Origin of the sequence: Microbacterium lacus (assembly GCF_002812805.1) — a bacterium.
GTDB classification, from domain to species: domain Bacteria; phylum Actinomycetota; class Actinomycetes; order Actinomycetales; family Microbacteriaceae; genus Microbacterium; species Microbacterium lacus_A.
Window position 1 is genome coordinate 168590 of sequence record NZ_NMUM01000023.1, and the last position, 56022, is coordinate 224611.

Below are 56022 nucleotides of genomic sequence, written 5' to 3' on the forward strand. Positions count from 1 at the left end.
CTGCCGGAATCCCCTCCGCGATGTCCCGCCTTTTCACCCCATGCGTTGTTTTGGGGTGAAAAGGTGGGACATCGTGCGTTGGAGGCGGGGCGAGGCGTAGGTGGGGCGGCGGTCGGCGTCAGGCGTTCTGCGAATAGGTGCGCCGGTTGCTGTCGCCGCGGTGCACGACCAGGCTGATGGGTCGTGCGAGCAGCAGCAGCAACAGCGGGTAGAGGCTCGTCACCGGGAATACGACCGCGATGATCAGGGCGAGCACGGTGAGGGGAACCGCCAACCAGTCGGTCCACGAGGTGGGTGGGGCTGGGACATCCGGGCCTCGAAGTCCGCGGCGCACGATGATTTCTTTCTGCAGCCGGATCGCCACGACCGTGGCGAGGATCGTCGCGATGTAGACGCCGGATCCGAGGGCCGTGGTGCCGGATGTCTCGACCACGAGCACGGTCGGGAGCGGGAGGAAGGCGATCGCGGCGACCCACAGCAGGTTCGCGTTGATGAGCGCGGGGGTCGAGGCGATGACGTCGATGTAGACGCGGTGGTGCATCTTCCAGAACGAGGCGATCAGCACGAAGCTGAGGGCCGCGGCGAAGAGGCTGAGCGCGTTGTCGGCGAAGAAGGTTCCGGCACCCTCGGATCGGTCTTGCTGGGCCGCGTCGACCAGGGGCAGCACGATCAGGGTGATGGCGATGGCGACGACCGCGTCGGTGAAGGTGACGAGACGCTCGACCCCGCGGGAGCGCAGGCGTGCCTGGTGCGATTCGGACTGTGGCTCCATGCCCACATTCTGGCGGTACTCGCGCCCCGTGCCCGCGTACCCCGCGCGGGTCAGCCCGGGAACGTGACGTCGACCGTGTAGCCGGCCAGGTCTTGGTCGACCGGGAGCTCGAAGGTGGTCGGGCCGAGGTCGGCCGTGCAGGGCCCCTCGCTGTTGCTCACGACCGAGAGGATCACGGTGTCGTCGCCGATTTCTTCGATCGAGGGCACACCCGGGCAGCTTCCCGAGCCGAGGGTTGTGACGACCAGTGTTCCGTCCGAGTACCAGGCGCGCACGGCGGGGCCGAGGGGGTCGGTGGTTTCGTCGATGCCGGTGACGACGAGCGCCTGGCCGGTGAGGGTGGGTTCGCCTCGCACGCCGCCGTGGTCGGGTTCGGGGTCGGCGCACGAGCTCAGCGCGAGGGCTGCGATCGCGATGCCGACCGCGGCGACGCCGGCCCGTCGGGTGCGTGCGAGGCGAGGCATCCGGATGTCTTAGATGTCGATTGATTCGCCGGGTTCGACGGCGAGGAATTCGCCGCCGTTCTGGCTGGCGGCCCACTGCAGTCGGGCGCGGTGCATGTCGCGGCCGACGACCGAGAGGGTCATGTCGTGGGTTCCGAAGACGCGGCGGGCGCCGACGGCGACGACGAAGTCGATGGCGTCGGAGATCTTGAGCCAGGGGGCGCCGAGGGGTGCGGCGAGCACTTTGACGTCGACGCCTTCGGGTACGGCGTAGGAGTCGCCCGGGTAGTAGAAGACGTCGTTGACGAGCACGCCGACGTTCTGGATCTGGGGGATGGAGCTGTGAATGATCTCGTGTGCGCCGCCGAAGAAGCGGAGGGTGAAGGGTTCGATGTCGACGATGTCGCCGGGGCCGACGACGGTGATGTCGTAGTCGGACGCAGCGGCCGCGACGCCTTCGGGTCCGTAGATGGGTACGCCGGGGGAGGCTTTGCGGATGCGGTCGAGTTGTTCGGGTGTCCAGTGGTCGGGGTGTTCGTGGGTGAGCACGACGGCGACGACGCCTGTGAGGTCGGGGAAGGGGGTGCTGAGCGACCCCGGGTCGATGACGAGCGAGCGCCCGGATTCTTCGAGGAGGAGGGCGGCGTGTTCGTTCTTGGTGAGGCGCATCCTTGAAGTCAACCGCTTTGTCGAGCCCCTGGGCAAGCGTCGTGCTCCGGCACGCGCGTGATTTGTCGCCCCCGTCGTGGCGTGGCATACTTGTACGGTTGTCTTGTGAGGCCCCATCGTATAGCGGCCTAGTACGCCGCCCTCTCACGGCGGTAACGCGGGTTCGAATCCCGCTGGGGTCACAAACGACAAAATCCCCCGGATTCCCGGGGGATTTTTTCGTTTCCGCCCCCATCGGGACGAGGCCCCGTCAGCCGCGGGTGGGCCCACGCCGCGAGGAGGGGCCCCGGGCGCCGCATCGCGGCGTTCGGGGTAGCGGTGGGGGCGAATCCCGCCCGGCGTTCCGAGTCCCAGCGGGGCGCTCAAGGAGCGCTCCGCGTCACGCAGGAATGGAGGAATGTGCCAGGGAAGAGATCACTACTCTCATCCGTACTCGGTTGGTTACCGCCTGAGGCTCAGCCCGCCTTCCCGAAGTTCCCGTTCTCCACCCGCGCAGGGGTGGCTGCGTAACGAACGACATACCCCGGTCTGTCGTTCGACGGACATGTCCCGCGTCAAGTAGTTGGCAGGGATTCTTCGATTTCGAAGTTGGGGATGGTCGGGTCGGCCAGGCCCATGTGCACCTCTATCGGCCGGTTCCAAGCGATCGCCTCATGAGGGCGGGTCTCGTTGTACTCGATGCGGTAGTCCTCGGCGCGTTCGACGAGGGTGAGCGCGTCGGGGATGTCGTCGAGGAACAGCCGTTCGTACTTCAGCGTCCCGAAGCCGCGTTCGCGTGATCCGTTCTGCCCCGGTGACTTCACCCTGGTGCGGACGTGTCGCAGTTCGGGGTGGCGCATGATGAACAGCTCGAAGTTCATCGATCGGAATGGACCGCCGTTGTCTGTGACGATCGTGACGACCGGCAGCAGCTCGCCGGTCTCGTCGTCGACCTGACATTGGTCGACGAGGGGGTGGCCGAACAGGGTCACGTAGTCGACGAGGGCGAGTTCGATCGCGGCGATCGCGTCGTGCTGGTTCGCGGTCGGCGAGGTGTGAAACGGGTGCTCGAGCTTCGAGTACCAGTCCCGGCAGCCGGCGATCCTCCAGATCCCACCCTGGGTGGTCTCGAACTCGCTGAAGTCCAACTGCCATACCTGGTTCGGGCCGGTCGGGTTTCGTGCGAACGCGGCCTTGCGGTTCTTCGCGAGTTCTCGACGCTGCTTCTGGTACTCCGATGGCAGGATCAGCCCGTCATCGCGCAGCAGCCGCAGCACGGTCGCCTGGGACACCTTGTGTCCGTCATGGCGGGTCATCGCCCAGATCTTCCGGTGGCCCCACTCCGGCTTCTTCAACGCATGCGCGACCACCAGCGGCCGGGCCGCGTCTCGCGCCGGCTGCGGCCACGGGCCCTTCGGCGGCCGGTCAGTCTTCGCCTTGGCCTGCCAGCGCCGCCAGGTGCGTTCGGGCATGTCGATCAGCTGACAGAACCTCGCGGTCGACATGCCCGCCTCGGTGCGGATCACCTCGAGGTCCTCGAAGGGCCCAGGCGGCCCTCGGCGCTCTTCTTCCAGACCCGGATCTCGACCGCGGCCTCACCCAGCGCCTGGGTGAGCTCGGCGACCTCGTCCTCGAGCTGCTGCTCGCGGGTCGAGGGCTTGGACTTACCCGCCTCGATGCCGGCTCTGCCGCCCTCGAGGAACTGGCGCTTCCAGTTCCCGATGGCCTGCTCCGAGACCTTCTCACGGCGGCCCGCTTCAGCGATCGTGATCTCGCCCTGCAACACGGACAACACGATGCGGAGCTTCTTCTCCACGGGGATCGTCGGTGGACGACTCATGACATTCAGACCTCTCAGCTGGGGCGTTACATCAGCAACTAACTACCCCTGCCAAACATTCTGACGCGCGACAGTATCGGTCAACGGCGAGGACCTGACCGGAGATGGGGTGGGTGAGGATCCGGTCCCACCCGGTTGCCCCCGCGGTGAGCATGCACGCGGTTTCCGGGTCGACGGGGGAGTGCCCGACGAGAAACTCGGACTCATATGGGTCGGTGATCCGCTTCTCGATCAGCGACATGACCGGGACGGTGATCTGCACGGTGGCGCGGATCGCACCCAGGTCGGTGGGACCGCCATCGTGGGCGGTCGGGGCGGCCGTGAGGAGCAGGTCGCCGAAGATGTCAGCACGGATCTGGTCCGTGGTGCGGACGTCCGCGGTGTCGGTGTCTTCGCCATCCGTCTGCGCCTGTGTCTGCGCGTGCGCGTGCGCGTGCGCGTCGGATTCTGCGATGCCATCGGCGTCGCGGCGTGCATCGATCACGGAGCGTGCCATCTCGCTGAGCCGGTCATGCACGCCATGCGCGACCACGGCGGGCAACAGCGCGCGCAGCTCAGCCATCCCGTCGTCGACATCGGTCACCCACACGGCGCGGTCCTCGACCGCCCGGCGGTGGCGCTGCTCGAATGTCGTGTCGGCGTACCACTCCGCCCGCCGCTTCGCCAACGGCGTCAGCCGCGTCGCAGACTCCGCCGCCGCGATCTGCAGCACATCCTGTTCGAACTCGCCGCGCATCTCCGGGGTCTCGATGATCGACCCGGCCGTCACGATCGCCCGCACATGCGCAGCAGAAATGACCCCGGCATCCAACGCTTCCAGCGTCCCGACGTAGTCGTTCACGAGGGTTGCGGCTTCGCCCATCTGACGTTGCACGGTGCGGTCACTGATCCGCAGTGCCGCACCGATCTCGGCCGCGATCGACCGATACGGGAACGCGGCGTCTGACCCGACGCGACCGTTATCGGCTTCCTCGGTCCAGTCCGCAGCGATCATCTGCGCCTCCGCGAGCATGCGAGCTTCTTCCGCATCCAACCGGGCTTTCGCCGCACGGATCTCGATCAGCTTCGGCAGCAACAGGTTCATCCGCGCATCAGCCCGAAGCCGGGCGTTCAGTGCGGATTCGGTCATGACTTCATCATCCGACCAACCACCGACATCGAAGCCCCGAAAAGCACCCGGATCAGGCCTTCAAAGATGAGAAGAACATGAGAAAACGTTCCCCAAGAGGGCGTGCTCAGCTCCGAACTGCGTGAGCGGGCCGGATCAACCCGCGACGACGGATGTGAAGTGCTCGACCACCGGGAACGGGTTGTAGAAGTGATGCAGCAGCGTCTTCCAGGACTCGTATTCGCGAGACATCCGGAACCCGTCGGTGTGTGCCTCGACCGAGTCCCATTCGATCAGCAGCAGATAGAGGTTCGGGGACTCGATCGACCGGGACAGAGACACGGACCGACACCCGGGCTGGTCGGCGACGAGCGGTCGGGCCTTCGCAAACGCGGCCTCGAAGTCAGGTTCGCTGCCGGAACGGACGGGAAGGATGGCGTGCTCGAGAATCACGAGGTTAGCTTTGCACGAGCGAGGGCGCTCAGCGCCTGAGCATCCCTTCCCACGCGATCTCGAATGCTTGCTGGCAGCGCGCGATGACCCCCGGGTCGGTGAACGATTCGCCGCGCACGACGACCTGGTAATAGACGACACCGGCGAGAAGATCGAAGCCGGTCGCGGGATCCAGATCGGGGCGCAGGATGCCCCGCTCGATCGCCTCGCGCAGCGCCGCCTCGAGACTCGCCCGGCGTCGTGTGACATGTGTCTGCCAGTACGCCCGCTGCAGGCTGCGGTCGGCCATCGCGAGCGCGATGCGCTGACGGAAGCGCTGTTCGGTGTAGCACGTGAGCGACTCTCCCTGCTCGAGCGTCAGCGACCCGAGAATCGCGGCCTTGACCGCCGACCCGTCGTCACCAAGAACGATGGGCCGGGGAATCGAGCGCCCCTGGTCGAGTGCCGCCGCGATCAGCTGCGTGAGTGAGGGCCACCGCCGGTACAGTGCCGCCCTGCTGACGCCGGAACCGGCGACGACCCGCCCCACCGTGACCGCATCGCCCGCATCGATGAGCGCGAGCGTGGCATCGAGAATCTGGCGCTCGATGTCTTCATCCCGGGGGCGCCCCGGCCGGCGAGCCGCGCGCTGAGTTGCCGTGGTTGTCACGGTCGAAGTCATCGTCACACCGAAGCCAGGGCCCGCGCTCGCAACCGCGCGATGCTCGCATCTGCGAGACCCGCCTCGCGGACGGGAGCGAGCGGATCGCCGTGACGCTCACGCAGCTCGGTCAGAAGTATCTGCATCGACACGGCCATCCGCTGATCGGTCAGCGCCTCGGTCAGCGCCGCCATCTGCTCGAGATCGAACCCGAGACGCTCGAGCAGCACGCCCATCGTGGGACGCATCCGCTCATTGATGGCGACCATGTTCATACCGGTGCGCGCGTAGTCGGTGACGATGTCGTCGTCGCTCGCGCCGAGACAGAGCAGCAGCATCGCCGCAAGCACACCGGTGCGGTCACGACCCGCGGCGCAGTGGAACGCCGTCGCCCCGGGCGAGAGCGCGATGACCGTGAGCGCCGTTGCGAGCTGAGGCGCCGCCGCCTCGACCATCCGTACGTACATGTGACCCATCGACTCGTGCGAAAAGTCGCGCATGCTCTCGTGGGACATTCCCTCTCCCACATCGGCCATGAGCGGCAGGTGGTGGTAGGCCACGGGCTGGCCGGCGAGCGGGCCGCGACCCGTCAGCGCCACCTCGCCCGTCGAGCGGAGGTCGATCACTGCGGTGACTCCGCTCGCGACGAGCGCGGAAGCATCCGACTCGGTGATCGTCGCGAGGTCGTCGGCACGCACCGCGATGCCGGGGCGCAGCGTTCCCCCCTCGATGGGGATGCCGCCGAGGTCGCGCAGGTTCACGGGGGGACTGAGGGTGATGTCGAACGTGTTCATGTGATTCGCTTTCGGATGAGTGCGCTGCCCTGGTCGATGACCGTGACGAGCACGATAATGCAGATGATGATGGCGCTCAGGTGCCCGTAGTCGTACATGCGCATGGCCGTGGTGAGTTCGAGGCCGATGCCGCCCGCACCGACAAGCCCGAGGATCGTGGCGCCCCGGACATTGCCCTCGAACAGCAGCAGCGTGTACGAAACCAGCAAGGGTGCGGCCTGGGGCAGCACTCCGTACTGGATGACCTGGCGCTTGGACGCTCCGACCGCCTCCATCGCCGTCATGGGGCCACGGTCGACGGACTCCATGGCCTCGGCGAAGACCTTCCCGATCGATCCGATCGACCCGAGCGTCATGGCGAGAATGCCGGCGAAGGGCCCGAGGCCGACGGCCGAGACGAACATGAGCGCGAAGACCAGGTCGGGCACGGCACGGATGATGTTCATGGCCCAGCGCGAGAGGTAATACAGCCAGGTCGGGGCGAGGTTCGACGAAGCACCGAAAGCGACGATCAGCGACAGGATGGCGCCGAGCCCCGTCCCGACGATCGCCATCTGCAGCGTCTCGATGAGCAGGGCCACGATCGTGCCGAAGTCCGAGAAGTCCGGCGGGAACAGCCGACTCGTGAACTCGGCCATGTTGACCGCACCGTCGGCCAGCTTGCTGAAGTTGAACTCAGCGCCCTGGAACGACCAGAGCAGCACGACCAGAGCGATCGGGATGCCGATCAGGAAGCGCGTGCGCGGGATGCGGAACGCCCGTTCGAGGCGGGAACGCTCGGCGGGATCGAGTGCGACGGGGGCGCGACCCGCGGCGCGGGGCGCACGTTCAGGCGCGGTGGTGGACACGGGGTGCCTCCTCGGGAGCATCGTGGTCATGCTGATCGTCTTGCTCGTCGTCGTAGAGAACGGCCAGGCGTTCTGCGTCGAGCTCGGACGTCGGGGCCGACACGATCACGCGCCCATGACGCAGGCCGACGATTCGATCCGAGTAGCGCAGGGCCAGCGGCAGCACGTGCAGGCTGACCAGGACGGGGATGCCGTCGGTCACCGCGATCTCGCGCAGCAGGCCCAGCACCGAGTCAGCGAGCTTCGGATCCAGCGAAGCGACCGGCTCGTCGGCGAGGATGAGCCGCGGCTGCTGCATGAGGGCCCGTGCAATCGCCACGCGCTGCTGCTGCCCGCCGCTCAGCGAACGTGCCGGCGCGGTGGCCTTGTGGGCGATGCCGACACGGTCCAGGTAGTGCATCGCCCGCATCCGCTGTTCGCGTCCGAAGCCTCCGACGAGGTTGGACGGTCCCGCGTTGTACAGCCCACCCGTGAGCACATTGGTGAGTACGCTCATCCGCGGGATCAGGTTGAACTGCTGAAACACCTGACCGACATCCGATCGCAGGTGTCGCATCTCGCGCGGACGAAGGCCCCCGACGTGCCGGCCCGCCACGGTGACCTGCCCCGCGGCGGACGGTGCGAAACCGGTGAGGCTCCGCATGAGCGTCGACTTGCCCGAGCCCGAGGCGCCGAGGAGCGCCACCATCTCGCCGGCGTGCAACGCGAGGTCGACCCCCTCCAGCACGGGGGTGCCGTCGTACGCGACGGTGAGCCCCCGCACGCTCACGAGTGGGGTGGTCGGGATTTCAGCGCCCGTCGCGCGGATCGCGGGGGCAGCGGGTGACAGGGTCAACGCAGGTCCTCGAGGTCGACGCCCGCGACCGCCGCGATCTCGACGAACCCGTCGAAGATGCTCGCGTCCGGCGCGATCATGACTTCTTGGCCGATGAATCCTTCGCCGTACGCACCCAGGGCCTCGGCGTTCTCTTCCGAGAACACGGCCGGAATCGCCTTCTCGAGCAGCGACCGCGTCTCGGCATCGAGCGAGGGTCGGACAAGCACGCTGCCCGACACCGGCATCGAGGCGCTCTCGCCGATACCGCGCCACTCGCCGTCCGCGAACGGAAAGTAGGGCTCGCCGAGATTGGTGAGCATGATCGCCGTGCATGCGGCATCGACCTGACCCTGCTCGAGGGCGACGAAGCTGCCCTCGTGTCCGCCTGAGAACGCGCCTTCGTAGTCGACGCCGTTCTCGAGTCCGGCCTCGTGCAGCATGTGCACGGGCATGAAGTATCCCGAGCTCGACGCCTGGTCGGCGAACGCGACCGTCTTGCCCTCGAGGTCGTCGACGGTCTCGATGGGGGAGTCGGCGAGAACCACGCAGGTCGACACGGGTGTGTCGTCCGCTCCCCAGGCGAGCAGAGCGTCGACCTCGCCCGTGTTGACCGCGAGGGCCGACGGGAAGCCGCTCATGATGCCGATGTCGACGTGATCGGCGCGAATCGCCTCCACCACGCTCAGGTAATCGGGCACGTCGGTCACTTCGACCTCGCGGCCGGTTTCTTCTTCGATCAGCCGCGCGAGAGCGTCGGCGGGGTTCTCGGCCGACGGATCGTCGCCGAGGGGAATCGTGGCGATCGTGATCGGGGCATCGGATGCGCCCGCATCGGTGGTCGCGTCTGCGGCTGCGCTCTGGCAACCGGTCAGAGCGAGCACCGCGACGGCGCCGAGGGCGAGGAAGGGGATGGGGGAGCGAGACATGTGGGGGTCCTTTCCGTGGTGTGAAGACCATTGGTATGGAAACCCGGAGAGATGGCGCGGAATTACGAGACCGCTGGACTCGTAAGGAAACGCCGGGTGAACAGTCGGGACGGGCTCAGTACCTGCGAGCTCGGGTGGGTCGCTTCGACAAGCTCAGCGACCGCAAGCGGGGGCTGGTCGCTTCCCGCGCAAGCGGCGACCGCAGCTCGGCTGCAGTTCGACGAGCCAGAGGGGCTCGGTGACCGAAAATGTCCGGTCGGTCACCGAAAAATCAGACGCACAGCCGACATCATGTGAACGCCCAGCGTACTCAGGGGTGCCAAAGCGTACATCGAGGAGTAGCCTGTCAGGCATGACGATGGCGCCAATGAAGGTCCTCGACCCGGATGCCGGGTCTCGTTCGGTGGTTGATCGCGCACTCTCGATCCTGGCCACATTCCAAGGGACGCGCTCGCGCCAAGCCCTCTCCGACATCAGTCGGAACAGCGGCCTGCCGATCGCGACCTGCTACCGCATCGTGCAGCGCCTGACCGAATGGGGCGCCCTCGAGCGGGACACGGATGGCCGCTACCGTGTGGGGCTGCGCCTCTGGGAGGTCGCATCCCGCGCCCCCCGCTCGGTCGGCCTGCAGCGTTACGCGCGACCGTACCTGCTCGACCTCTACGAAACGACCGGATTCGCGACCCACCTTGCGATCCGCGAGGGAATTGAGCTGGTCTCGATCGAACGCTTCCACAACCCGCGCAAGAACCCGCGCCGCCCCATCATCGGCGACCGGTACCAGATGCACACGAGCGCGATCGGCCAGGTTCTGCTCGCCTACGCGCCGCGGCACGTCCAAGAAGAGGTGCTCGCGGGCGACCTGCCCGCCTTCACCGCGCACACCTACACCGATCGCGACACGCTCGAGCGGGTGCTCGTCGACATCCAACGCAGCGGCTATGCCGTGAGCGACCGGCAGACCGACCTCGAGAACGTCGCCGTCGCCGCACCCGTTCGCGGATTCGACGGTTCGGTCATCGCCGCCGTCTCGCTGTCGTATCCGCCCGAGACGGGCGACGTGCGGGGAATGGTGCACCTCATCCGTCTGACCGCGACGTCGATTTCACGCACCCTCGCGGCCGCGGGTTACGGTGACGCCGCGAGCTGACCCGAGCAACTCACCACGACCGGCGAACCGCGAGCAGCCCTAAACGAACCCCTCGGGCCGCCGCGGTGTGTACGGCGCCTCGATCCGCGCCACCTCGTCCGCCGTGAGTTCGACATCGAGCGCGGCGACCGCGTCCGAGAGGTGGTTCGGCTTCGTCGCCCCGATGATGGGCGCCGAGACGGCCGCCTTCGTGAACTGCCACGCCAAGACGACCTGGGCGCGCGAGATCCCGCGTTCGTCGGCGATCGACCCCACGGCATCCGAAATCGCCCGATCGGACGTCTCGTCTTGGCGATAGAGCTTCGCGCCGGTCTCATCGAGCCCGAGCCGCTCGCTGTCCGCACCGTACGGGCGCGACAGGCGCCCGCGCGCGAGGGGGCTGTAGCTGAGCACCCCGACCCCGGTCGCGGCGCAGAACGGATGCATCTCGCGCTCCTCTTCGCGCATGATCGGGTTGTACTGATCCTGCATCGACACGAAGGGTGTCCAACCGCCCAGCTCCGCGATGTGCTGCATCCGCGCGAACTGCCAGGCCCACATCGAAGATGCCCCGATGTAGCGCACCTTTCCCGCGCGCACCACGTCGTGCAGCGCCAGCATGGTCTCTTCGATCGGTGTGTGGGGGTCGTAGCGGTGGATCTGGTACAGGTCGATGTAGTCGGTGCCGAGCCGCTGCAGCGAGGCATCCACCTGCGTCATGATCGCCCCGCGTGACAGACCCCGATCGTTCGGGCCCGACCCCATCGGCATCGCGAGCTTGGTCGCGATCAACACCTGGTCGCGGGTCGCGAATTCGCGGAGCATCCGTCCTGTGATCTCCTCGCTGGACCCGAGCGAATACACGTTCGCGGTGTCGAAGCTCGTGATTCCGGCCTCGACGGCGGAGCGGAAGAACGGGCGCGACGCGTCTTCGTCGAGCGACCAGCCGTGCCCGCCCCGACCGGGTTCGCCGTAGCTCATGCACCCCAGCACGAGACGCGAGATCGTGAGTCCGCTCTCGCCGAGCTTCGTGTACTTCACAACTGCCTCCTGATGCAGGGACGGGACGGATGCTTCGGCGCGGGCGATCCGCTTAGCGCGTGAACGCCGACAGGCCCGTGATCGAGCGCCCGACGATGAGGGAGTTCATCTCGTGCGTGCCCTCGTACGTGTAGACCGCCTCGGCGTCGGTGAAATACCGGGCCAGGTCGTTGTCGACGCGGATGCCCTCGGCACCCGCGATCTCGCGACCGAGCGCCACGGTCTCACGCACACGGTCGGCGGCCCAGGCCTTCGCCAGCGCGGCGACGGTCTCGGTGAGCTCGCCCCGCATCTTCAGGTCGGTCAGGCGAACGGCGAACGACAGGGTCGCCGTGGCGTTGCCGAGCATGCGGGTGAGCTTCTCTTGAATGAGCTGGAACCCCGCGATGGGACGACCGAACTGCTGTCGACCCAGGGCATACCGGAGCGCGGCCTCGTAGGCGCCGATCTGCATGCCAGCCGCGTTCCAGCCGATCACGTAGCGCAGCTGCGCGAGGATTGCCGAGACATCCCGGAACGAGTCGATGCGCTGCAATCGCTCGGAGTCGGGCACGACCACGTCGTCGAGCGTGATGTCGCCGTTTCGCACCATGCGGAGCGCGATCTTGCCGCGGATGTCGGTCACGCCGACGCCCGGAGCGTTACGCGGCACGAGGAACGCCTTCGCCGCGCCATCCGCCGCATCCTTCGCGATCACGAGGATGACGTCCGAGAGTGCGGCGTTGCCGATCCACCGCTTGTGGCCGGTGATGCGCCACGAATCGCCCTCGCGGGTCGCGATGGTCTGCATCCCGGCCGCGACGTCCGAGCCGTGGTCGGGTTCGGTCAGCGCGAAGCATCCGGTCAGCTCGAACGAGGGGATGCGCGGATCGAGCCGCGCGACCTGTTCGGGGCTGCCGCCCTCGCGCACCACGGTGCGGAACATGCCGACCTGTCCGCCGTAGATGGTCGCGATGGATGCATCGAAGCGCTGGAACTCGAAGTGCTTGAACCCGACGTAGTACGGGTTCGGCGCACCGTTCTCGTCGAGCAGCTCGGGGTCGTCCTCGAGGTTTAGGGCCGCGAGTTCGGTGCGCAGGTGCGCGGGGGATTCGGCCGCCTCCCACCAGTCGGCCAGGTGCGGGCGGGCGCGCGCCTCGAGCAGATCGCGCAGGGCCTGCAGCTTCGCGAGTTCACCCTCCGACAGCAGGTCGGCCGCATAGCCGAGCAGGTCGGTCGGGGCCGCGCCCCGAGCCGGTGCATCCATCAGCTATCGCCCATCAGATATCACCCATCAGTTATCGCCCATCAACCCAGACCGAGGAGCCGAACGGCATTGTCTTTCACGATCGCCTGTCGTGCCGCATCCGGAAGCTCGAGCGCATCGAAGTCTTTCAGCCAGCGGTCGGGTGTGAGCGCTGGAAGATCCGAACCGAACAGCGTCTTCGCGTTGAGGTACGTGCGGGCGGCACGCACCAGCGAGGGCGCGAAGTACTTCGCCGACCAGCCGGACAACTCGATCCAGACGTTGCCCTTGTGCGTGGCCACGGAGAGCTGCTCGTCTTGCCAGGGCACACTCGGGTGGGCCATGACGACCTGCAGATCGGGATGACGAGCGGCGACGTCGTCGAGCAGCATCGGGTTGGACAGACCGAGCCGGAACCCGAACCCGCCGGGCAACTGGGCGCCGGCGCCGGTCTGGCCGGTGTGCACGACGATCGGCAGGCCCAGCTCTTCAATCGCGCCGAACAGCGGTGTGTAGGCGGGGTCGGACGGATCGAACGCCTGCACGGTGGGGTGGAACTTGAACCCGCGCACGCCGATCGACGCTTGCCGGCGTGCCTCGTCGACCGCGGCCTCGCCCTGGAGCGGATCGACGCTGCCGAAGGGGATGAGCACGTCGGCGTTGCGAGCAGCGCCCTCGACGATCTCGTCGACGCTGTTGGGCGCGTGATCGAGATTCGTGGTCGCGTCGACCGTGAACACGACCGCGCCCATCTGCCGCTCGCGATAGTAGGCCGCGGTGGCGTCGACATCCCGAGGCTTCTCATTGCTCTTGAAGTACTTCGCGAGGGCCTCGGTGAGCGCCGGCGGCGACGCCGTGCGTCCGGTCGAATCGATCGAGACGTGCACGTGCATGTCGATCGCGGTCAGCGGCGCGGGGTCGAATCCGGGGATCTTGCTCATACGTTTGCCTCCTGCAGTTCGCGCAGCGCGTCCTCTTTCACGCGAGCAAGCTCCACCTTGCCCGTGATCGAGCGGCCGAGCGTCTCGCGCACGAAGAGGTGCCGCGGTTTCTTGAATCCGGCCAGTCGCGATGCGACGAACTCGAGCAGTTCGGAGCTGTCGATCTCGGCGCCCTCGGCTGGTGCGACCATCGCGCTGACGGCCTCACCGAATCGCGGATGCGGCAGGCCGAATACGATCGCATCGCCGACACTCGGATGCTCGAGCAGCACCTCTTCGACCTCGGTCGGGAACACCTTCTCACCGCCGGTGTTCACCACGGCCGAGAGGCGCCCGAGCAGGTCGATCGTGCCGTCGCCGTTCGAGCGCGCCCAGTCACCGGGCACGACGTAGCGGTGCCCGCGGATCTGCAGGAACGTCTTGGCGGTCTTCTCGGGATCGCCGTAGTAGCCCTTGGGCAGTACACCGCGATAGCCGAGGATGCCGAGGGCACCGGCCTCGAGCGAGATCTCGTTGTAGTCCTCGTCGAGCAGCACGGCACCGGGCGTCAGCACGAGCCGCGCGGGCAGGTCATCGACGCTCTTCGTGATGCCGAACGCGTACGGTCCGCCCTCGCTGGACGCGAGCAGATCGATGATCTCGAGGTCGCCGAGCGAGTGCAGCCGCCGCTTCACCTCGTCGCTGAACCGCATGCCCGATGAGAAGATCCACTTCACGTGGGGGAGTCCATCGTGCTGTTCGGCCTTCTCGGCGAGGGGAAGCGCGAGGGCGTCGCCCGCGACGATGAGCCGCGTCGCCCCGTTCTCGGACATGAGGCGATAGGCCTCTTCGAGGTCCATGCTCGGGTGCGCGTGCAACACGACCGTGCCGCCGAGCGACAGGGTGCCCATCGTCATCGACTGCGCCGTGCCGTGCAGCATCGGACTCATCGGGAGCGTGACGACCTTCGGTGTCGCCGGGTCGATCGCGATCTCGATGGCACGGGCAAGCGTCTCGGGCGGCTCGATTCCGGTCACGGCCCAGGTGGACTGCCGGCGTGCCTCGAGCAGGGTGTCGAGGTCCCATTCGACGGCCTTCGGGGCGCCGGTCGTGCCGCCGGTGTAAAGACGCAGCACCGCACCCGCGGGCGCCTCGGCCGGCATGGATCCGCCCGCCGCGACGATGTCGTCGTAACGCACGGCACCCGGAACCGAGGTGACGTCGAAGCGAACGTCCGGATCGGTGTCTGTGTCGTCGACGATCACGATCGGGATGTCGAGCCCCGCGGCGGCCTCGGCGGCGATGGCGCCGAACGACGCGGGGGCGAAGAGCACCTTCGAGTCCGAATCCACCAGCAGCGCCCGCACCTCGCTGGCGTTGTAGCGGTAGTTCAGGGCTACCGGCGCGACACCGGTGGCGAGGCACGCCCAGGTGAAGGTGAGGTACTCGGGCCGATTGTAGAGCAGCGTCGCCGCGGCATCCCCGGTCTGCAGACCGCACTCGTCGATGAGGTAGCGCGCGATGCCGCCGGACTCGTCAGCGAACTGCCCCCAGGTCATGTCACCGTCGCGCGTGATGATCGCCGTGCGCTCCGGTACCTCGCGCGCAATGCCCTGCCAGAGGTCGGAGTAGTGGATACGGATCATCGCCGGATCACCCCTCCGTGCGTGAGGGTGGACCGGATGTCTGCGCCTGAGCGGCGAACCGCGCCTGCCAGCTGGCGTCGATGCCCGCGGCGCTCCAGCCGCCGTCCGCATAGTCGACGTCCAGCACGGCGGGGTGCGAGTAGAGGGTGAGGCGGTCGCCGCCGATGCCGATCGCCTGACCGGTGACCGACTGCGACTTCTCGGAGGCGAGCCAGACGATGAGCGGGGCGACGTCCTCGGGACTGCCGAGCCCCTTGTCACGGCGGATCTCGCGCGGGATGGGTTCGCCGGCAAGATATCGCTCGTACAGCTCCGTGTAGGCCGGGATCGTGCCCGTCATCGGCGACATCGCGATCGGGATGACGGCGTTCGCGGTGATGTCGGCGCGAGCGAGTTCGAGCGACCAGGTGCGTGCCATCGCGACGAGCCCGGCCTTGACCGCGGCGTAGTTGGTCTGACCGAACGAACCGAACTGCCCGGCGGGCGAGCCGATCACGATGATTCGTCCGCCCTCGCCCTGCTCGCGCATCCGGATCGCGGCGGCGCGCCCCGTCGTGAACGTGCCGCGCAGGTGAGTCGCCACAACGGCGTCGAAGTCGTCGTCCGACATCTTCCACAGCACACGGTCACGCAGGACGCCCGCGTTCGCGACGAGGATGTCGAGCCGGCCGAACGCGTTCACGGCATCATCGACCAGCTGCTGGGCCGTCTCGGCCGAACCGACCGGTGCGACCGATGCGATGGCCCGGCCGCCGCGACCCTCGATCTCGGTCACGGCGTCGGCGGCGGATTCCGCATCGACGTCGTTGACGACGACGGCGGCACCCGCATCGGCCAGGGCGATCGCGTAGGCGCGGCCGAGGCTACGGCCCGCCCCCGTGACGATGGCGACCCGCCCGTCGAGACGGATGTCTTCGGACTGTGTGCCGGTGGCGTCCGTGCCGGCGCTCACTTGTAGTGCCTCAGGACGAGCTCGGCCGCGACGGCCGGTTTAGTCGCGCCCTCGACCTCGAAGACGAGCGCCAGGGTCACCTGCCATCCGCCGGGGATCTCTTCCACCTTCGCGACGGTCCCACGTACGCGGATGCTCGCGCCCGAGGGCACAGCATTCGGGAACCGGATCTTGTTGAAGCCGTAGACGATGCCCGTCGACGTGCCCGACACCTTGTAGATCTCGCGGAGGTGGGGAACGACCATGCTGAGCGTCAGCATCCCGTGCGCGATGCGCCCGCCGAACGGCGACTTGGCGGCGGCCTCGGCGTCGACGTGAATCGGGTTGTCGTCTCCCGAGAGTTGCGCGTACAGGTCGATGTCTTCTTGCGGGATCGCGCGCCAGGTCGACGGGCCGAACGCGCGGCCCTCGATGGAGCCGACCTCGTCGATCGTCGTGAACACGTGCAGCTGCTCCGAATCAGCGGGAGTGCTGGCGGGCGCGGGGGAATTCTCGGTCATACGGGCTTCCTTGCCTGATCTGCTCGGCCTGATCGGGTACACCTGATCGGTACCTTCGCCATCCTGCCGTGTGACAGACACCCTGAGACGCAGCTTTTCGAACAGTGAAACCGCGGCCGCGACCCCCGACGGCCCTATGCGACATTGCTTCCGGCCCCCGGCGCGGTGGGCCAGCGCTTAGATCAGCGGATACAGAGGAGTTTCACGCATGTCTGTCACGGTGTCCAGCACGCCCGAAGTCGATTCCCACGAGATCATCGACGCCGTCGAGTACTACTTCCAGAACGAGTGGACGGACGGCCTTCCCGTTGTTCCCGTCACCGAGTCCTACCTCGCGGAGTTCCTCGCGACGGTCGACCGGGATCCTTCCGAGGTTCTCTTCACCGTCACGCACCTGAACCGCAGCATCACGGTGCGCCTCGCCGCCCTCAACGCCGCGCTCGCGGGCTGCAAGCCCGAGTACCTGCCCACCGTGATCGCCGCGTGGGAATCGGTGGCGAAAGAGCCGCACCCCGCCCGCGGCATCTGGCAGTCGACCACGGGCACGGCGCCCTTCCTGCTCGTCAACGGCCCGGCGCGAACCGAGCTCGAGATCAACAGCCGCGGAAACATCTTCGGTGGCGGGTTCCGCGCCAACGCCACGATCGGCCGCGCCATCCGCCTCGGGCTGATCAACGTCTTCGGTCTCAACCCGCACGGGCTCGATCAGGCCACGCAGGGCAACCCCTCGAAGGTCACGGCCGTCATCGCCGAGAACGAGGAGCAGAGCCCGTGGCCCTCGTTCGCCGTCGAGAACGGATTCACCGAGGGCGACAGTGTCGCAACAATGTTCGTCATCCGCTCCGTCGTGCACATCGAGGCGCGTCACACGATGATTCCCGAGCAGCTGGCCCTCGACTTCGTCGACACGATCTGCCGGACCGGCGCGCTCATCCACGAGTACACCTCGACGCTGCTCGTGCTCGTGCCCGAGCACGCCGAGCTGTTCGCGAACGCGGGGTGGAGCAAGGAAGACCTCCGCACCTTCATCTACGAAAACGCGGTGCGCGATCGCGCCGACCTGGTGAAGGTCGGCAAAGAGGCCCTATCGAACAAGACGCGGTGGCGCCTGCCCGCCGATCACCCGGACTCGACGCCCGACACGGCGAGCAAGGGTGACACACCCGACCGGGTGCGGTTGCTCAGCCATCCGACCAACGTCCAGATCGTCGTCGCGGGAGCGGACAACGCCGGCGTTTCGGCCGTCGTCGAGATCTTCACGCTCAACCCGCCGCGCGCCATCCCGTTTTCGTCGACCAAGATCGACGTATAGCGCGGAGCCCGCCGAGCGGGCCACATGCACGACGATGCCCGTAAGCGGGCGCGAGGAGGAGCGATGCAGCTCACCGATGAAGAGCTCGGAATGCGCGACGGTGCCGAAGGCGCCGCAGTCGCAGCCGCGATGGATCTGCTGATCCGGTACGGCGAGGCGCTCGGGGCGGAGCGCCTCGTCGACACCCGCAATGTCGCCGGCACGATGACGCAGCCGTCACCCGCGAAGGCACAGCTGGTGCGCGAGGGCGGCTGGGCCAAGGCCTACGCCGTCATCAACCTCGATTGCGACGACGACATCGAGATCCCGCGCATGAAGGTGCCGACCTGCCAGCTGCAGCACGGCTTCTCCGACGATGCCGAGGGACTCACGGCCTATTCGCCGCAGTCGATCGAACTGCAGACGGATGCCGAGAACTACTACTCCGAGCGCGGCGTCAACATCCTGGCGACCTGCACGCCATACCAGGTGGGTAATCTGCCGGTGCGTGGCGAGCACGTCGCGTGGATGGAGTCATCCGCCGTCGTCTACGCCAACTCGGTACTCGGTGCCCGCACCAACTGCGAGGGGGGTGCTTCGACGGGCGCCGCCGGGCTCACCGGCAAAATCCCGTACTGGGGCAACCACATCACCGAGAACCGGTACGCGACGCACCTGCTGCAGGCCGACGCGCGCATCGATACGTTCCAGGAGTGGGGCATGTTCGGCTATTTCGTGGGCGAGCACGTGCAAGAAGCGCGTCCGGCGATTGTCGGATCGTTCGCGCAACCCGACCTCGCCGACCTCAAGCACTTCGGTGCGGCGACCGCGACGTCCGGCGGTGTCGAGATCTTCCATATTCCGGGCATCACTCCCGAGGCGCCGACGCTCGAGGCCGCCTTCGGCGGGGGAGCGATCCCCGAGCCGATCCGCTACGGCGAGGCCGAACGTCGCTGGGTGTACGACACCCTCAACGCGCAGGGTGAGAGCGACGAGGTCGACTTCATCCTGCTCGGCTGCCCGCACGCGTCGCTCGACCAGGTCGCCCTCGTCGCCCACCTGCTCGAGGGCAAGCGCCTGAAGGAGGGGACGGAGCTCTGGGTCATGACACCGCGAGCCCTCCGCACCATGGCCGACCGCAACGGGTACACCCGCGCGATCACCCGGGCCGGCGGCAAAGTGCTGACCGATTCGTGCCCTGCCATGTCGCGCGCAGCCCCTCCCGGCACGAAGGTATTCGCGACGGACTCGGCCAAACAGGCGCACTATCTCCCCGCCATCCTCGGCATCGAGGCCTGGTTCGGAACGCTCGAAGAGTGCGTGGACGCTGCCATCACCGGACGCTGGCGCGGGGCGCTCGCGTGAGCGCCGTCACGGACGACTACCGCGAGCCGATCACAGAATTCCGCGGACGGGGCATCGTGCCCGGCGTGACCGAGGCCGAGGCTCTCGTGACACACGACCCGATCTCGGGCTTCGGAGGGATCGACGTCGCGACCGGCACGGTCATCGAACCCCGCCACGAGCTGTTCGGTGTGTGCTTCACGGGCAAGGTGCTCGTCTTTCCCGGCGCCAAGGGTTCTTCGGGCTGGTCGGGGTTCTTCCAGTCGACGCGGCTCATGGGCACGGCACCCGCGGCGATGGTGTTCAACATCGTCACGACCAAGGCCGTTCTCGGGGCGATCGTCACCCGCATCCCGACCGTCGTCGAAGCCTCGCCCAACCCGCTCGACGTCATCCGCACGGGGGATCTGCTCCGCGTCGACGGCGACACAGGGGTCGTCACCGTGCTGCGTCGCGGTGCTGCCCCTGCAGGTTCCCCGCGAGTTCGCCCGGCTGATTCCATCCAGTAAAAACTCGCGTTTGCATCCCGAGTTATGCTCGGCACACTCGATGGACCGGCCGCACAGTTGCGGGCGGGTCATCCGACACAGGAGTCGAAAATGTCCACAGCAGTGCAGAAAAAGAGCCCCTGGTCCTTCCGTCGACGCATGCGAATCACGACCACGGCGCTCGTCGCCGTAGCCGGTCTCGCCCTCGCGGGATGCACGGGAACAGCCGCGCCGTCGGCGAGTGAGGGCGAGGCTGCCCCCGCCGAACTCAATGACATCGTCGTGGTGTCGTTCCTTCCCCTCCAGTCCTTCACCTTCACTCCCGAGATGTACGCATACTCGTCGGGGATCTTCGAGGAGTACGGCCTCGACGTCCAGCTTCAGCCCGTGCAGGGAACATCGGCCGCCATCCAGACGCTGCTCGGTGGCGCGACCCCGATCACCCGCGTCAGCACGGTCGACGTCATGCCCGGCATGGAGTCCGGCCAGCCCATCGTCGGCGTCGGCACGATGGCCTACCGCAGCAACCTGCGCGTCATCTCGACCGAAGAGAACCCGATCGAATCGGCAGCCGACATGGAGGGCAAGGTCATCGGACTCGGCTCGGTCGGCGGAACGAGCGAGAAGATGCTCAACTTCGCCCTCGACGAGGCCGGGGTGGATCGCGACTCGGTCACGCGTCAGGCCGTTCCCGTCACGTCCGCGACCTACGAGCTCGTCAAGCAGGGTCAGCTCGACGGCTACGTCGTCAGCCTCGACACCTCCATCGGCATCACCGAGCAGAACGAGGATGCCGTATCGAGCCCCGCAGGTCTCGTCGATGCCCCCGAGCGTCAGGTCTGGATCACGACCCAGTCGAACCTCGAGAACCCGGAGCGCGTCGAAGAGATCGAGCTGTTCCTGGCCGCCATCAAGGAAGCGACGCAGGAGATCATCGACGACAGCGAGAACGACTTCGCCAACGTCCTCGCCACGCTCCGCGACAGCGGTGACTGGGACTTCGCGGCTCTGACCGACGACGCGATCGCGGTCGAGGCCTTGAAGACCTACACGACCGAGACGTGGATCGACTCGACCGGCACCGTCGGTCTGCTCGAGAACGACGAGGACTTCTGGACCACGATCTACGACTCCTACGTCGCGGGCGGCTTGCTCGAGGGCGGCGCCGACCCGTCGGCGTGGATCACAAGCGACCTGCTGCCGGCCAACTAAACCTCGCAGCCATCCGGTGGTGGTCTCGCGGACTCCGCGAGGCCACCACCTTCCCCTGAAACGAGAGCGATGATGCCCCTATGAGCACCCCGATCCCGACTCCGTCCCCGGCCGGAAGCGCACCCGCATCCGGTACGACCGACACCGTCCCACGACTGAAGATCCAGGGCGTCGGACGTGACTTCATCACACGGTCCGGCACGACGCACGCTGTCTCGGGCGTCGACCTGACCATCGAGCGCGGTGAGTTCATCGCCCTGATCGGCCGATCCGGTTGCGGCAAGACGACGCTCCTGCGCATGATCGGCGGGCTGCTGTCGCCCACCGCGGGCACGATCGAGGTCGACGGCAACAATCTGTGGCGCGGCACGACCGTCGATGAGTCGGCGATCACCAAGCTCGGCTTCGTCTTCCAAGAGAGCAACCTCTTCCCCTGGCTGTCGGTGCTCGACAACATCGCCCTGCCGATGAAGCTGCGCGGGGCGAGCAAGCAAGCCCGCCGCGCCCGTGCCACCGAGCTCGCGGCCCTCGTGGGCCTCGGCGGGTTCGAGAAGTCCTACCCGCGTGAGCTGTCGGGCGGTATGCGCCAGCGTGCAGCCATCGCGCGTGCACTCTCGACCGAGCCTGACCTGCTGCTGATGGACGAGCCGTTCGGCGCCCTCGATGCTCTGACGCGCGAGCGCATGAACCTCGAGTTGCAGCGCATCGTGCTCGAGACGACATCGACCGTCGTCTTCGTCACCCACGACATCCCCGAGGCGGTGTTCCTGGCCGACCGCGTCGTGCACATGACGCCGCGACCGGGTCGCGTGCGTCAGATCCTGCCGGTCGCCGAGCCGAAACCCCGCACGATCGACACCACGACGACCGCCGAATTCAACGAGATCGTGCGGAAGCTCCGTCACGACATCGACGAGGAGAACTGATGAACCGCCAGAAGGTCATGCGGATCCTGCCCTGGGTCGTGACGCCGGTTCTGGTCGTCGTGATCATCGTCATCTGGCAGCTGGTCGTGACGATCGGGCAAGTCAACCCGTTCCTGTTCCCACCGCCCGCCGCGGTCGGCGAGAAATTCATCGGACTGTTCACAACCCCGGGAATCTGGGGTCACACCCTGACCACGCTGTCCGAGATCCTCATCGGGTTCGCGATCGCCGTCGTGACCGGTGTCGTCGTCGGCGTGCTGCTCGGAAAGCTGCCCTGGCTTGAGGCGAGTGTGCGTCCGCTCATCGTCATCACGCAGGTCGCCCCGAAGGTCGCCTTCATCCCGCTGTTCGTCATCTGGTTCGGATTCGGCATCACGTCGAAGATCTGGCTGTCGGCCCTCTTGGCCTTCTTCCCGATCATGCTCAACATGCTCCTCGGTGTCCGCTCGGTCGAGCAGGGGCAGCGCGAGGTCATGAAGAGCTTGAACGCATCGCGCACGCAGACCCTGCTCCAGCTCGAGATGCGAAGCGTCCAGCCCTATCTGTTCGCGGGTATGGAGGTCGGTATCGTCCTGGCCACGACCGGTGCGATCGTCGGTGAGTACATCGCCGGCAGCCAGGGACTCGGATTCCTCGTCGTCTCGAGCATGAACCAGCTGGATGCCGCGCTCACCTTCGCGCTCATACTCTGGCTCTCGCTGCTCGGGCTCGCGCTGTATCTGATCGTGAACGAGCTGAAGCGCTTCTTCATCCCGTGGCACGAGTCGGTGTACGGACTGCGCAACACCACCGCGTAAAGCGCCGCGCACGGCGCCTTACCGAATAGGCCGACGGATGACCTCCGTCGGCCTATTCGTTGCCTCGGACGACCCGGGGTTTGAGCGCAGCGGCGGACCGGCCCCGGATGGACGACCACCACACACCCGCGCCGTAGGCGACGTCATCGAGGCGCCGGGCGAGCGTGAACCGCACCGGGTCGAGCCGGGGACGCAGTCGCACGTACTCGATCGCGGCATCGCCGAGGGCGGCGACGAGCGCGGCGCGGCGCACCCGCTTCGACCCGAGGGCGAGGACGATCGTGAGCGGCCACCAGTGCCGCACCAATAGCGCCGATCCCTGCACGAGCGTCGTGACCGTTCCCTGAGCGGCGAGAAGCGCCGCGAGACTGCGCCGATTCGGGATATGCGAGATACGTCGGGAGATTCGTGCGGCAAAAGCCGCGACGATGCCGACACCGACCGGCACGGACCACGGGCGCTGCGCCAGGGTGACGGTGAGTAGCGCGATGCTCCACGGTGGCAGGGCCACCGGCGCGATGTCCTGCGGATGCCGCACACCGAGCCCGTAGGCCCCCGTGCCGTAGTCGAACTTGCGCCGCATCCAGGCCACGAGCGAGGCGCGATGTTCGTGCCGGACGATCGCGGTGGGGTCGTACGTCACGCGATGACCGGCGGCCACGAGACGCCACACGAGGTCGACGTCCTCTCCGACCCGGAGGTCGGCATCGAACCCGCCCCCGAGCGCAGAGACACGTGCGACGAGGCTCGTGCTCGACACCCAGGACACGCGGCTGCGTGGACGGACGGTCGAGGCATCCGGACCCAGATCGAGTGAGGACCGCGCGTCCTCGTACCTTTCGAGCCAGGTCCCGCGTTCGCGCCGCAGCCCGCGGACACCGGGTGCGACCAGAGCGACGTCGGGGTCGATGAGGTGCCGGAGGAGCGTCTGGAGCGCGCCCTCATCGAGGACGACGTCGGAGTCGACGAATGCCACGTACGGCGTCTGCGCCGTCGACATGCCGGCGTTCCGCGCGGCGGCGGGGCCCCGATTCTCGGGCAGTTTCACGAGCCGCGCGCCATGCTCGGCCACGACGCGAGCAACGGCCTGCGGACGAACGGAGCCGTCGTCGACCACGACGACCTCGGCGACACCCGTGGGGACGCTCGCGAGCAACCGGGCGAGTGGGGTCGGGCGGTCGCGCACGGGGATCACGACCGTGAGCATGCTGAGAGGAACGTCCGGAAGGGATGCCGACAGAAGCTCGCCCATGCCGGTCTCGAGAAGGTACCGAGCAAGCGCACGGCTCGTCTCGTCACCTACCGCGAGATCGCGTCCCGGCAGTCGTTCGGCGGCCGCCGCGCTGATTCGCGAGACCCGGATCGGAGCACCGCCCACGAGCACCCGCCCGCCCGTTCGACGAGTGTGGGTATTGAGACGCACGATGCTGCCATCCGGCGGGAATGTCGGGTCAGTCATCCGTCCCGCCCCGATCGCCGGCGGCTGGCACGAGTCGTCCGTCGTCCGCGACGACGCCCGTGAGTCGCCTCCACGCTGCGTCGACGATGGTCGCCAGAAGCTGCTCGCCCGCCTCGGCCGACGCCCCACGCGGGTCGCCGAGTACTCCGTTCGGCGAGACCGCCCGCACACCGCCAGTGCGCAGGCGGGGGAGGAGAGCGGTGATCGGGTCGGTGGCGCCGGGTTCGAAACGATCGAAACGGATGGCCGGGGCACGCAGATGGGCCATGATCGACGTTTCGTCATAGCCCGCGTGGGCGTCGTGGCGCCCACCGTCGTCCGCTGCACACGGCAGCCAGGCCGCGTCGCGACCTTCCGACCGGAGCACACGGACGGACGCGACGAGGGCGTCCAGATTGCCCCCGTGCGCGTTGACGAAGACCACACGGGGCGCCCACGAGGACGCCGAGCGACCGAGCTCGATGAGCATCAGCTGAAGCGCGGCCGTACCGATCGAGAGCGTGCCCGGAAAATCCTGGTGCTCGCCGCTCGACCCGAACGCGATTAGCGGCGCGACGACGGCATCGTCACCCCGATCGCGCGACCGGGCGGCGAGTCGATCGGCGACCGTCTGCGCGATCGTCGCGTCGACGTCGAGCGGCAGGTGCGGTCCGTGCTGCTCGGTCGCGCCGACCGGCACCAGGAGGAAAGGTGTACCGACGGTCGGCCACGTTCGGTCGACGAGCCGCGCCGAATCGTCCAGCGGGTGCTGATCCGGGCGCTCGGGCATCAGTCGACCGGAGCCTGCGGAACCCCCAGTCGACGCTCGAAGCCCGGCGGGATCCAGAGGTCTTCGCGGCTCAACTCGTCGATGGAAGCCCGGCCGAGGCCGAGGACGGCAGAGTCCAACCCGCCTCGCAAGATGTCGAGCACGTTCTCGACGCCCGCCTGTCCGTTCGCGGCGAGGCCCCACAGGTACGCACGGCCGATCATCACGGCATCGGCGCCGAGCGCCAGGGCCTTCGCCACATCTCCGCCGCGGCGCACGCCGCCATCGAGGAGCACCTCGATCTGGTCGCCGACAGTCTCGGCGATGCCCGGAAGCATCCGAATCGCTGCGGGCGTGGAATCGAGATTGTTGCCGCCGTGGTTCGACACCGAGATCGCCGAGACACCGGCATCCACGGCGCGGAGCGCGTCGTCGATACGTGAGACACCCTTGAGAAGGAACGGACCGTCCCACTGCTCGCGGAGCCACGCTACGTCTTCCCAGCTCGGCGGCGGGGTCGTCATCCATTCTCCGTAGGCCCCGAAGAACGTCGGCGGCTTACCCCCGCCGACGGCCAGGTTAGGCGCCGTGAGATCGGGCACCCGGCCCGAACGCAGGAACTCGGCGAGCCACTGCGGACGCACGAGTGCGTGCGGTGCGAAGCGTGCGGCGGCGCGCAGGGTCAACTTTTCGGGAATCTCCGGGCTGCCCCAGTCGCGCCCGTGCGAGAACGACCAGTCCAGCGTCGCGATGAGGGCCTTGGCGCCGGCCGCGCGCGCCCGGTCGATTCGCTCGAGCATCGTGTCACGGGTGCCCTGCCAGTACACCTGGTAGAGCACGTTCTCGTTCGCGGCGGCCACCTCTTCGACGCTCTTGCTGGCGAACGAGCTCAGACCGATGGGGATGCCCCGGTTCGCCGCGGCGCGTGCGACCGCGACCTCGCCGTCGGGGTGGACCGCCTGCACCCCCGTCGGCGAGATGATCACCGGCATACCGATGTCGAGGCCCAGGACCGTCGTCGACAGCCGGCGCTCGGCCTGGTGACCGGCGACCTTCGGAGCGAACGCGAGCTCGCCGAACGCGGCCAGGTTGTCTTTGTACGACAGCCCCCGCTCCGACCCGGCGATCAGTGCGCCGTAAACGGGGGAGGGCAGACGCTTCTTCGCGCGACGCTGTGCCTCGGCGACCGTCTCGAACCACGGATTGGGCATGGGTGTCTCCTGAAAGGGGGTCGTGCTCAGAAAGGAATCGGATGCGTCGAATCAAGCCGTGGGCGGCACGAATCCGGCGAGCGGACTCGACGCACAGGCGCTGACGGGCATCGTCTCGATGTCGTCGCGGCGCTTCAGGGTGAGGGGAACCGGCTTGTTCGACCGAGGCCGGGGCGGCGATGTGCGATGCGAGTGATCACCGCTCGGACGAGGAGCGCCCGCGGGGTCCTGACGGCCCGCGAGCAGTTCTTCGCCATAGCCCTGGACGCACTCGGGGTCGGGTCCATCGAGCGGCAGTCCCGTGAAGAACTTCGCCGCCATGCATCCGCCCTTGCACGTGTCGAAGAATGCACATGACGCACACGCGCCACCGGTCTGCGGTGCACGCAACTCCTGGAACAACTCGGATTCGCGCCACACCTCGGTGAAGCCGCCGGGGGTGCGCACGTTGCCCGCGAGGAAGTCGTCGTGGATCGCGAATGGGCAGGCGTAGACGTCGCCAATCGGGTCGATCAGGCAGACGACGCGGCCCGCACCGCACAGGTTCAGGCCGGGGAGCGACTCGCCGTAGGCCGAGAGGTGGAAGAACGAATCGCCCGTCAACACCTCATCGGCGTGCGCGAGCAGCCAGTTGTACAGCTCGCGCTGCTGCGCCTGCGTCGGGTGAAGCTCGTCCCACACATCGGCCCCGCGACCCGAGGGCCGCAGGCGCGTGAGGCGCAACTGCGCGCCGTACTCGTCCGCGATCCGCTTGAAATCGTCGAGCTGCGGGATGTTGGTGCGTGTGCAGACGACCGACAGCTTGAAATTCTTCATGCCCGCGTCGCGGAGGTTGCGCATCGCGGTGATCGCGGTCTCGTACGAGCGCGGGCCGCGGATGTAGTCGTTGACCTCGGGCGTGGCGCCATCAAGTGAGATCTGCACGTCGACGTAGTCGTTGGCGGCGAGCAGCGCAGCGCGTTCGGGCGTGAGCATCACGCCGTTCGTCGAGAACTTGACGCCGACGTGGTGCTGGGTCGCGTAATCCAGCAGCTCCCAGAAGTCCGACCGCACCGTCGGCTCGCCGCCGCCGATGTTGACGTAGAAGACCTGCATCCGTTCCAGCTCGTCGATGACGGCCTTGCACTCGTCGGTCGACAACTCGCGAGGGTCGCGGCGACCCGAGCTCGACAGGCAGTGCAGGCACGACAGGTTGCACGCGTAGGTGAGCTCCCACGTGAGGCAGATGGGGGCATCGAGACCGCGCTCGAACAGATCGACGAGGCGTTCGGGTCGCGGTGCCGGTGCGCGCGGGGGCGCGAGAGTCGTGGACTCGAGTGCGATGGTCATGCGGCGTGCTCCTCGATACGTCGTCGTTCGATCATTCGAGACTCAGCGAGAGTCCCGAGAGCACGCAGGTAGCGCGCTTGGTCCTCATCGGCGACGCCCACCGCGACGCACGCGGTGCGAGCGCTGGGGGAGTCCGACAGGGACGTGACGATGCTCAGCAACGTCCGGTCTTTCAGGAACGACAGCTTGCGGGTGCCGAAATGATAAAGCAGAGCTCCGAACGGCTCGGGCCGGACGGAAACCTGCTCGCTCAGCGTCCACCCCGCGTCGGGGTCGAACACGTCAGTACACGCCGCACATGCCGTCGATGGATACTTCCTCGACGAGGCTGTCTGATTCCACGGGGCTGTCGGCTGCGACTGCCTCGGTCGACGTGGCGGGCTTCACGATCTGCGGATCCATGGGATGCTCCTTCACAACGCCACGGCTCCTTCGCCGTGCGCGGTACGCTCGACTCTAATGGCACTGAGTGCCGAATGGAAGACAGAAGGCGAACAACACGCCGTGACGACATCGCCCCGAATCGGCCGCGCTCCGGCAACGACGCACGGAGAGCTCAGTACCATCGCGCTCGGGCTATTTCTTGAGCGCGGCTACGACGAGACCACCGTCGACGACATCGCCGCCGCCGCCGGGATCGGCCGCCGCACGCTATTTCGCTACTTCCCCTCGAAGAACGACCTGCCGTGGGGGGACTTCGACGCTCTACTGACGATGATGCGCGGCCACCTGACCGATCTGCGACCCGATGTGCCGGTCATGGAAGCGCTGCGCGTCGCCATCATCGAGTTCAACAGGTTTCCTCCCGAGCAGATCGCGCTGCACCGCGAGCGCATGCACCTTCTTCTCGAGGTGCCCGCCCTCGTCGCGCACTCGTCGCTGCGCTATCGAGACTGGCGCACGGCTGTCGCGGAGTATGTCGCGCGGCGGATCGGGGCAGACGTGAACGACCTCGAGCCGCAAGCCGTCGCGTGGGCGTGTCTCGGCCTCTGCCTGTCGGCGTATCAGGAGTGGCTGCATCACGACAGCGAGGATCTGCTGACGCTGATCGATCGGGCTTTTCGCCGTCTCGAAGCCTCGTTCCAGGTGTCATCTTCATGAGTGGCGACGGGAACGGCCCGGATCTCGACGTCATCGTCGTGGGCTCGGGGGGAGCGGGTGCGCCGCTCGCCGCTCGCCTGAGCGAGGATCCGAAACGTCGCGTGCTGGTGCTGGAAGCGGGGCCGGTGCCCCGCAGCCGACGCGACTACCCGGCGGAACTGCTCGACGCATCCACCGTCCAGGGCGCGATGCCCGGATACCCCCACAACTGGGCCTACCTCGGTCACCTGACCCCCGAGCTGCCCTACCTCGTGGCGCGGGGCCGGATCCTCGGGGGATCGACCGCGCTCAATGGCGCCTACTTCGTGCGCGCGACCCCCGAGGACTTTGCCGCCTGGGCCGAAGTGGGGGGACCGGACTGGACCTACGAGGCCGTGCTCCCCGCGATGCGCCGCCTCGAAAGCGATCCCGCGTTCGCCGCCGACCCGCGCCACGGCGACGCGGGTCCGATCCCCATCGAGCGCGCGGCGCTCACCGACCGACTGAGCGCGGCTTTCCGTGCCGCAGCGCTCGAGCGGGGGTTCGCCGACGAGCCGGATAAAAACGTGCCGGGCACACCCGGTGTCGGACCTGTGCCCTCGAGCCTGCATCGCGGGATGCGGTGGAACACCGGCCTCGCGTATCTGCTTCCGGTGCTTGATCGAGCCAACCTCGAGGTGCGGGGTGACGCACGCGTCATGCGCGTGCTGATCGAAGACGGCACGGCGGTCGGGGTCGAACTCGCGGGCGGTGAACAGCTGAGAGCCCGCGAGGTCGTGTTGGCAGCCGGCGCCATCGCCACACCGCAGCTTCTGCTTGTGTCGGGCGTCGGACCGCGCGAGCAGCTCGAGGGATTCGGCATTCCCGTCGAGGCCGATCTGCCCGTCGGGGCCGCATTCTCGGATCATCCGGATATCGCGGTCGGGTGGCGTCCGCGCGCGAGCGTCGGCAGCCCGGGGGATCGGGCCGCATTCCCCGCGTGCCTGAACTTCGCCTCGGCCGGGGCCCCGCACGCCGATCTTGAGATCCTCCTGTCCGTGAAGCCCTTGGGCTACCTGCTCACGGGATCCGCGCATCCGCTCGGCAGTGGGGTGCTTGCGGCGCTGCGGCATCCGTTGCGCACGATCCGCGCGCTCGTCGGCGTCTCAGCCCGGCGGATGGCATCGCAGTTGGCGCACCGGGACGACCTGCAGTTGATCGTCGCGGTGCAGCAGCCCGAGGGTCGCGGCTCGATCCAGCTCGTGAGCGCCGATCCCGACGACGGCCCCCGCATCGATTACCGCTACCTCGAAACGCCGTCCGACCGTGCCCGCATGCGCGAGGGATTGCGGGTTGCCGTGAGCCTGCTGCGTTCGAACGCCTTCGCGCCCCTGTTCGGCGGTCTGACGGAACTGGACGACGCGACCATCGATGACGACGATCGCTTGGACGACTGGGCCCGGGCGCACCTCGGCACGGCCATCCACATGTGCGGCACGGCGCCGATGGGTCCGGCCGGGTCGCCGGGTGCCGTCGTAGATGGGCAGGGACGGGTGCACGGGATCGCGGGGCTACGCGTCGCCGACACATCCATCCTGCCGACCGTCCCCTCGCGCGGGCCGGCCGCGACGGCCGTGCTCATCGGCGAGCGCATCGCCGAGTTCATCGCCCGCGGTGACTAGCGGTCGGTCGTTGAGCGGGTCACTTCGACAGGCTCAGTGACCATTGCTGAGTACAGGAGATCCGACCGAGACAGGACGATCCGCGCCGAAGCATCCTGTCCTGGCCGAATCTCCTGTCCTGTGCAAACCCACCGGGGCTCAGCGCCAGATCGACTTGACCTCCTGGAAGTTGCGCACAGCCTCGGCGCCGAATTCGCGGCCGAGTCCCGAGTCCTTGTACCCGCCGTAGGGCGTGTTGAAGTCGGGGCGGTAGCCGTTCAGACCGATCGAGCCGGTTCGGATGCGGCGGGCGACGCCGACGATCTCGTCCTCGGCCCCGTAGACCGCGCCGGCCAGTCCGTAGTGCGAGTCGTTCGCGATGCGCACCGCGTCGTCGACGCCGTTGTAGGACATCAGGGTCACAACGGGGCCGAAGATCTCTTCCTGGACGATCTCGCTGTCTTCCGCGGCGCCGGTGATGACCGTCGGCGCGTAGAAGTAGCCGGTGCTCGGCAGCGACTGTCCGCCGGTGAGGACCTGCGCGCCGGCTGCGCGGGCACGATCGACCATCCCCGAGACGCGCTCGTGGATGCGCCCCGAGACGAGCGGGCCGAGCTCGGTGCTCTCGTCGTGGGGATCGCCGACCTTGAGATCGCCGGCCAGAGCGACGAGCCGGTCGCGCACCTCGTCGTACATGCTCGCGGGGGCCAGCACGCGCGACATCATCGCGCAGATCTGTCCGCTGTTATCGAAGATGGCGTGACGCAGGCTCGTGAAGGCCTTGTCTAGATCGGCGGACTCGAGCACGATCGCCGCGGACTTGCCGCCGAGCTCGAGCGTGACGGGGATCAGTCGCCGGCCGCCCGCGGAAGCGATCTGGCGTCCCGCTTCGGCCGATCCGGTGAAGCTGATCTTGTCGATGCCGGGGTGATCAACGAGCGCCTGCCCCGTCTCGCGTCCACCGGGGACGATGTTGATGACGCCCGGGGGCATCCCGATCGCGAGGCTCGCCTCGGCGAACGCGAAGACATCGAGCGCCGTCTCGGCGGCGGGCTTGATGACGACCGTGCAACCGGCCGCGAGGGCGGGGCCGAGCTTGAGCGTCAGTGAGGCCTGCGGATGGTTCCACGGCACGATGAGGGCGGCGACACCGAGGGGCTCGCGACGGATGATGGAGTTGCCGTCGCCGTGGATGTTCGGCCGCTCCTCCTCTTCGAAGTCGGGGCGCCGCGCGACCTTCGCGTAGTAGCGCAGATGCGTGATGGGTCGAACGCTCGCCCATGGGCGCGACACCGAGATGGGCTGACCGATCTCGGCCGTGATGAGCTCAGCGGTATCGAGGCCGCGGCGTTCCATCTCGTCCGCCAGTTTGTCGAGCCAGTCGGCCCGTTCGGCGGGGGACATGCGTCCCCACGGGCCGTGGTCGAACGCCTCGCGGGCGGCACGGACCGCACGGTCGACGTCGGCGGCGATGGCGTCGGGGGCTCGGCCGACCTCGCTGAGGTCGACCGGGCTCTCCAGGATGATCTCGGCGGTGGTGGAGGGTGAGACCCACTCGCCTCCCGCGAAGATGCTGTCGCGAGAGACGGAGCGCGGGGTGGTGGTTGCGGATGTCATGATCAGTCCTCGGGGGTAGTCGGGGTGACGGATGCGGGGTGCGCGATGCCGCCGCGCATGTTGCGGCCTTCGATCAGGTCGACGTACCCCTGCTCGATGTCGTCGAGTGCGTAGGTCGCCGAGATCAGTTCGTCGAGCTTCAGCTGTCCGGTCTTGTACATCGCGTACTGGCGGGGGATGTCGGCGCGCGGGTTGCTCGCGCCGTAGATCGCGCCCTGGATGCGCTTCTGGAAGCGAGTGATGTCGAGCGGCGAGATAGGGATGCTGACCTCAGAGCTCGGCGCGATCGCCGTGACGACAACGGTGCCCGCCTTGCGGATCGCGTAGAACGCATCGGCGACATCCTGGCCGCGCAAACTCCCGACCGTGATGATCGCGCTGTCGGCGCCCTGCCAGTCGGTGATGCTGCGCGCGAACTCGGCCGCGTCGGCGATGTTGTCGAACGCGTGCGTCGCGCCGACCTGGAGGGCCGTCTCGCGCTTGAGCTCGACGGGGTCGACGGCGATGACCGCCATCGCGCCGGCGTGCGATGCACCCTGAACCGCGTGGATGCCGACGCCGCCGACACCCATGACGATCACGACGTCGCCCGGGCTGACATCGGCCGCGTAAACCGCCGAGCCCCACCCGGTGCCGACACCGCAGCCGAGCAGCCACACCTTGTCGAGATCGGCATCCGCGGGGAGTTTGACGGCGGAGTTGACGTCGACGACGGTGTGCTCGGCGAAGGTGCCGAGGCCGCACATCTGGCCCACCGGCGTGCCGTCTTCGAGCGAGAAACGGAAGCTGTCGGTGTCGGTGAAGCGGCTGCCGCGCATCAGGAACGCGCCGAGCTGGCAGAGGTTCGTCATGCCCTCGTTGCACCAGCGGCACTTGCCGCAACTGGCGATGAACGAGAAGACAACCTTGTCGCCGACTGCCCAATCGGGGGTGTTGGGTCCGACCGCCTCGACGATTCCGGTTCCCTCATGCCCGCCGACCATCGGCAGGTGCCCCGCCGTGCTGTCACCCGTGACGAGGTGGTAGTCGGAGTGGCACAGACCGCTCATGACCATCTTGACGAGAATCTCGCCCTGGCGCGGGTCGTCGAGAAGAACGTCGGTGACCTCGAATGGTCCGGGCTGCTCGCGGACGAGGGCCGCACGCGTGCGAATCGGCATGGTTTCTCCTTTGAAACGGGGACTTCCCGCGTTGTTCGAAACGACGTGCGGGGTCGCGATAACGATAGCCATGAAATCCGTCGTTTGCACCACTCTGCGTACAGAAGTACGCAATGTGTTGAAATGACCCCCCTGCGTGTGGCAGCATCACCTGCGTCGGGCACCGTCGAAGTCGAGGTGTCCGGCCATACCGGACGGAGTGCATTCACCCCGGGCCCGGGCCCCGCGCAGTGGCGCGCGGGGTAACCCGACTGGCAATGGAGGCAGTAATGAAGTCCCTACGCACCCGCGCACCCCTCACCCTGGGGATCAGCGTCCTCGCCGTCCTCGGTCTCGCCGCATGCGGCGCCCAGACCGACGCCGGCACCGACAGCAGTGCCGACACCAGCGACGCGCCCATGGAGGTCCAGCCGCTCGTCGCCGGTGTCATCCCCGTGACCGACATCGGACCCGTCTACATGGCGCAGCAGAACGGCGTCTTCGAAGAGAACGGCTTCGACCTCACGCTGCAGCCCGCAGGCTCGTCGACCGAGATCATCCAGGCCATGCAGTCCGGCCAGGTACAGATCGGCTACGGCGGATCGACCGGCGTGTTCCAGGCCGTCGAGAACGGCGTCGACCTGGTCATCATCGCGGCGGCGAGCGCGACGCCCGACGACCCGGAGAACGGCATCAACGACCTGCTCGTCACGGCCGACAGCCCACTGGAATCGGCGAAGGACCTCGAGGGCAAGACGGTCGCCGTCAACGCCCCCGGCGGTTACACGCAGTTGCTCGGCGACATCGCGGTTGCCGCGGACGGCGGCGACCCGAGCCTCGTGAACTACGTGCAGATGGGTGTTCCGGACCAGCCGGCGGCCCTCGCCAGCGGCGCGATCGACGCATTCGTCGCGGGCGAGCCCTTCGGCACCCTCGGTCGTGAGCAGAACGGATTCCGCACCCTCGCGAACCCGTTCACGGCCCTGTCGGACAGCGCCGTCATCGCCGGCGTCTGGTATGCCCTCCGTGCCGACGTCGAAGAGGACCCGGAGTACTACGAGCGGGTCGCCGCGACGATCGACGAGGCGAACGCCTATGCCTTCGAGAACGACGAGGAGCTCCGCGAGAACATCGCCGAGTTCACCAAGATCGACCCGGAGCTCGCAGCCCGTATCCGACTCGGTTCGTACGGCAAGCTCCCGCTGACGATCGACAACCTGCAGGCCATCGCCGACTGGTCGTTCGAACTCGGCTACGTCAAGAACGAGGTCGATCTCGACGGCCTCGTGTGGGTCCCCTGACCCTCACGGCGTAAGAACGCTGACAACGCGGGTTCGCGGCTCCCGGATGTTCCGGGGGTCGCGGGACCCGCACAGCCAGGCCCCCGACCGCCCCACCCTCACGGAGGATGCGCATGCCGACACGTGCGGCGCCCGCAAGCAATACCACCCGTCTCGCCTTCAGCCAGACCAAGATCTCGACGCCGATCCTCGGCGTCCTCGGGATCCTCGCGTTCATCGCGGTCTGGGAACTGGCCTCGCGGCTCGAGCTCGTGAATTCGACATATCTGCCGCCCTTCACCGAGGTCGCGGTGACGGTCGTCGAAGTCGTCTTCGGTGAGCAATACCGCGCACAGTTCTGGACGGCGCTCGGCAACACGATGCTCGGTTGGAGCGTCGGCCTCGCCATCTCCCTCGTTTTCGGGATCGTCGCCGGTCTCGTGATCGGATCGAACCGGTGGGTGCGCGAATTCACCCACTCCACGATCGAGTTCCTCCGGCCGATCCCCTCGGTCGGTCTGATCCCGATCGCCATCGTGATCTTCGGCGTACGGCCCACCGCAACGATCGCGATCGTCGTGTGGGCGTGTTTCTGGGTCATCCTGATCCACGTCGTCTACGGCGTGAGCGACGTCGATCCGGTCGCCGCCTCAACCGCTCGCAGCTACGGCTTCGGCCCGCTCGCCCGCGCCCGCTACGTCGTCTGGCCGACGCTGCTGCCCTACCTCATGACCGGGGTCCGTCTCTCCGGCACCATCGCCCTGGTGGTCGCGATCACGATCGAGATCGTCGTCCAAGCCCCCGGCATCGGCCAGATGATCGCGCAATATCAGTCGGCCGGAAACGCCCCCGTTGTCTACGCCCTCGCCCTGCTCGCGGGCGTGCTCGGACTCATCATCAACCTCGTGCTGCGGCAACTGGAGAACTCGGTGCTCGCGTGGCATCCGTCCGTCCGTGGGGAGGTGATCCCGTGACCGCTCGCACCCTCACCCGACGCGTCTTCATGGCGCTCGCCCTGCCCATCATCATCATCGCGCTCTGGTGGTTCGCCACCCTCGACGACACGAACCCGTTCGTCCCCAAACCCGTCAACGTGGTGACCGACCTGACGACGGTGTGGGCCGGCCCCCTGTTCGTCGAACAGGTCTTCCCCTCGCTCTACCGGCTCGGGGTCGGACTCGGCGGCGCCATCGTCGTCGGCGTGCTGCTCGGCATCCTCGTCGGCCTCAGCCGTGTCGCTCGCAAGCTCACGGGTCCGCTGTTCGAGTTCGTTCGGGCCGTACCGCCGCCCGTGCTCTTGCCCGTGCTGCTGCTCGTGATCGGGATCGATGACCGCTCGAAGATCTTCCTGATCTTTCTCGGATGCCTGTGGCCCGTCCTGCTGAACACGATCGACGGGGTCCGCTCGGTCGATCAGGTGCTCGGTGACACGACGCGCACGTACGGGTTACGTGGCTGGTCACGGCTGCGGTACTTCGTGCTTCCCGCTTCGATGCCGCGCATCATGACCGGCATCCGGCTCGCCCTGCCGATCGCGATCATCCTGATGGTTGTGTCGGAGCTGTACGCCGCGCTCGATGGGCTCGGCTACCAGATCATGCTGTTCAAGCAGACCTTCCAGACCGGGCCCATGTGGGCCGGAATCTTCATCATCGGTTTCATCGGCATCCTGCTCGCCTTCATCTTCCGGGTGATCGAGCGCCGGGTGCTGGGCTGGTACTACGGACAACGAGAGGTGGAAACCAGTGAGCGCTGACGTGAGGGGGGCCGAGGCCCCCGTACTCCTCTCGGTTCAGGGGATCCAGAAGATCTACTCCACGACGGGTGGAGGCGGGGTCGAGGCCGTTCGCGACCTCACGTTCGACCTGCGCAAAGGCGAGTTCGCCTGCCTCGTCGGACCATCAGGGTCGGGCAAGACGACGCTGCTGAAGGTCATCTCGGGCCTCATGGGTGCGACGAAGGGCCAGGTCGTCCTCGACGGCAAGGTCGTCGACGGGCCCCCGCGCAACATGGCGCTGGTCTTTCAGGAGTACGGGCGCTCGCTCTACCCGTGGATGCGGGTCGCCGAGAACGTCGAGCTGCCGCTGAAAGTGGCGGGTGTCGGAAAGGACGAGCGCAAGGCGCGGGTCGCCGAGGCGCTCGAGGCGGTCGGGCTCGCGCACGTGCCGAAGTCCTACCCGTGGCAGCTGTCTGGCGGCATGCAGCAGCGCGTCGCCATCGCTCGCGCCGTGGCGTACCAGCCCGAGGTGCTGCTGATGGACGAGCCCTTCGCGGCGGTCGACGCGCAGACCCGCGCCGACCTCGAAGACCTCGTGCGTTCGGTGTGGGCGAAGCTCGGCCTCACCGTGTTGTTCGTGACGCACGACATCGATGAGTCGGTGTACCTGGGCGAGCGCGTCATCATCCTGTCGTCGTCGCCCACCGTGATCCTCGAGGACCTCGCGATCGATCTGCCCGCCGAGCGCGACCAGCTCGAGACGCGATCCGACCCGCGGTTCGTCGAGTTGAGGCACCACGTCTACGAGCAGATCCAGAAGGCGAAGACCTACACGGGGGACACCAACACGATCCGGACGGTGGCCTGAGTCCCGTGAGTGACCGACGCGCCGCGAGCTCGCTGCGCAACGGTTGGACGCCCCCTATCCCTAGGATGGTGCCGGTGGACGCAGAGCGTCCAGATGGCGAAGGGGCTGACATGCTGGATGAGAGATCGCGCGACCGGATCCAGAGCATCGAACGCGGGGTGGAGGTGCTTCGCGCCTTCAACGACCGTCAGGGCCCGCTCAGCGTCGCCGACATCGCGGCACGTGTTGATCTCGCTCGGCCGGTGGTACGACGCATCCTGCTGACCTTCGCGCATCTGGGATATGCCGAGTCGGCGGGCGGATTGTGGAGCCTCACCCCCCGCATCCTGGAACTCGGATCGGGCTACTTCGCCTCGTCATCGCTACCCGAAATCTCGTACGGATACATGGTGGATCTTGTCGAGCGCACGAGAGAGACGTGCAGCATCGGTGTGCTCGACGGCATGGACGTCATTCACGTCGCGCGCGTCGAGGATCGGCGACCGCTGCCTGACTCGGTGCGGATCGGAAACCGGCTGCCCGCGCACGCGACCGCCATCGGCAAGGTGCTGCTGGCGCGCCTATCGGATGCCGAGCTGGACGAGCTGCTCGCGACCGCCCCGCTCGAGGTCCACACCCCGACGACGGTCACGGATGCCGGGCGCCTGCGCGCGCGTCTCGCCGACGTGCGCGCGAACCAGTTCGACATCTCGATGGAGGAGCTGCACCCCGGGCAGGTCGCCGCGGCGGTGCCGATCATCATCGACGGCCGCGCGGTGGGCGGGCTCGCCGTCTCGTCGACGACGGTCCGCGAGACCGCCGACAGCCTGCGGGACGTGATCATCCCCGTGCTCTTCGCCACGGCCGCCGACATCGCCAGCGCCTACCGCAACGCCAATCCGCAGCTGTTCCGCGCGGGCGCACGCTGACCCCTGAGCCCGCGCGCGAAACTTCACCTATGTCACGAATTGGCCCTCAAAAAGGGACATAGGTGAAGTCTCGCGCGTCGGATGCGGGGGTCAGGGCACCGGGACGGCGATGCCCTCGGGAAGGCGCGTGCCGAGGTACGCGCCGTCCGCCTCCAGCCGCTGCTGGAGCGTCGGGACGTCGACGCCGGCAGTGGTGCCGTCGGTCGAGAGTGCCAGGTCGGCCGCGGTGCCCGCAGCCTGACCCATGACCCAGCACGGTCCCGTGACGCGGCCGGACGACTGTCCGCCCTGTGTCATCGACGCGGCACGCCCGGCGACGAAGAGGTTGCCGACGACCTGGGGCACGATCATCCGGTACGGAAGCTGGTTGTAACCGCGCGAGTCCTCGGGCGCGAACTTGAACACGACGTCGCCGACGACGTGCGCCTCGACGGGCCATCCGTTGACACCGATCGTGTCGTCGAAGTCACGGCACTCGAGGACGTCCTCCTGCGTGAGCTGATACGCCCCGATGATGCGTCGAGTCTCTCGGATGCCGATCGACGGGGCGATGTCGACGACGTAGGAGTCCTGGAACCCGGGCGTCACCTGCTTGATGAACGCGAACGTGTCCTTGACCTGCTGGCGGCCCTGCAGTTCGCCGCGGGTCAGCTGGTCGACGTTGGTGCCGTCGATCGCCGAGCCATCCTCGTTCGAGAGCTGCGTGAGATTCGAGCGCCACTCGAGCGGGTTGCGCTGGGGGCGCACGATCGGCTTCTTGCGGGGGAAGTGATGCGTGCCGGCAGCCTCGGCCTCTTCCATGAGCCGCCGCACGGTCTTCCACGCTTCACCGGCTTCTTCGGGATGCACGCCGTTGATACGGAACATGAGCGAGGGATACATGAGGTGCTCGCTCACCTCGAACGGCGCGCCCGACCACGCGGCCAGGTCGCCGTCGCCGGATCCGTCGATGAAGAACCGGCCCCGAACCGCGGCGCGCCCGGACTTGGACTCGACGATAACGGCATCGATCGTCTTCTCATCCCGCATGACGACATCCGCGACCGACGTGTGGAACAGCAACTCGGCACCGCCCGCGACGACGAGTTCGTCGGCGGCGATCTTCAGCGCCGAGATGTCGTACGAGAGGGCCTGGATGCGGTTGTCCACCGACAGGTGCACGTCGTTCAGGCCGTCCATGACACGCATCCGGTCGAGGAGTTCATCCGCGAAGCCGTGCACCGACTGGAAGTCGGTGCCGTACGCCCGTGCGTGCATGCCGCAGAACGTGGCCAGGCCACCCATCGTGCCGGCGCCGCCGAGGAATCCGTACTTCTCGATCAACAGAGTGGAACGACCGGCGCGCGATGCGGCGGTCGCCGCCATCAGCCCGGCCGGACCGCCACCGACGACGACCACGTCGTACTCGCCGATGACGGGGATGTTGCGCTCGGGCTCACGGATCGTGCCGTGTGCGGGGGAGGTGGTCATGCTGACTCCTTGACAGGGGAGGGGTTCGTGGAACAGGGCCGCGCGCACAGCACGGCGCCGCAAGACAGGGGCTGAACGAGGGCCTCGTACTGGTCGAGATACCCGTGGCCCGTGTCGCGATCGACGGGCGGAACGTAGTCGGGGCGTGCCGCGAGTTCATCCGCGTCCACGAGCAGGTCGACGGTGCCGCGTTTGACGTCGATCTCGATGAGGTCGTCGTCGCGGACGCGTCCGAGGGGGGAGCCGGGACTCGCGGCCTCGGGTGAGACCTCGCCGACCGTCATGCCCTGGTTGACCAGGCCCGAGAACTGCCCGTCGGTCACGAGGGCGACGCTGTGGGCGAGCCCACGCGCGTGCAGGGCGAAGATGAATGCCGAGGTCAGGCCGAGGCCGGGGGCGCCCGTCACACCGATGCCGCGGATGACGGCGACGTCACCCTCTTGCAGACGCCCGCTCGAGATGGCGGCGATCGCCTCTTCGCGCGTGCCGAAGATGCGTGCGGGGCCGCGGAAGGTGTGCGGTCCCGGGTCGGGCACGGGGCGTTTGGCGACGGCGCCGCCCGGGGCGAGCGTGCCCTTCAAGACGCTGATCGCAGGATCGGTTCCGAAGGGATCGTCGATGCTGCGGATCACGTCGCCGTCTGCGGGCTTGGCGAGCGCCGAGTTCTCGGCCACTGTCGCGCCCGTCACCGTCAGCTGAGTGCCATCGAGCAGGGGGAGCAGTTCCCGGATGATCGTCGCACCACCGCCGGCGTCCTCGAACTCTTCCGTGAGTCGCGGGCCGTTAGGCCGGACCGAACACAGCAGTGGCGTCTCTCGACCGAGCTGGCGGAACAACTCCCACACGTCCACGTCGAGTCCGGACTCGATGGCGATCGCCTGGAGGTGCTTGATGGTGTTCATCGACCCGCCGATCGCGAGCATCGCGCGGACGGCGTTTCGAACCGAACCCTCGGTGATGATCTGGCGCGGGCGGATGTCGTTCTCGATCAGCGCGGCGAGGGCATGGGCCGAGCGGCTCACGGTGTCCCACATCGGCTCGCTCAGCGCCCGCACGGGGGCGGAGCCCGGCATCGCCATGCCGAGCGCCTCGGCGAGGATGTGCATCGAGTTCGCGGTGGCGAGGCCCGCGCAGACGCCCGGGCTGAGGATGGCATCTTCAGCGAGCAGCTCGAGCTCGTCCGTCGACTCACCCGTGACCGCGGCCTTAGACGCGTGCAGGAAGATCTCTTCGATGTCGGCCGTGCGGCCCTCGGCCAGCCCGGAGTGCTGGTAGCCGCAGGGGATGATGATCGTCGGGATGTCGAGTCGGCCGGCCGCCATCAGGTGGCCGGGTGTCGTCTTGTCGCACGAGGACAGGCAGATCATCGCGTCGAGCTTTGCGCCCTCGACGGCGGCCTCGATGTCGTCGACGATCAGGTCGCGGCTCGGCAGGATGTAGCGTCCCGCGCGCCCCGCGCTCGTCACGAAGTCGCTCGGTGCGGTCGTTCGGATCTCGAAGGGAAGGAGTCCGGCGTCTCGCAGCTCGTGCTTGAGTCGCGCGGCGACCTCGTCCAGGTGCGAGAAGCACGCGGCGAGGTCGGACGACGTATTGACGATCGCGACCTTCGGCTTCTCCCAGTCGGCCTTGGGGATCCCGAGCGCCGTGTAGTGCGCACGGCGGGCGATGGCGAGTGCCGATGTCGGTGGCAGGTTGCTGCGTAAAGCGGGCATCTTTGTCCTCTCGTCGCGGCGGGGCATCCGGATCTGACCGAACGATGCGACACCATCGAGTGTACGCATTGCGGACGATAGGTCGCAATGCGTAAATTGATGCCGCGACGAGGAGGTGCGCATGGGCCCGTTCGACCGACTCGGCGGCGGAGGTGCCGGGGGCGAGAGCGCGCCGCGGCTCACTCCCGGACTGCTCGTGGTGCTCTGCGTTCTGATGACGCTGAACCCCATCGTGGCGAACATGTACCTGCCCGCGCTGGGCATCATGGCGGACGACCTGGGCACCAACATCGTCGGTATCCAGCTCGCGCTGACCGCATTCTTCCTCGGTGTCGCGGTCGGTCAGCTCGTGGTCGGGGCGCTCTCCGACAGCCTCGGCCGTCGGCGGGTCCTGGTTCTCTCATTCGTTGTCTTGACGGCCGCGAGCGCATTCGTCGCGGCGGCGCCGACCCTCGAGGTCATGATCCTCGGGCGCGTGCTGCAGGGGTTCGGCGCGGCGGCGAGCGTCGTGATCGTCCGGGCCATCGTCTCGGACATCGGCGTGGGCACTCAGGTCTCTCGCGCCTACAGCATCCTGATCGGGACACTCGCTGTCGGGCCGCTGCTCGCCTCGCTCTCGGGGACCGTGTTGCTCCAGATCTCGGGATGGCGCGCGATCCTCGTCGGCACGGTTGTCGCGAGCGTCGCCTACCTCGTGATCGCGGTCGTGGCGATCCCCGAGAGTCTGCCCGCTGCGCGGCGCGCTCCGTTCCGATTGCCGTCGATGATCGGATCGTACGGGCGCCTGCTGCGCGACCCGGCCTACGTCGGTTTCGCCCTCACTATGGCGTTCGTGTTCGCGGGGCTCACGGTCTACGTCAACGCGACCTCGTTCGTGGCCCAGGACGTGCTGGGACTCAGCCCCTGGGGCTTCTGGCTCATCTTCACCGCCTACGGACTCTCGGTTTTCGCGGGGGGCTGGGCGAACGCGCCGCTGTCCGCGCGGTACGGCTCGCGCACGATGCTGGCGGTCGACCTTGCCGTCGCGATCATCACGACTGCGGCGCTCGTCGTGATCACGTGGCTGGGCGCGCTCACTGTGGCCACCTACGCCGTGTTGATCGTCGTCTGCTGCGCCGCCGTCGCGGGAGTCATGGCGAACGCGACCACGCTGACGCTCGGACGGGTGTCGTTCGCGGCCGGGTCCGGCGCGGCGCTCATGGGCTGTGTGCAGTTCGCGCTCGGCGCTCTGGCCGCGCCCATCGGGGGGCTCGCCGGGCCCGAAACCGCGCTGCCGATGACGCTCGGGATGCTGGGATGCTTCGTCCTCAGCCTCGTCGCGAGCGTCTTCGGCCGCCACCACGAGCGCCGTGCCCCACGCGGCTTTCCGACAGATGAAAATCCGCCTGCGCTGCCGGGAGGCGGCGCGGCACCGTAGAACCCGGCGGCCAATGCTGGCCACTGACGGCGGCCAACGGCGGATCGCCGCGAGACCTGGAGGAAACCATGACCACTTCGACACGCGAAGCACTCCTCGACCCGACCGGTGCAGCCGAGGGCGCAAGCGACGGTACGCTCTCGCCGCGCCCCGTCACCCTCAAGGGGCTGACGGTGGGACTGCTCGATAACACCAAGCCCAACTCCACACTGCTGCTCGACGAGATCGCCGCGGACCTCAAGCGCGACTACGGCATCGGCGAGATCAAGCACTACGTCAAGGACTACTTCGGCACGCCCGTCAAGGACGAGCTGTTCCAGCAGATCGTGTCGGAGGTCGACATCGTCATCACCGCCGTCGGCGACTGCGGGTCGTGCAGTGCGGCGACGGTTGCGGACGGCATCATGTTCGAGCGCGCAGGCATCCCGACCGTCAGCATCACGTCCGACTCGTTCGCCATGTCGGGACGGGCGATGGCCGAGGTGCAGGGATTCCCGGGCTTCCAGTTCGTCATGGTGCAGCACCCGGTCGCGAGCTTGGACACCGAGCACATCCGCGGCCGCGCCGACCAGGCCGTGCCCGACGCCCTCCGCATCCTCGGGGTCACCGAGCTGGCTTGAGGTGGCGCCCGGCGGGGGCATCGGGCCCAGCTTGGATCAGCGCCACCGGGTAGGTCTCATCTCGTCCGTGTTCACAATTCAGTCTGCGCGTTGAGGGCAGACACGGGCGCCCGCTGAAACAGGAGGGCGTGCCGGGATTACGAGTCCGGCGGGACTGAATTGCGAACCGTGGATCCGACGCAGAGGCCTTGAGTGCGCGGTCCGCGAGCACGGCAATCTCACAGGCATCGCTATATCGAAGCGGCCCTCAGCGACATATCGTTGAGTATCGTTAGATAGGCGGCAATCGACACCGCATGGAGGTCATGATGAGCGATTCGTTCGGAACCAACGGCTTCGGATTCGGCGGCGGAGGCGGCGTGGGCAACGGCGGCTTCGGCGCCGGACTCGGCTCGGGCTTCGGCAAGACCGGCGCCGGAATCTGGGATGCGATGGAGCAGCTTCGCGACGAGTTCGAGCGTCGCGTGATGCCCAAGGGTGGGGCCCGTATGGGCCGCGGCGATGTGCGTGCGGCCGTTCTGGCCCTGCTCGCCGAGAGCCCGATGCACGGCTACCAGATCATTCACGAGATCGAAGAGCGCAGCGGCGGCAGCTGGAAGCCCAGCCCCGGCTCGGTCTACCCGACCCTGCAGCTGCTGACCGACGAAGGCCTCGTCACCGCCGAAGAGGCAAACGGTCGTAAGACCTACGCGCTCACCGAGGCGGGACGCGCGGAAGCGGATGCAGCGGGTGAGCGTCCGGCTCCGTGGCAGGCATCCGGAACCGGCACCGGCGCCCGCGAGAGCAGCGGTCGCGCGACGGCCCTGCCCAAGGCCGGCGTCGAGCTCGCCCAGGCGGCGGCTCAGGTCGCCCGCACCGGTACGCCGGAGCAGGTACAGCAGGCGGTCGCCGTTCTCGAAGACGCGCGTCGTAAGCTCTACTCGATCCTCGCCCAGGACTGACCGGAGTGCCCTCGGCGCGAAGGCGTCCCGAGGGAGCACAGTGAGCGGCAGGGTCGTCAACAAGACCGATGCGTACGATGCCGGCGCCATGCGCGCCCGGTATCGGCGCATCCTGCGGTTCGCTGCGCGCTTCCTCGCACAGACGTGGTGGTTCGAACTCGTGCTGCCCCGCATCGGCCTGACCCGGATCGCGGTGCGCACGCGCAACAAGCGCATGAAGCGGTTCGCTCGGGCCTTCCACGGGCTCGCCGTCGACCTCGGTGGCCTGATGATCAAGGTCGGGCAGTTCATGTCCTCGCGCCTTGACGTTCTGCCGCCCGAGATCACGAAAGAGCTCGAGGGCTTGCAGGACGAGGTTCCTGCCGTGCCCTTCGATCGCATTCGGTCGGCCGCGGAGGCAGAGCTCGGCATGCCGCTCGACCGCGCCTATTCGTGGTTCGACGAGACCCCGGTGGCCGCGGCATCCCTCGGCCAGGCTCATCGCGCGCGCCTGTCGGCGCTCGACGCGAGCGAGACGGGGCTCGACGCGGTCGTCGTCAAGGTGCAGCGACCGGGTATCCAGCAGATCGTCGATGTCGACCTGGCTGCGCTTCGCAAGGTCGGCGGATGGCTGAGCCGCATCCGCCTCGTCTACACCCGCGTGAATGCGCCCGCGCTCGTCGAAGAGTTCGCCGTGACGAGCCTCGAAGAGATCGATTACGTTCACGAGGCCGCGAACGCCGAACGCTTCGCACGCGACTTCGCGGGCGACCCGCGGGTGGCCGTGCCGGAGGTCGTGTGGGAGCGCTCGACCGGACGCGTCCTGACACTGCAGGACGTCACGGCGATCAAGATCAACGACTACGACGGCCTCCGCGCCGCGGGCATCGACCCCGACGAGGTGGCCCGCGAGTTCGCGTCGGTCATGTTCGACCAGTTGTTCGACCACGGCTTCTTCCACGCCGACCCGCACCCCGGCAACGTCTTCGTAACGCTGATGCCGGATGCCTCGGGCTCCGGAGCCGGGGGAACGGGGACTGTGGCGGGCTCGGGTCCCGGGGCCGACGCATCCGCCTCGGTTCCCTCGTCTCCCGCCTGGCGCTTCACCTTCATCGACTTCGGGATGATGGGCGAGGTGCCCGCCGGGCTTCGCCGAGGGATGCGGCAGCTGCTCATCGCCGTTGCGTCGCGCGATGGGCGAGGACTCGTTGACGCGATTCGCGAGGTCGGCGTGCTGCTGCCCTCGGCCGACACCGGCGAGCTCGAGCGGGCTATGACGGCGCTGTTCGCGCGGTTCGGCGGCATGGGCTTCGCAGAGTTGCAAGAGGTCGACCCGCGCGAGTTCCGCGACTTCGCGATTCAGTTCGGGGACGTCGTGCGGTCGTTGCCGTTCCAGCTTCCCGAAAACTTCTTGCTGATCATCCGCGCCTCGTCGCTCACGTCGGGCGTCTGCAGCGGCCTGAACCCCGCGTTCAACCTGTGGGATTCGGTCGAGCCGTATGCCGCCCAGCTGCTCCGCGACGAGCGCGGCAACATCGCGCAGGCCGTGGGCAAAGAGGTCGTCTCGATCGCGGGCCTGGCTGCGCGACTCCCGCGGCGCCTCGACGAACTCGTCACCCGCATTCAGGACGGCGAGATCTCGGTCGACACGCCACGGCTCGACCGGCGCGTGGCTCGGTTGGAGCGGATGGTGCGCCGGGTCGTCTCGGCCGTACTGTTCGCCGGGCTGTTCATCGGCGGCGCCGTGCTCCGCCCCGAAGACCCGGTGTTCGGCACCGTGCTGATGGCCGGCTCGGTGCTGCCGCTGCTGCACGCGCTGTTCGCCGGGATGCGGCGGGGGCCGGGCGCCGGCTGAGGCCGCAGCGACCGTGCCGGGGCTCCGTGTGCTGGCCCGCCGGGCAGCACGAGGTGAGGACTTCGGGCCGGTGAGAGGACCGAGCCGCGGCCAGGGTACTCATCCCGGGCCGAAGCCCTCCTCTCGCGCTGGTGGCACGCGAAGTTAGATCACCACCCGCTGCGGGTCGCGGTGTGGCCCTCGCGCGCCTCGTCTGGCATTGCCATCTCAGCGCGGATGCCGAGCAGTCGCACGGGCCTGTCGGGCGCGATCTTTGCGACCAGCGTCATCGCCTCGGACGTCACGATCGAGGCATCCGTTGTCGCCGCGATTTTCCGCGTGAACGTCTTCGTCACGAACGGCGCGTAGCGCACCTTCAGCCCCAGCCCGACGACGGGCCGCGCATCCGCCCCGACGTCGGCCAGCACCTGGGCGAGCAGCATCCGCGCCGCGTCTTCGATCTCCGCGCGTGTTTCGAGGTCCTGTTGGAAGGTCGTTTCGTGGGAGTGCCCGCGCGGCACGTAGGGGGCGTCGTCCACCGTTGCCGAGCCTTCGCCACGCGCCAGTTGCGCGTACCAGGGACCCATGCGCGGTCCGAATTCGGCGGAAAGCGCGCCCTCGTCCGCGATGGCGAGTTCGCCGATCGTACGGATGCCGAGGGTCGCGAGCCGCTTCGAGATCTTCGACCCAATGCCCCACATCTCGAGCGTCGGGCGATCTCCCATCACCTCAAGCCAGTTCGCCGCGGTGAGCCGGAAGACGCCGCGGGGCTTGCCGAATCCGGTTGCGACCTTCGCGCGCACGAGCGTGTCGCCGATGCCGACGCTGCAGTGCAGTGCGGTGCGCGCGAGGACGGCGGCCTGGATGCTTCGTGCATACGCTTCGGGGTCTTCCGTCGTGACCCCGACGAACGCCTCATCCCACCCCAGCACCTGCACGACCGCGCCGGGCTGCGCGCGCAGTTCGGCCATGACCTGCGCGGAGGCCGCGTCATAGGCCGCGCGATCCACGGGCAGAATCACCGCGTCCGGGGCCTTCCGAGCGGCGATCCGCAGAGGCATCCCGGATCCGACGCCGAGCGCGCGTGCCTCGTACGAAGCGCTTGCCACGACCACGCGCTCGGTAGGGTCGCCGCGCCCGCCGACGATGACCTGCTTGCCCGCGAGTTCCGGGTGGCGCAGCACTTCGACCGCCGCGATGAACTGGTCGAGGTCGACGTGGAGGACCCAGGGTGCGGCGCTCATGAAGCCAGTGTGCGCGGTGTCGGAGGTGCTTGGCTAGGCTCGCGGCATGCACCGTATCTTCACCACCGCGGTATCTGCGGTGTACCCGCACTACGTCGCGAAGGCCGAGCGCAAGGGACACTCTCAGGCCGAGGTCGACGAAGTCATCGAGTGGCTGACGGGGTTCGACAAACCGACCCTCGAGCGGCACCTCGCCGATGGGACGACCTTCGAGCAGTTCTTTGCCGGCGCCACGCTCAACCCGAATGCTGCCCTGATCACCGGGACGATATGCGGAGTGCGTGTCCAAGAGGTCGAGGACCCACTGATGCAGAAGATCCGGTATCTCGACCTTCTGGTAGACGAAGTTGCGCGCGGCAAGAAGATGGAGAAGATCCTGCGCGAGGCGTGAGCGGCGGTGTAGGCCCACTTTGTCCGCCGCTCATCCTGAACATTTCCTCCTTCGTTATCGTTTCGTGACCTGCGAAATGCCGGGATGGTGCGGATCCGGCCCATCAATGTCGGTGGTCATTCGTACATTTGTTCTATGACCTCGGATGTCCCGTCGCCGCTTCCGCGCCTCACCAGTGCGGTGGAGCGGATGTCTGGGGTCATGGTCGATCGCGAGTTCACCGAATTCGTGCGGGAGACCGACGATGACACGCTTCTCGTCGTTTTGGCCGACGCAGCTGACGCCCGCAAAGCCCTCGATCTGATCGTCGCGGCCGCGACCGCGGAGGTTGGGCACCGGTCGACACGCGAGCTGGGGTACGCGGGACTTGCGCAACGCAAGGGGCATCGCAATGTCACATCCCTCGTGCAGAACATCACGGGGCAGTCTCGTGGAGATGTCGGTCGGTCGCTGCGTACGGGCGAAGAGCTGGTGCCCGTGCTTCGAAGCGAGGGAGCGGTCGAGGGTGCTCCGGTCGGTCCGGATACGCCACCCGTGGCGGGTCACAGAGCGGGTCACGGGGCGGTCACGTGGCTGTCGATGCTCCGCGGCGCACTGACATCCGGGGCGCTGAGCTCGCCGCAGTTCCAGGCAATCAGAACGGGATTGGGGGAGCCGCCCGTCGAGCGCTATCCCGAGCTGGACCCCGCGTTCCTGCCCGAGGCCTGGGCGCGGGCGGTGGCGCTGCTCATCGAAGAGTCCGGGCATCTACCGGTGGAAGAACTTCGCGCGGCCGCCCGGATCGCGCGAGACCGACTAGACCCCGTCGGCGTCACACTGCGGTTCGAGGAGCGCTTCGCGGCGCGATCCTTTCGCGCGTGGATCGACGAGAACGGACAGCACCACGCCCGGATCGTCTTCGACGACGACGCTGCGGCATGGGTCCATGCGATTCTGCAGGCGTCGCTGAGGCCGCGGCGCGGACCGCGATTCGTCGGTGAGGACGCGCCCGAACGGGCCGCCGACTCGGCCGTCGACGAGAGAACGAACGAGCAGCTGCAGTACGACACGGTTTTGGCCGTTCTCCGCACGGGCGCCGCCGCAGATCCGAATCAGTCATTCGGCGACCGGCAGCCCGGGGTGCGCATCCTGCTCGAGGCGACGGCGATCGAGGGCGCAGGGATGGAAGGCGCAGACTCCTTTGGCGGAAAGAGGGTTGCGGGCGTCGGCCATCTTGAGGACGGTGGTCAGGCGCTGCCCGGCGGAGTGGTCGAGACCTATCTCTGTGACGCCGGCGCGGTGGAGATCAGTCGGGACTCGTTCGGCCGACCGCTCGATGTGGGCCGCGAGCATCGACTCTTCACCCGAAGGCAACGCATCGCGATCGCTGCGCGCGACGGGGGATGTATCTGGCCCGAGTGCATCGCGCCCATTTCGCAATGCGAGTACCACCACATCAAACACTGGTGGGAAGACCACGGGGCAACCGATGTGGACGACGGCGTCCCGCTCTGTCGCAACTGCCATCTCCGGCTGCACAATCAGGGCTGGCGCATCACTCGCGAGCGGGACCCTGACTCGGGGCTCGATTCGTACTGGCTCCATCCGCCGCCCGACCCGCTGACAGGCGTGGTTCCGGAACGGGTTCGGCTGCCCTCGAAGGCTCCGACGAGGTTCGAAGCGGCATGACGCTGGGCGAAAATCAGTGCCGCGCCGCTGAACGGGAGGTCAGTGCGGCGCCGCTGGACGGAGGTCAGTGCGGCGCCGCTGGATGGGTGGGGTTAGCGCCGCGCGAGGGTTGCGGCTGATCAGTACCAGCCGACCGACTGCGAGTGCGACCAGGCGCCACACGGGGTGCCATAGCGACCCGAGATGTAGCCCAGTCCCCACGAGATCTGCGTCGCCGGGTTGGTCTGCCAGTCGGCACCGGCCGAGGCCATCTTGCTTCCGGGAAGCGCCTGCGGGATGCCGGTCGCACCGCTCGACTTGTTGTATGCCAGGTAATTCCAGCCGGACTCCTTGTTCCAGAGCGAAACAAGGCAGGAGAACTGGTCGTCGCCCCATCCACGCGCGGCAACCATGCCCCTGGCAGTGGCCTGGGCCTCGGCGGCGCTCGTTCCGCTCGCTGCCAGATTCGCGGATCCACCCGACGTCGAACGCGCGGCGGTCTGCTTCGCGGCGGCGGCTTCAGCGGCAGCCTTTTCGGCTGCCACACGGGCGGCCTCGGCGGCCGCCGCTTCTTCGGCGGCCTTCTTCGCAACAGCGGCCTCGAGGCTGCCACGCAAGCCCGCGACACGCTCGTTGACGGGTGCGACGAGTTCGCTCACATCAGAGATCAGACCCAGCACGAGCGGGGCGGGCAGCAAGTCGGCGCCATCGAGGCGGTCGGCGGCCTTCTCGAGAGCCGCGGTGTCGACGCTCGTGTCCGGCTCACCGACATCCAGGCCGGACGCCTGAATATCCGACGTCACCGTGGCAGCCGCCGCAACCGAGGCATCCGCAGCGGCAAGAGCTTCGCGCATGTCGGAGGAACCCTCATCCGTGCCCGTCTCCGTGAGGATGGGCGTGGCCGCAATGGACGTCGTGAATGAAGCAAGCGTCATCGTCAACGCCGAGTCGGCCCGATCGGAGACAGACGAAGCCTCCGCCTGCACCGCGGGGACGGTCGAGAAAGCGAGAGCCCCGACGAGGGCGACAGCAAGTCCCGTCGTGAGAATGGCGGGGCGGCGGCGGGCTCTGCGGGCGCTTTGCTCGGCGAGTCGGCGGGTGCGGCGGGCGGGCAAAGAAGACGAGGCAGAGCGCATGAAGACCAGTTCCGTATCGGTGAGCTGCACCCTCGGGCGGGCGCGTCGTATCCGCACCTGCGGACACAAAGCAACGACTCTGGCACACCCCACCTGGACGCTTCCGGTACGTTTCCTGGACGCCCGGTGAGAACGGGCGCTCGAAAAAGGCCAGGTGGGAGGCTCTGGGCGCTGTCTGTGTGGCGGCCGCGAGCCGGTCCCCGAGCAGCGATCGGCTACTCGATCACAAACTAGGGAAAGCCTCGAACGTCGTGCCCTCGGGGAACTCCTCGAAGAACGTCGCCTCGAACGGTACGGGGGTACCGTCGCTCGGCAACAGGTCGACGTAGGTGTACTCAGCTTCGATGATCGCCCCGCCGGCCGAACGCACCAGGACGACGACGCTGACGAATTCCATATCGCTCTCGAAGTCGCCGCTGACCGTGCCGGTGACGGTCGTCGACGAACCGTCGGATGCCGAAGCCAGGTCGCTCACGACGAACGAACCCGTCTCGTCGAACGGTGCCTCGTACACCTCGGCCTCGTCGAGGCCGACAACGCCCAACTCGGTGATCTCACCCGCCCCGATGGCGGTGAACAGTCCGGCGACGGCCACCTGTCCGCTCAGAATCGTCGGGTATTCGCTGACGCTCTCGAGGACGGTTCCGTCGGCGGCCAGCGCCTCGATGTCAAGGTAGGTGTCGAAGACATAGTCCGCGTTCGGGTTCTCGATCACGACCGCGTACCACCAGGTTTCGGGGTCGTACGATGTGCGGCCGAACGCGGATTCCACGATGACGAGTTCTTCAGCCACAGTCGCAGGGTCGCCGGCAGGGTCGTCATCAACAGGCGGTTCGGTGACCGCGATACCCGGGCCCGGGTCGATCGCTTCGGTCGTCGCATCCGCCAAGATCGCGAATGACGCAATCGACATGACGACGGAGACGATCCATCCGACGACCGAGATGACGAGGGCCGCGATGCTGAATCTCTTCGCTCCCTGCGTCTTGTTGATGAGCGCGATGAGCGCAACGACGAAGCCCGCAAGCAGAACGAAACCTGAGAACCAGGTGACGAAGGGCACGAAGGCCATGATCAGACCGATCAGCGACAGGACGAGCCCGATGATCGCGAGCGTCTTCGGCCGCGAGCCCGGCGGGGGAGCGGCGCCGGCAACGGGAGGTGGCGGGTAGCCGCCTCCGTAAGCGGCCGCGGGCGGCGCCCCGGGGTAGGGCTGCACGAGTGGTGCCCCGACGGGGGCCGCTTCTGTTGGTGTGGTGCCCGGATAGCCCGGCGTTGCGCCCGGTGCGGCGCCCGGATACCCACTGCCCGGAATGGCGCCGGGAAACGCGCCGGCCGGATAGGGCGCCGTCGCGTAAGGCGGAAGCGGCGGAACGGATGCCGGGGGTGGGGGATCTTGCTCGCCGTGCTGCTCGGGCGTCGGTTCCGTTGTTTGCTCGGGTCCAGGCGTCGGCTCTGGAGTGGGCTCGGTCACAGGCTCCGACACGGGCTCGCCGATGCCGTTCGGATCGCGGGGATCTGACATGGGGGTCTCCTCGGAAATGGCAGTGGGCGGTCGGTCCGGTTGTCACGCGGAGAAAGCCCCGACTAGCGGATGCTATCGGGCAACGGCTCCCGATGTCCGCGAAGTGACGGGGCTGCGCAACATGATGAGGCTGCGCCAGCGATGCCTTCGGTGGAGAGCGCGACGTACGCTGGGCGGGTGTCCGCACCTTCCACGCCGTCGACGCCGCAGAACGCGCGGTCGCAGCTGATGGCGTTGACAGAGGTCATCGCGGCGGGCCGGTTCGATCCGCAGATCGCCGCCCGCTTCGGGCCGCCGGTCGATGACGCTCGGGCCGCTGCCGTCCTCATCTTGTTCGGTGTGCTCGATTCGCTACCGAGCGATCACCGCGCTCATGCGACTGCTGTGTCACGCGACCTCGATGTTCTGCTCCTCGCCCGCGCGCTCACCCTGCGGGCGCATCCGGGCCAGGTTGCTTTTCCGGGCGGGCGGGTCGACCCGGGCGACGACGGACCGGTCGCGGCGGCCCTTCGTGAGGCTCACGAAGAAACGGGCCTCGACCCGGCGGGGGTCGAGGTGCTCGGGTCGCTCGGCACCATCCCGCTCGCTTTCTCACGGCATGCCGTGACTCCCGTGCTGGCCTGGTGGAAGCATCCGTCGCCCGTGCGTGCCGTCGACCAGGCCGAGTCGGCGGATGTCTTCCGAGCTCCCGTGGCAGACCTGCTGGACCCCGCGAACCGGGGCACGACGGTCATCCGTCGCGATGGGCAGGAGTGGCGCGGACCCGGATTCCTCGTGCAGCACGCGACCGGAGACCACCTGGTGTGGGGCTTTACGGCGATGTTGCTCGACGGGCTGTTCGACCTGCTGGGCTGGACCGAACCGTGGGACGCCGCCCGCGAATTGCCGCTCGATCTATGACGAGGACCCCGTCGGCGCCACCGCCGCGACGAGGTGAGCGTTCCGCTGACGGATGAGCCGTCGGAGGTAGGGGACGAGAATCAGCCGCTCGACGAGCGTCCCGAACGCGGGCACGCCGAGGGTGGGGGATTCGACCGTGAGCGTGTCGACCATGACCGTGCGGGTACCCTCCGAGCGAAAAACATGCTCGTGCCGAAACGACCGAAAAGGGCCACGGGTTTGCTCATCGACGAAGCGATGCGGACGATCGAGCGCCGTGATGCGACTCGTCATCGTGAATCGGATGCCGAAGTGTCGGGCACGCCACGTGACCGACTCGCCCAGCCCGGTCGTGCCGCTCGTGACACCGGCAACGGCCCGCTCGCCCGAACTGCGCATGGAATCGAGGTGGTGGTCGATGCTGAGCGAAGCATCGAACAGGTCCTCGACGCTCGCGGTGGTTCGGGTCGTCACGGCGAAGCTAGTGGGCACGGTCCGATCCTCGCAGCGCAGAGTGTCGCGAACGAACGGCGGTCAGCCGACGACTCGACGCGCCCGTGCCCGTGTCAGGGCGGAGACAACCATGCGCCAGCCGACGAGAAGCACGAGCAGCGTGACCGCCGCGACGATGATGAACGCGAGCGCGGTGCCCTGTCCGCTGACGGCGCGGAGCAGCATCCCGCCAATGACCGTGATGACCCACACGCCCAGGCCTGTCCGGACGGGCGCAAAGGGCTGGCGCCACGCCAACGTGACGAGCCAGCCCGAGATCAGGGCGACGAGAAATGGCCAGGACGTCTGCACCAGACCGGATCCACCGGGACCGAGCACCCCCTCGTCGTGACTCGCCCGACCGATCACGGCGAACACGACGACGAGCAGAACATCGGCGACGAACGCCAGAACGATGTGACGATTCATGCGAACTCCTGTCGAGTGCGAGACCGGATCTACCCAGCATCGCACTCGAAGACGCTGGCCCCGACGGACGACGCATGCCAGGATGGGCATGTGGCCGCTGAGCTGCACCTCGTCATTGGAGCCGGCCCGGTCGGCACTTCGGTCGCGCACCGGCTCGCCCGAGACGGACGCCGCGTTCGTCTGGTCACGCGCTCCGGGTCTGGACCCGAGCATCCGCTCATTCAGCGAGTCGCAGCCGACGCTTCCGATTCGGCCGCACTGGCAGTCCTCGCCAAACGGGCAACCGTCATCTACAACTGCGCGAACCCCGGCTCGTATCCACAGTGGAAGCGCGTCTGGCCGCCGCTGGCCGCATCCATTCTGCGCGCCGCGGAGTCGTCCGGTGCGGTGCTGGTCACCCTCGGGAACCTCTACGGCTACGGCCCCGTGACCGTGCCGATAACCCGCGACATGCCGCTCAGACCCACAGACCCCAAAGGTGCTCTGCGCGCACGGATATGGGAAGAGGCTCTCGCGTCTCACGAAGCCGGTCGGGTTCGGGCCACCGAGGCCCGCGCGTCGGACTACATTGGCCCCACCGCCCCCGCCCGCAGCTCGGTGCTCGCCTTCTATGCGAACGCGACCCTCGCCGACCGCATGGCGTGGGTGTTCGCCGATCCTGACCAGCCGCACTCGTGGACGGCGGTCAACGACATCGCGGCGACCCTCATCACACTCGGCACGGACCGCCGCGCGTGGGGCTCTCCCTGGCTCGTGCCGTCGAGCGCACCGGTTTCGACGCGGGAAGTCTTGAGCCAACTCGCCCGAATCGCCGGTGCCGGAGAACCGCGATTGCGACGCATCCCGCGCGGCCTGCTGCATACCGCGGGGTTCTTCGTCCCGACGATGCGTGAACTCCGGGGCGTTCTGTACCAGTTCGATGCGCCCTTCGCCGTGGACGCGAGCGCGACGACCGACACCTTCGGCCTCACCGCGTCGCCGTGGCGCAAGGTGCTGGCCCGAACTGCTCCGATCTGGCGCGAGCGCGCGCTTGTCTCGCGCACCGCCTAACGCGCTCCGTTAGCGGCGTGGGGCGGGTTTTGCAACCCCAGAACGGATGCGCCCGAGCATCCGTACCGTGGCCGACGCCGGACACAACCGGTCGTCAGCGGAAACCTTGTTCCGCGGACCCATCGACGCAATCGAGACGACGGAGAACCCATGTCACGAGACCAGTACACCCTGACCGATCCCGCCGAGCTGTACGCAGACATCGAGCCCGAGAAGCAGAAGATGTCGGAGCCCGGGCTGGATGCCGAGCTGAACGACAAGGCCGACCTCGGCGAAGAGACCTACCGAGGTACCGGCCGCCTCACCGGGCGAAAGGCCCTCATCACCGGCGCGGACTCGGGTATCGGAGCGGCCACCGCGATCGCATTCGCGCGCGAGGGAGCGGATGTCGCGATGTCGTACCTGCCGGAGGAGAAGGAAGATGCCGATCGCATCGCCGGAATCCTCACCGAGGCCGGCGCGAACGTCGTGCAGTTGCCCGGCGACCTTCGTGACCCGGCCTACTGCCGCGATCTCGTCGCGCAGTCGGTGGAGAAGCTCGGGGGCCTCGACATCCTCGTGAACAACGGCGGCAAGCAGGTCGCCGTCGAAGACCTCGCGGACGTGACCGACGAGCAGTTCGACGACACCTTCAAGACCAACGTCTACGCGATGTTCTGGATCACGAAGGCGGCGCTGCCGCACCTCAAGCCGGGTGCGACAATCATCAACACGACGTCGATCCAGGCATACAGCCCGTCCGAGACACTCGTCGACTACGCCTCGACGAAGGCGACGATCAACAACTTCACGAAGGGGCTGTCGCAGCAGCTCGCTCCGAAAGGGATCCGCGTGAATGCGGTGGCGCCTGGTCCGATCTGGACGCCGCTGCAGCCGAGCGGCGGCCAGCCGCAGGATGCGCTCCCGACCTTCGGGGAGCAGACACCGCTCGGACGCATGGGTCAGCCGGCCGAGCTCGCACCCGCGTACGTCTTCCTCGCGTCGGCCGAATCGAGCTACGTCATCGGCGAGACGCTCAACGTGAACGGCGGCATGCCGACGCCGTAGGCGCCGACCCGAGCGATCGACTCGCACAGCACAGAACGGTCGCGACACGCCGCCCGCCTTCGGGCTATGCGGAGTGTCGCGACCGTTCGTGCGTCGGATGCACCGGCCGAACCTGGTGCGCACACCTAGGATCAGGGGCGGGCGCCTGCGTCCGAATAAGAGCGGACCGAGGAGTCACCGTGAATGAGAACGACGCTCGCACCACCTGGGTGCTCGTCGATGGCGAGAACATCGACGCGACGCTCGGCGGTTCGATCCTCGGACGCCGTCCGCAGCCGGACGAGCGCCCCCGCTGGGACCGGCTCCTCGACTTCGCGGAGCGCCAGTGGGCACAGTCGGCTCGCGGGGTGTTCTTCCTGAACGCCTCAATGGGTATCCCGATGCCCTTCGTCCAGGCGCTGAAGGCCATGGATTACATCGTCGTGCCGCTGTCGGGTTCACCCGACGAGAAAG

General features: G+C 67.7%; 57 protein-coding genes and 1 tRNA gene (1 of these 58 running past the window's edge). 25 read left to right on the forward strand and 33 right to left on the reverse strand.

The features are described from left to right. Positions 1 to 118: 118 nt before the first annotated feature. Genes CGU34_RS08590 through CGU34_RS08600 form a run of 3 tightly spaced genes read right to left on the reverse strand, consistent with a single transcriptional unit; the run spans position 119 to position 1884 of the window. The gene (locus CGU34_RS08590; RefSeq protein WP_051514153.1) at positions 119 to 772 is read right to left on the reverse strand and encodes a TMEM175 family protein; all 654 of its coding nucleotides are present in this window, start codon (positions 770 to 772) and stop codon (positions 119 to 121) included. A gap of 50 nt (positions 773 to 822) precedes the next feature. Beyond that, positions 823 to 1236 (reverse strand): hypothetical protein, encoded by a 414-nt coding sequence (locus CGU34_RS08595; RefSeq protein ID WP_100813857.1) that lies wholly within the window; start codon positions 1234 to 1236, stop codon positions 823 to 825. Between the two features lie 9 nt (positions 1237 to 1245). Further along, positions 1246 to 1884: an MBL fold metallo-hydrolase gene (locus CGU34_RS08600; RefSeq protein WP_100813858.1), complete on the reverse strand. Its 639-nt coding sequence runs from the start codon at positions 1882 to 1884 to the stop codon at positions 1246 to 1248. A gap of 109 nt (positions 1885 to 1993) precedes the next feature. Between CGU34_RS08600 and CGU34_RS08605 the strand changes: the two genes are divergently transcribed. Continuing rightward, positions 1994 to 2066 (forward strand) — tRNA-Glu (locus CGU34_RS08605). 372 nt (positions 2067 to 2438) lie between these two features. Here the strand turns inward: CGU34_RS08605 and CGU34_RS08610 are convergent. The 9 genes from CGU34_RS08610 to phnD all read right to left on the reverse strand — a co-directional run bounded on the left by CGU34_RS08610 (position 2439) and on the right by phnD (position 9289). Beyond that, positions 2439 to 3389: an integrase core domain-containing protein gene (locus CGU34_RS08610; RefSeq protein WP_036296135.1), complete on the reverse strand. Its 951-nt coding sequence runs from the start codon at positions 3387 to 3389 to the stop codon at positions 2439 to 2441. Next, positions 3386 to 3703 (reverse strand): helix-turn-helix domain-containing protein, encoded by a 318-nt coding sequence (locus CGU34_RS08615; protein ID WP_081766164.1) that lies wholly within the window; start codon positions 3701 to 3703, stop codon positions 3386 to 3388. Before CGU34_RS08615 ends, CGU34_RS08610 begins: the two co-directional genes overlap by 4 nt. 31 nt (positions 3704 to 3734) lie before the next feature. Next, positions 3735 to 4832, reverse strand: a complete 1098-nt coding sequence (locus CGU34_RS08620; RefSeq protein WP_100813859.1) for a DUF222 domain-containing protein — start codon at positions 4830 to 4832, stop codon at positions 3735 to 3737. Between the two features lie 135 nt (positions 4833 to 4967). Beyond that, a complete protein-coding gene (locus tag CGU34_RS08625) occupies positions 4968 to 5264 on the reverse strand; it encodes an antibiotic biosynthesis monooxygenase family protein (RefSeq protein ID WP_100813860.1) in 297 nt (98 codons plus the stop codon). A gap of 28 nt (positions 5265 to 5292) precedes the next feature. Then, entirely contained in the window at positions 5293 to 5913 is a 621-nt protein-coding gene (locus tag CGU34_RS08630; RefSeq protein WP_232711606.1) for a TetR/AcrR family transcriptional regulator, read from the reverse strand. A gap of 14 nt (positions 5914 to 5927) precedes the next feature. Next, positions 5928 to 6698, reverse strand: a complete 771-nt coding sequence (locus tag CGU34_RS08635) for a tyrosine-protein phosphatase (RefSeq protein ID WP_100813862.1) — start codon at positions 6696 to 6698, stop codon at positions 5928 to 5930. Further along, complete coding sequence (phnE, locus tag CGU34_RS08640) at positions 6695 to 7546, reverse strand: phosphonate ABC transporter, permease protein PhnE (RefSeq protein WP_232711607.1); 852 nt, start codon at positions 7544 to 7546, stop codon at positions 6695 to 6697. The genes CGU34_RS08635 and phnE overlap by 4 nt, the downstream gene beginning before the upstream one ends. Beyond that, positions 7527 to 8381 (reverse strand): phosphonate ABC transporter ATP-binding protein, encoded by an 855-nt coding sequence (locus tag CGU34_RS08645; RefSeq protein ID WP_100813863.1) that lies wholly within the window; start codon positions 8379 to 8381, stop codon positions 7527 to 7529. The genes phnE and CGU34_RS08645 overlap by 20 nt, the downstream gene beginning before the upstream one ends. Continuing rightward, positions 8378 to 9289 (reverse strand): phosphate/phosphite/phosphonate ABC transporter substrate-binding protein, encoded by a 912-nt coding sequence (gene phnD, locus CGU34_RS08650; protein WP_100813864.1) that lies wholly within the window; start codon positions 9287 to 9289, stop codon positions 8378 to 8380. Before phnD ends, CGU34_RS08645 begins: the two co-directional genes overlap by 4 nt. A gap of 352 nt (positions 9290 to 9641) precedes the next feature. Here phnD and CGU34_RS08655 point away from each other — a divergent pair, with 352 nt between their 5' ends. Continuing rightward, positions 9642 to 10439, forward strand: coding sequence for an IclR family transcriptional regulator (locus CGU34_RS08655; RefSeq protein ID WP_198517723.1), 798 nt, complete (start codon positions 9642 to 9644; stop codon positions 10437 to 10439). Between the two features lie 39 nt (positions 10440 to 10478). Here the strand turns inward: CGU34_RS08655 and CGU34_RS08660 are convergent, their stop codons facing one another. Genes CGU34_RS08660 through CGU34_RS08685 form a run of 6 tightly spaced genes read right to left on the reverse strand, consistent with a single transcriptional unit; the run spans position 10479 to position 16702 of the window. Further along, positions 10479 to 11459 (reverse strand): aldo/keto reductase, encoded by a 981-nt coding sequence (locus CGU34_RS08660; protein WP_100813866.1) that lies wholly within the window; start codon positions 11457 to 11459, stop codon positions 10479 to 10481. 52 nt (positions 11460 to 11511) lie between these two features. Beyond that, positions 11512 to 12705, reverse strand: a complete 1194-nt coding sequence (locus tag CGU34_RS08665; protein WP_100813867.1) for an acyl-CoA dehydrogenase family protein — start codon at positions 12703 to 12705, stop codon at positions 11512 to 11514. Positions 12706 to 12746: 41 nt separating this feature from the next. Beyond that, entirely contained in the window at positions 12747 to 13625 is an 879-nt protein-coding gene (locus CGU34_RS08670) for an amidohydrolase family protein (protein WP_100813868.1), read from the reverse strand. Continuing rightward, entirely contained in the window at positions 13622 to 15250 is a 1629-nt protein-coding gene (locus CGU34_RS08675; protein WP_036301272.1) for an AMP-binding protein, read from the reverse strand. The genes CGU34_RS08670 and CGU34_RS08675 overlap by 4 nt, the downstream gene beginning before the upstream one ends. Before the next feature lie 7 nt (positions 15251 to 15257). Further along, complete coding sequence (locus CGU34_RS08680) at positions 15258 to 16202, reverse strand: SDR family NAD(P)-dependent oxidoreductase (protein WP_440344737.1); 945 nt, start codon at positions 16200 to 16202, stop codon at positions 15258 to 15260. After that, positions 16199 to 16702 (reverse strand): MaoC family dehydratase, encoded by a 504-nt coding sequence (locus CGU34_RS08685; RefSeq protein ID WP_051514057.1) that lies wholly within the window; start codon positions 16700 to 16702, stop codon positions 16199 to 16201. The genes CGU34_RS08680 and CGU34_RS08685 overlap by 4 nt, the downstream gene beginning before the upstream one ends. Positions 16703 to 16910: 208 nt before the next feature. On the opposite strand from CGU34_RS08685, the gene CGU34_RS08690 reads away from it, so the two are divergent. The 6 genes from CGU34_RS08690 (at position 16911) to CGU34_RS08715 (ending at position 22760) form a co-directional block, all read left to right on the forward strand. Beyond that, positions 16911 to 18014: a hypothetical protein gene (locus CGU34_RS08690; protein ID WP_051514054.1), complete on the forward strand. Its 1104-nt coding sequence runs from the start codon at positions 16911 to 16913 to the stop codon at positions 18012 to 18014. A gap of 63 nt (positions 18015 to 18077) precedes the next feature. Then, positions 18078 to 19358 (forward strand): aconitase X, encoded by a 1281-nt coding sequence (locus CGU34_RS08695; RefSeq protein ID WP_100813869.1) that lies wholly within the window; start codon positions 18078 to 18080, stop codon positions 19356 to 19358. Further along, complete coding sequence (locus CGU34_RS08700; protein ID WP_198517724.1) at positions 19355 to 19846, forward strand: aconitase X swivel domain-containing protein; 492 nt, start codon at positions 19355 to 19357, stop codon at positions 19844 to 19846. The genes CGU34_RS08695 and CGU34_RS08700 overlap by 4 nt, the downstream gene beginning before the upstream one ends. 138 nt (positions 19847 to 19984) lie before the next feature. Next, complete coding sequence (locus CGU34_RS08705; RefSeq protein WP_036301009.1) at positions 19985 to 21037, forward strand: ABC transporter substrate-binding protein; 1053 nt, start codon at positions 19985 to 19987, stop codon at positions 21035 to 21037. An 80-nt stretch (positions 21038 to 21117) separates the two neighbouring features. Next, positions 21118 to 21963: an ABC transporter ATP-binding protein gene (locus CGU34_RS08710; RefSeq protein WP_036301006.1), complete on the forward strand. Its 846-nt coding sequence runs from the start codon at positions 21118 to 21120 to the stop codon at positions 21961 to 21963. After that, positions 21963 to 22760: an ABC transporter permease gene (locus CGU34_RS08715; protein WP_036301003.1), complete on the forward strand. Its 798-nt coding sequence runs from the start codon at positions 21963 to 21965 to the stop codon at positions 22758 to 22760. The genes CGU34_RS08710 and CGU34_RS08715 overlap by 1 nt, the downstream gene beginning before the upstream one ends. A gap of 52 nt (positions 22761 to 22812) precedes the next feature. Here CGU34_RS08715 and mftF read toward each other — a convergent pair whose 3' ends face one another. From mftF to mftA, 6 genes are read right to left on the reverse strand one after another with little or no spacing between them, the layout of a single operon-like run. Then, positions 22813 to 24219, reverse strand: coding sequence for a mycofactocin biosynthesis glycosyltransferase MftF (gene mftF / locus CGU34_RS08720; protein ID WP_036301000.1), 1407 nt, complete (start codon positions 24217 to 24219; stop codon positions 22813 to 22815). Beyond that, the gene (gene mftE / locus CGU34_RS08725; RefSeq protein WP_051513991.1) at positions 24212 to 24988 is read right to left on the reverse strand and encodes a mycofactocin biosynthesis peptidyl-dipeptidase MftE; all 777 of its coding nucleotides are present in this window, start codon (positions 24986 to 24988) and stop codon (positions 24212 to 24214) included. Before mftE ends, mftF begins: the two co-directional genes overlap by 8 nt. After that, positions 24988 to 26178, reverse strand: coding sequence for a pre-mycofactocin synthase MftD (gene mftD / locus CGU34_RS08730; protein ID WP_036300997.1), 1191 nt, complete (start codon positions 26176 to 26178; stop codon positions 24988 to 24990). The genes mftE and mftD overlap by 1 nt, the downstream gene beginning before the upstream one ends. A gap of 51 nt (positions 26179 to 26229) precedes the next feature. Next, entirely contained in the window at positions 26230 to 27507 is a 1278-nt protein-coding gene (gene mftC / locus CGU34_RS08735; RefSeq protein WP_081766438.1) for a mycofactocin radical SAM maturase, read from the reverse strand. After that, positions 27504 to 27788 (reverse strand): mycofactocin biosynthesis chaperone MftB, encoded by a 285-nt coding sequence (gene mftB, locus CGU34_RS08740; protein ID WP_036300994.1) that lies wholly within the window; start codon positions 27786 to 27788, stop codon positions 27504 to 27506. Before mftB ends, mftC begins: the two co-directional genes overlap by 4 nt. A gap of 1 nt (position 27789) precedes the next feature. Beyond that, positions 27790 to 27909 (reverse strand): mycofactocin precursor MftA, encoded by a 120-nt coding sequence (mftA, locus tag CGU34_RS08745; protein ID WP_081766437.1) that lies wholly within the window; start codon positions 27907 to 27909, stop codon positions 27790 to 27792. A 57-nt stretch (positions 27910 to 27966) separates the two neighbouring features. Here mftA and mftR point away from each other — a divergent pair, with 57 nt between their 5' ends. Together mftR and CGU34_RS08755 are read left to right on the forward strand one after the other, a co-directional pair. Next, positions 27967 to 28608 carry a mycofactocin system transcriptional regulator gene (gene mftR / locus CGU34_RS08750; protein WP_100813870.1) on the forward strand — a complete coding sequence of 214 codons (642 nt, stop codon included), beginning with the start codon at positions 27967 to 27969 and terminating at the stop codon, positions 28606 to 28608. Further along, positions 28605 to 30248 carry a GMC family oxidoreductase N-terminal domain-containing protein gene (locus CGU34_RS08755; RefSeq protein WP_100813871.1) on the forward strand — a complete coding sequence of 548 codons (1644 nt, stop codon included), beginning with the start codon at positions 28605 to 28607 and terminating at the stop codon, positions 30246 to 30248. Before mftR ends, CGU34_RS08755 begins: the two co-directional genes overlap by 4 nt. A gap of 138 nt (positions 30249 to 30386) precedes the next feature. On the opposite strand, the gene CGU34_RS08760 is transcribed toward CGU34_RS08755, so the two are convergent. Both CGU34_RS08760 and CGU34_RS08765 read right to left on the reverse strand, forming a co-directional pair. Then, entirely contained in the window at positions 30387 to 31844 is a 1458-nt protein-coding gene (locus CGU34_RS08760) for an aldehyde dehydrogenase (protein ID WP_100813872.1), read from the reverse strand. Positions 31845 to 31846: 2 nt separating this feature from the next. Beyond that, positions 31847 to 33004, reverse strand: coding sequence for an NDMA-dependent alcohol dehydrogenase (locus tag CGU34_RS08765; RefSeq protein ID WP_198517725.1), 1158 nt, complete (start codon positions 33002 to 33004; stop codon positions 31847 to 31849). Positions 33005 to 33273: 269 nt separating this feature from the next. Between CGU34_RS08765 and CGU34_RS08770 the strand changes: the two genes are divergently transcribed. The 5 genes from CGU34_RS08770 (at position 33274) to CGU34_RS08790 (ending at position 37756) form a co-directional block, all read left to right on the forward strand. Further along, on the forward strand, positions 33274 to 34284 hold the full coding sequence (locus CGU34_RS08770; protein ID WP_157811265.1) for an ABC transporter substrate-binding protein: 1011 nt from the start codon (positions 33274 to 33276) through the stop codon (positions 34282 to 34284). A 113-nt stretch (positions 34285 to 34397) separates the two neighbouring features. Beyond that, positions 34398 to 35237 (forward strand): ABC transporter permease, encoded by an 840-nt coding sequence (locus CGU34_RS08775; RefSeq protein WP_100813874.1) that lies wholly within the window; start codon positions 34398 to 34400, stop codon positions 35235 to 35237. Continuing rightward, a complete protein-coding gene (locus CGU34_RS08780) occupies positions 35234 to 36019 on the forward strand; it encodes an ABC transporter permease (protein WP_232711608.1) in 786 nt (261 codons plus the stop codon). The genes CGU34_RS08775 and CGU34_RS08780 overlap by 4 nt, the downstream gene beginning before the upstream one ends. Beyond that, the gene (locus tag CGU34_RS08785) at positions 36009 to 36848 is read left to right on the forward strand and encodes an ABC transporter ATP-binding protein (protein ID WP_051513986.1); all 840 of its coding nucleotides are present in this window, start codon (positions 36009 to 36011) and stop codon (positions 36846 to 36848) included. Before CGU34_RS08780 ends, CGU34_RS08785 begins: the two co-directional genes overlap by 11 nt. A gap of 110 nt (positions 36849 to 36958) precedes the next feature. After that, positions 36959 to 37756, forward strand: coding sequence for an IclR family transcriptional regulator domain-containing protein (locus CGU34_RS08790; RefSeq protein ID WP_036301028.1), 798 nt, complete (start codon positions 36959 to 36961; stop codon positions 37754 to 37756). A 90-nt stretch (positions 37757 to 37846) separates the two neighbouring features. Here the strand turns inward: CGU34_RS08790 and CGU34_RS08795 are convergent, their stop codons facing one another. Together CGU34_RS08795 and CGU34_RS08800 are read right to left on the reverse strand one after the other, a co-directional pair. Then, positions 37847 to 39226, reverse strand: a complete 1380-nt coding sequence (locus CGU34_RS08795; RefSeq protein ID WP_036300983.1) for an FAD-dependent oxidoreductase — start codon at positions 39224 to 39226, stop codon at positions 37847 to 37849. After that, positions 39223 to 41007, reverse strand: coding sequence for a dihydroxy-acid dehydratase (locus CGU34_RS08800; protein WP_198517726.1), 1785 nt, complete (start codon positions 41005 to 41007; stop codon positions 39223 to 39225). The genes CGU34_RS08795 and CGU34_RS08800 overlap by 4 nt, the downstream gene beginning before the upstream one ends. A gap of 52 nt (positions 41008 to 41059) precedes the next feature. On the opposite strand from CGU34_RS08800, the gene CGU34_RS08805 reads away from it, so the two are divergent. The 4 genes from CGU34_RS08805 to CGU34_RS08820 all read left to right on the forward strand — a co-directional run bounded on the left by CGU34_RS08805 (position 41060) and on the right by CGU34_RS08820 (position 45750). Then, positions 41060 to 42355, forward strand: a complete 1296-nt coding sequence (locus tag CGU34_RS08805) for a multidrug effflux MFS transporter (RefSeq protein ID WP_100813875.1) — start codon at positions 41060 to 41062, stop codon at positions 42353 to 42355. A 68-nt stretch (positions 42356 to 42423) separates the two neighbouring features. Then, a complete protein-coding gene (locus tag CGU34_RS08810; RefSeq protein ID WP_036300980.1) occupies positions 42424 to 42975 on the forward strand; it encodes a UGSC family (seleno)protein in 552 nt (183 codons plus the stop codon). Between the two features lie 308 nt (positions 42976 to 43283). Beyond that, complete coding sequence (locus CGU34_RS08815; protein ID WP_100813957.1) at positions 43284 to 43916, forward strand: PadR family transcriptional regulator; 633 nt, start codon at positions 43284 to 43286, stop codon at positions 43914 to 43916. Positions 43917 to 44004: 88 nt separating this feature from the next. Further along, positions 44005 to 45750: an ABC1 kinase family protein gene (locus CGU34_RS08820; RefSeq protein ID WP_100813958.1), complete on the forward strand. Its 1746-nt coding sequence runs from the start codon at positions 44005 to 44007 to the stop codon at positions 45748 to 45750. Positions 45751 to 45899: 149 nt separating this feature from the next. Here CGU34_RS08820 and CGU34_RS08825 read toward each other — a convergent pair whose 3' ends face one another. Next, entirely contained in the window at positions 45900 to 46973 is a 1074-nt protein-coding gene (locus CGU34_RS08825) for a DNA polymerase IV (protein ID WP_100813876.1), read from the reverse strand. A 46-nt stretch (positions 46974 to 47019) separates the two neighbouring features. Between CGU34_RS08825 and CGU34_RS08830 the strand changes: the two genes are divergently transcribed. Continuing rightward, positions 47020 to 47364, forward strand: coding sequence for a DUF2200 domain-containing protein (locus CGU34_RS08830; RefSeq protein ID WP_100813877.1), 345 nt, complete (start codon positions 47020 to 47022; stop codon positions 47362 to 47364). 135 nt (positions 47365 to 47499) lie between these two features. Next, positions 47500 to 49032, forward strand: a complete 1533-nt coding sequence (locus CGU34_RS08835; RefSeq protein WP_198517727.1) for an HNH endonuclease signature motif containing protein — start codon at positions 47500 to 47502, stop codon at positions 49030 to 49032. A gap of 119 nt (positions 49033 to 49151) precedes the next feature. On the opposite strand, the gene CGU34_RS08840 is transcribed toward CGU34_RS08835, so the two are convergent. Then, on the reverse strand, positions 49152 to 50177 hold the full coding sequence (locus tag CGU34_RS08840) for a lytic transglycosylase domain-containing protein (RefSeq protein ID WP_332870613.1): 1026 nt from the start codon (positions 50175 to 50177) through the stop codon (positions 49152 to 49154). Between the two features lie 193 nt (positions 50178 to 50370). Beyond that, a complete protein-coding gene (locus CGU34_RS08845; RefSeq protein WP_100813879.1) occupies positions 50371 to 51672 on the reverse strand; it encodes a hypothetical protein in 1302 nt (433 codons plus the stop codon). A gap of 228 nt (positions 51673 to 51900) precedes the next feature. Between CGU34_RS08845 and CGU34_RS08850 the strand changes: the two genes are divergently transcribed. Beyond that, complete coding sequence (locus CGU34_RS08850) at positions 51901 to 52572, forward strand: NUDIX hydrolase (protein WP_100813960.1); 672 nt, start codon at positions 51901 to 51903, stop codon at positions 52570 to 52572. Here the strand turns inward: CGU34_RS08850 and CGU34_RS08855 are convergent. Next, positions 52567 to 53043, reverse strand: a complete 477-nt coding sequence (locus tag CGU34_RS08855; protein ID WP_100813880.1) for an SRPBCC family protein — start codon at positions 53041 to 53043, stop codon at positions 52567 to 52569. The two genes, CGU34_RS08850 and CGU34_RS08855, sit on opposite strands and share 6 nt — an antisense overlap. A 42-nt stretch (positions 53044 to 53085) precedes the next feature. Further along, positions 53086 to 53472, reverse strand: coding sequence for a DUF3054 domain-containing protein (locus tag CGU34_RS08860; protein ID WP_100813881.1), 387 nt, complete (start codon positions 53470 to 53472; stop codon positions 53086 to 53088). A 90-nt stretch (positions 53473 to 53562) separates the two neighbouring features. On the opposite strand from CGU34_RS08860, the gene CGU34_RS08865 reads away from it, so the two are divergent. The 3 genes from CGU34_RS08865 to CGU34_RS08875 all read left to right on the forward strand — a co-directional run. Further along, positions 53563 to 54522 carry an NAD-dependent epimerase/dehydratase family protein gene (locus CGU34_RS08865; RefSeq protein ID WP_232711609.1) on the forward strand — a complete coding sequence of 320 codons (960 nt, stop codon included), beginning with the start codon at positions 53563 to 53565 and terminating at the stop codon, positions 54520 to 54522. 150 nt (positions 54523 to 54672) lie between these two features. Further along, positions 54673 to 55569, forward strand: coding sequence for an SDR family oxidoreductase (locus tag CGU34_RS08870; protein ID WP_100813882.1), 897 nt, complete (start codon positions 54673 to 54675; stop codon positions 55567 to 55569). Between the two features lie 179 nt (positions 55570 to 55748). After that, positions 55749 to 56022: the start of an NYN domain-containing protein gene (locus CGU34_RS08875; RefSeq protein ID WP_036300938.1), read on the forward strand. 290 nt of this gene lie beyond the right edge of the window; the window shows 274 of its 564 coding nt (coding positions 1-274); it begins with the start codon at positions 55749 to 55751; its stop codon lies off the right edge, out of view.

What these genes read in the sequence shown, in the direction of transcription:
- CGU34_RS08590 (WP_051514153.1), bottom strand. Translation starts at nt 772, where the DNA reads ATGGAGCCACAGTCCGAATCGCACCAGGCACGCCTGCGCTCCCGCGGG.
- CGU34_RS08595 (WP_100813857.1), bottom strand. Translation starts at nt 1,236, where the DNA reads ATGCCTCGCCTCGCACGCACCCGACGGGCCGGCGTCGCCGCGGTCGGC.
- CGU34_RS08600 (WP_100813858.1), bottom strand. Translation starts at nt 1,884, where the DNA reads ATGCGCCTCACCAAGAACGAACACGCCGCCCTCCTCCTCGAAGAATCC.
- CGU34_RS08615 (WP_081766164.1), bottom strand. Translation starts at nt 3,703, where the DNA reads ATGAGTCGTCCACCGACGATCCCCGTGGAGAAGAAGCTCCGCATCGTG.
- CGU34_RS08620 (WP_100813859.1), bottom strand. Translation starts at nt 4,832, where the DNA reads ATGACCGAATCCGCACTGAACGCCCGGCTTCGGGCTGATGCGCGGATG.
- CGU34_RS08635 (WP_100813862.1), bottom strand. Translation starts at nt 6,698, where the DNA reads ATGAACACGTTCGACATCACCCTCAGTCCCCCCGTGAACCTGCGCGAC.
- phnD (WP_100813864.1), bottom strand. Translation starts at nt 9,289, where the DNA reads ATGTCTCGCTCCCCCATCCCCTTCCTCGCCCTCGGCGCCGTCGCGGTG.
- CGU34_RS08655 (WP_198517723.1), top strand. Translation starts at nt 9,642, where the DNA reads ATGACGATGGCGCCAATGAAGGTCCTCGACCCGGATGCCGGGTCTCGT.
- CGU34_RS08665 (WP_100813867.1), bottom strand. Translation starts at nt 12,705, where the DNA reads ATGGATGCACCGGCTCGGGGCGCGGCCCCGACCGACCTGCTCGGCTAT.
- CGU34_RS08670 (WP_100813868.1), bottom strand. Translation starts at nt 13,625, where the DNA reads ATGAGCAAGATCCCCGGATTCGACCCCGCGCCGCTGACCGCGATCGAC.
- CGU34_RS08675 (WP_036301272.1), bottom strand. Translation starts at nt 15,250, where the DNA reads ATGATCCGTATCCACTACTCCGACCTCTGGCAGGGCATTGCGCGCGAG.
- CGU34_RS08685 (WP_051514057.1), bottom strand. Translation starts at nt 16,702, where the DNA reads ATGACCGAGAATTCCCCCGCGCCCGCCAGCACTCCCGCTGATTCGGAG.
- CGU34_RS08690 (WP_051514054.1), top strand. Translation starts at nt 16,911, where the DNA reads ATGTCTGTCACGGTGTCCAGCACGCCCGAAGTCGATTCCCACGAGATC.
- CGU34_RS08695 (WP_100813869.1), top strand. Translation starts at nt 18,078, where the DNA reads ATGCAGCTCACCGATGAAGAGCTCGGAATGCGCGACGGTGCCGAAGGC.
- CGU34_RS08705 (WP_036301009.1), top strand. Translation starts at nt 19,985, where the DNA reads ATGCGAATCACGACCACGGCGCTCGTCGCCGTAGCCGGTCTCGCCCTC.
- CGU34_RS08710 (WP_036301006.1), top strand. Translation starts at nt 21,118, where the DNA reads ATGAGCACCCCGATCCCGACTCCGTCCCCGGCCGGAAGCGCACCCGCA.
- CGU34_RS08715 (WP_036301003.1), top strand. Translation starts at nt 21,963, where the DNA reads ATGAACCGCCAGAAGGTCATGCGGATCCTGCCCTGGGTCGTGACGCCG.
- mftF (WP_036301000.1), bottom strand. Translation starts at nt 24,219, where the DNA reads ATGACTGACCCGACATTCCCGCCGGATGGCAGCATCGTGCGTCTCAAT.
- mftE (WP_051513991.1), bottom strand. Translation starts at nt 24,988, where the DNA reads ATGCCCGAGCGCCCGGATCAGCACCCGCTGGACGATTCGGCGCGGCTC.
- mftD (WP_036300997.1), bottom strand. Translation starts at nt 26,178, where the DNA reads ATGCCCAATCCGTGGTTCGAGACGGTCGCCGAGGCACAGCGTCGCGCG.
- mftC (WP_081766438.1), bottom strand. Translation starts at nt 27,507, where the DNA reads ATGACCATCGCACTCGAGTCCACGACTCTCGCGCCCCCGCGCGCACCG.
- mftA (WP_081766437.1), bottom strand. Translation starts at nt 27,909, where the DNA reads ATGGATCCGCAGATCGTGAAGCCCGCCACGTCGACCGAGGCAGTCGCA.
- mftR (WP_100813870.1), top strand. Translation starts at nt 27,967, where the DNA reads ATGGCACTGAGTGCCGAATGGAAGACAGAAGGCGAACAACACGCCGTG.
- CGU34_RS08755 (WP_100813871.1), top strand. Translation starts at nt 28,605, where the DNA reads ATGAGTGGCGACGGGAACGGCCCGGATCTCGACGTCATCGTCGTGGGC.
- CGU34_RS08760 (WP_100813872.1), bottom strand. Translation starts at nt 31,844, where the DNA reads ATGACATCCGCAACCACCACCCCGCGCTCCGTCTCTCGCGACAGCATC.
- CGU34_RS08765 (WP_198517725.1), bottom strand. Translation starts at nt 33,004, where the DNA reads ATGCCGATTCGCACGCGTGCGGCCCTCGTCCGCGAGCAGCCCGGACCA.
- CGU34_RS08770 (WP_157811265.1), top strand. Translation starts at nt 33,274, where the DNA reads ATGAAGTCCCTACGCACCCGCGCACCCCTCACCCTGGGGATCAGCGTC.
- CGU34_RS08775 (WP_100813874.1), top strand. Translation starts at nt 34,398, where the DNA reads ATGCCGACACGTGCGGCGCCCGCAAGCAATACCACCCGTCTCGCCTTC.
- CGU34_RS08790 (WP_036301028.1), top strand. Translation starts at nt 36,959, where the DNA reads ATGCTGGATGAGAGATCGCGCGACCGGATCCAGAGCATCGAACGCGGG.
- CGU34_RS08795 (WP_036300983.1), bottom strand. Translation starts at nt 39,226, where the DNA reads ATGACCACCTCCCCCGCACACGGCACGATCCGTGAGCCCGAGCGCAAC.
- CGU34_RS08800 (WP_198517726.1), bottom strand. Translation starts at nt 41,007, where the DNA reads ATGCGTACACTCGATGGTGTCGCATCGTTCGGTCAGATCCGGATGCCC.
- CGU34_RS08805 (WP_100813875.1), top strand. Translation starts at nt 41,060, where the DNA reads ATGGGCCCGTTCGACCGACTCGGCGGCGGAGGTGCCGGGGGCGAGAGC.
- CGU34_RS08810 (WP_036300980.1), top strand. Translation starts at nt 42,424, where the DNA reads ATGACCACTTCGACACGCGAAGCACTCCTCGACCCGACCGGTGCAGCC.
- CGU34_RS08815 (WP_100813957.1), top strand. Translation starts at nt 43,284, where the DNA reads ATGAGCGATTCGTTCGGAACCAACGGCTTCGGATTCGGCGGCGGAGGC.
- CGU34_RS08820 (WP_100813958.1), top strand. Translation starts at nt 44,005, where the DNA reads ATGCGCGCCCGGTATCGGCGCATCCTGCGGTTCGCTGCGCGCTTCCTC.
- CGU34_RS08825 (WP_100813876.1), bottom strand. Translation starts at nt 46,973, where the DNA reads ATGAGCGCCGCACCCTGGGTCCTCCACGTCGACCTCGACCAGTTCATC.
- CGU34_RS08830 (WP_100813877.1), top strand. Translation starts at nt 47,020, where the DNA reads ATGCACCGTATCTTCACCACCGCGGTATCTGCGGTGTACCCGCACTAC.
- CGU34_RS08835 (WP_198517727.1), top strand. Translation starts at nt 47,500, where the DNA reads ATGACCTCGGATGTCCCGTCGCCGCTTCCGCGCCTCACCAGTGCGGTG.
- CGU34_RS08845 (WP_100813879.1), bottom strand. Translation starts at nt 51,672, where the DNA reads ATGTCAGATCCCCGCGATCCGAACGGCATCGGCGAGCCCGTGTCGGAG.
- CGU34_RS08850 (WP_100813960.1), top strand. Translation starts at nt 51,901, where the DNA reads ATGGCGTTGACAGAGGTCATCGCGGCGGGCCGGTTCGATCCGCAGATC.
- CGU34_RS08860 (WP_100813881.1), bottom strand. Translation starts at nt 53,472, where the DNA reads ATGAATCGTCACATCGTTCTGGCGTTCGTCGCCGATGTTCTGCTCGTC.
- CGU34_RS08870 (WP_100813882.1), top strand. Translation starts at nt 54,673, where the DNA reads ATGTCACGAGACCAGTACACCCTGACCGATCCCGCCGAGCTGTACGCA.